Here is a 57,671-nt window from a genome sequence, read left to right as displayed (position 1 = left end):
TGATATTATCATAAACAGCCTGACGACTCACCCTGAACTCTTCAGCAATCTCAGCCAAGCTGTAGTCATCTGCATAATAGAGCTCGATATAGTTCATCTGCTTGTCTGTCAAAAGTGCTGCGTAAAACTCAAAGAGAGCATTCATTCGGTTGGTTTTCTCAATTTCCATACCTTTCATTATATCAAAAAAGCCCGCTAAAGACTAGCGGGACTTGATGCTTTTTGAGTTGAAATGAGAGGATTCATCATCAGAGTTTCAGTGCTAACATATTGACCGTCATCCCTGCCGCAGTTCCAATCAAGAAGATGGTATCTCCTTTCTTCACATAGCCATGATCAAGCGCATAGGCTAAACCAAAAGGCACAGCTACAGAAACCATGTTTCCGTAATCGCTGACGATGTTAAGATACTTATAGTCTGGGACTCCTAATTTTTCCATGACTAAAGGAAGAGCTCGACTAGCTTGGTGGGGAATAATATAATCTACTGTATCTTTAGAAATGCCGGATTTCTCTTGGAATTCTTGGAACATTTCTGGAATAACACGAGCAGAAAGTAAGAGAATTTTCTTCCCTTTCATGTCAAACATGAAATCAGTCTTGGTTGATTCAGAGTACAATTTCGGATGATAAGCTGTCAAACCACCACGAATTTCGGTATCATGGGCTCCCTCAGACCAGGTACGTTGAAGGCTGGCAATCACTCCTAAATCTTCCGTCGTGCTTTCAAAGATAAAGGCAGCTGCCCCATCACTAAAAAGTTCATAGCTTTCTTTCTGCTTTGGATTAAGGCCCAGGCTTCCTACCTCACTGGAAACAATGAGGACACGCTTGTATTCACCACCTTCAATCAGATAAGAAATGGTACTAAGGGCTGAAATAAAGCTGGTACAGGTGGTATTGATATCCATGGCAGGAATCGTAAGTCCCTTGGCCACGCGCTCATGGATCAAAGCAGCTGTACAAGGAATCGGCTGAACGCCTACGGCGCTCGCTGAAACTAGGCAGTCAATCCTGCTTGCTCTAGTGCTTGTTCGATAGCACGAGCAGCTAAGTCGATCTGAGATTCTTCGTCTTCTTTTACTCGGTAACGTGTCTGGTCCTTAAAGGTGACTTGATGCTTGGGTAAGGCTGTTCCATAGCCTTTAATACGAACGTGTCTTTGTACACTTGTCATAATGCTTCCTCCTATTTTTGAAGACGTTGTACGCGCTTGAGTTTGCGACTTGTGTCCCATTGGTAGTCAATAAAGGTTAGAGTGGGCATGATAAAGCCCTTTTGATCTGCTAAGACTTGAAATTGGTTGAGGATAGCCTCTTCTATCTCAGATGAACGTTTGCTGAGAGCAACCTGAACTTGTCCATCTTCGGTTTGCGTCACTTGATAGTCTTGAATTCCTTCGACAAAGAGGATACAACGCCGAATGAAGTCTGGATAAACCATCTGTAGCTCGCCATCTGCTTTTTTGAAATAAAAGATGTCGTCTGATCGCCCCTCAATTTTAGCAATCCTTGTAAAGACAGAACCACATCTACAGGGTTCCGGATCCTCTACCAGAATATCATTGAGCCGGTAGCGGTAAATAGGTTGGCTCCTACGTTTAAAATCCGTAATGATCGGATAAAAACGGCGGTCATCCAAATAGTCTTTTTCCACTGATAAAATGTCCTCGTTGAGGTGCAAGTTCCCCTCAGAACAGGTACAGGCTAAGAAACCTTCTGTTGCTTGGTAGACCTGATCGACCTTAGAAAGATCAAATGCTTGACGGATGAGGTCCCGGTCCCGATCCTCTAAGATTTCAGCGACGGAAACGACCTTTTGAGGTTGAATCTCCAGGGTCTGATTTTCCAGATACTTGGTTAAATCTAATAAGGTAGAGGCTGGAGCCACAAGGATGGTCGGCTGGTAGTCATTTAAACGCCCGATGTGCTCTTGGCTATCTTTGAAAATATCAAAATACTCTAGGCGAATCAAGGGAGAATTGATGGTTTGATAGAGCTGGTTATCAGCACGGAGGAAAAAGGCAATGCGGTGACCAAGGAGCTTTCCTTTGGGGAGCATTTTAGCGAGTATAGCGGCTGCCCACATACTACGTTCTGTTTTCGTCGTGATAAAGATCCCCCGGTGTCCGGAGGTACCAGAGGAAAGACCAACTGCTACTTCTCCTTGCATCTCTGTAAAATCACGAGACTGCTCACCTCGAATCGCCATTTCAAGAGCCTGATCCCGGTCGATTCCTTGGGTATTTAACTCATTGAAATGCTCCATCATAAAGGTCTTGTCCATATAGCGGAAGTCTTTTGGAACACCTTGAGAGAAATAGGGAGAATGCTGGAGTAAGAAGCTGTGGTAATTTTGTAGTTCTTTTTCTTGGTAGCGCTCCAGTTCCTCACGGTTCTTGAAGCGATGCCCCCAGCGGGTTTGGTAAAAGGTTTTAAGAAAGGTCCATTTTTTCATTTAGTATTCTTTCTACCCGTTCAATTGGATCATGGCTGACGAGAACAGCGATTCCTTTATTTAACAAGGTACGGAGGAAATTGACATTTTCTAAATAGTCCTTCCCATTATCCTGAACTTGACTAGGAATCCAGCGCATCTGCTCTGTCAAGGGAAGAAGGTCAATTCCCCAGCAGAGATCAGCACCAATAAACAATTGATATTCCGGAAGGAAAAGACAGCCTTGTCCCTTAGCGTGCCCATCATGGGAACTCAGGAGAATACTGCCGTCTCCAAAGATATCTACTGTTTCCGTATAAGCAAAACGAGGGTTGGTTCCCTGAGGCTGGATAATTTGGACAGCCTCTTCAAAATGTTCCGGCAAAAACTCTTTAAAAATTAAATCCTTGAAGCTGTGCTTCTGGTAGACGTGATAGGCTCTCTCTGTGACCAAGAAGCGTGCCTGCTTGAAGCAACCCGCTCCTCCTAGATGGTCTGGATGAAAATGCGAGAGGATGACATAGGATATGTCATCTGGTGAAATCCCAGTCGCTTGAAGCAAGCAATCGATCTGGTCTTCCTTTTTCATCTGCATAGGAGTTCCAAGACGGTAATAAAGATAACGGAATTTACTTTTGATCTCATAATGATAGCCCGTATCATAGAGAATATAGCCATGCTCTCGGTGTTTGAGGAGATAGACACCGGCTGGAAAAACCATCTTCTTTCTTTTCTGCCCCTTAAAGAGCAAGGCGAGATTGCTGGTACAATAGCCAGCAGGGAAGTACTTAATGCTTTCGATAATCTTGGACATACTGGGCAATTCCCTCCTTGATGCTGATGCGTGGCTCATAACCCAACTCTTCTCTTGCTTTTGAAATATCAAGTGTCTGGCTATAACGCAATAGGTAGTAGGTATAGCGAGTTAATGGTGGCTCACCCTTTAGAGGTAAGAACTGATAAAGAACCTCTAAGCTAGAAGCCAAGCCACCTAGAAGAAAGGCAGGTAATTTTTTATAACGAATAGGAAGTTCCAGGCCCTGCAAGGCTTCTTCGATGAGTTCTTTAAAAGGAGTCGGCTCGCCGTTGGTAATGTTATAGACTTGACCTTCTGCCCTATCAGCTTTCAGAGCCAAAGCGATAGCCAAAGCAACATTCTCAACACAGGTCATGTCCATCAATTGCTTGCCTTCCTTGATTAAGGGGATTCCAATCTTTTGGCTTAGCTTGAGAACACGTGGAAGGATGCTCGTATCCCCAATGCCAAAGAGCCCACGAGGACGAAGGATAATGCTGGGAACATCCGGGTATGCAGGAAAGAGTTTCTCTGATAGTAACTTGCTTTTGATGTAGTTGTTTAAATGATTTTCAGTTGGAGCATCTTCTTCTTTGATGCCGATTTGGTCTTTCGGAGCAGCGTAAATACTTGGTGAAGAAACATAGACCAAGCGACTTATTTTATTAGTACGGCAAGCTTCTAAAACATGTTTAGTACCGAGGACATTAGCTTGATAAAAACTCTCCCAAGGCCCCCAAACAGTGGATAAAGCTCCAGCATGGACGACCATTTCAACGCCCTTACATGCCTCTTCTACTGCTTGCTTGGAACTCAGATCTCCTTTGAAGAATTCCACTTGTTCTGAAACCAAGCTTTGTCCTACTGCTTCATTCCGACCAAAAGCGCGGACAAAGTAGCCTTCTGCTACTAACTCTTTTACCACGTATTTTCCTAGAAAACCTGTTGCTCCTGTTACGAGTACTTTCATGGCGCCTCCTTTTTAACTAAGCGATGAATTTCTTTTTTTAAAATGCTGGTAGCATCATAGGTCAGGGCTATTTTTTGCTTTTGTGGTCCTATAAAAATTCGAATCTCATAGTTGGGATCATTCAACAATGGGGCTAAAAGCAAAAGAACTGGATAAAGTTGTCCACTAAGAGGCACCACAACAGCATCGATTTTTATCCGAGACATAAAACCTCCCTGTGTTGAATTGACACCATAGGGATTGTGTTACCTAATTGTTTTCTAGGTAAAATTCAAACCGTTCTCCGACATATTGACTTTTTACATACTCAAAAGCGACACCATTGTCGAAATATGAAATCTGGGTCAAACCAAGAATAGCATGTCCTTTTGGTATTTCTAAGTAATGAGCAATCTTTTCTTTGGCCAATCGGGCATAGATGGTTTGTTGGGATTTACCGATACGGTAGCCGTGCTTTTCCAAGGTTTGGAAGAAATGGCTGGTCACCTCTTCTTTTTTGAAGTTTCTGATAAATTTTTCTGGAATTGAGGCAACTTCATAGACAACAGGGACTCCATCTGCGTAACGAACCCGTTCCATACGTACAATCGTTTCAGTTTTGTCAATCCCTAGTTTATCCACTTCTTGAAGACTTGGAACGGTCCGTTTGTAGGATATAACCTGTGTAGAAGGAACCTTTCCTTGCGCTTTCATAATTTCAGTAAAACTAGTCGTCCCCCGCATCTTTTCCTGGACGCGCGTGCTAGCGACAAAGGTACCACTACCAACACGGCGCTCCAGTACTCCTTCTTCTACCAAGAGGGTAATGGCTTGACGGAGGGTCATCCGACTAACCTGGAACTTCTCAGCCAAGTCCCGCTCACTAGGAAGGCGCTGTCCAATTTTCCAGATTTTCTGGTCAATTTCGGCTTTAATTTGATCGTGAATTTGTATGTAAGCTGGAATCATCTTGCTACTCTTTCTGTGTGTTATAACCTATTGTAGCGCAATTTTGTCAAATCTTCAATCGTAGTCAGTATTGATTGGTAATGAAGGGGCTTTTGTGTTAGAATAGAGGAAAAGAATTTTCTAGAAAAAGGGGAAAAGATGACAAACCTATCAACTGATTTGCATGATGTTGAAAAAATTATCGTGCTTGATTACGGTAGCCAGTACAATCAGCTCATTTCTCGTCGTATTCGTGAGATTGGTGTCTTTTCAGAACTGAAGAGCCACAAAATTACAGCGGCTGAAGTGCGTGAAATCAATCCTGTTGGGATCGTTCTTTCAGGCGGACCAAACTCAGTGTATGAAGAAGGATCTTTTGACATTGATCCTGAAATTTTTGAACTTGGAATTCCAATTTTAGGAATCTGCTATGGCATGCAACTCCTGACTCACAAACTTGGTGGGAAGGTTGTACCTGCAGGGGATGCAGGTAACCGTGAATACGGCCAATCTGAGCTAAACTTAGCTGAATCTTCTGCCCTCTTTGAGGGAACACCTGATAAACAGTTGGTCTTGATGAGTCATGGAGATGCTGTTACAGAAATTCCTGCTGACTTTGTCCGTACTGGTACTTCTGCTGACTGTCCGTATGCTTCGATTGAAAATCCAGACAAGAAAATCTACGGTATCCAATTCCACCCTGAGGTTCGTCACTCTGTTCATGGATATGATATCTTGCGTAACTTTGCCTTGAACATCTGTGGTGCTAAGGGCGATTGGACCATGGATAACTTTATTGAGATGCAAATCAAACAAATCCGAGAAAAAGTTGGAGACAAACGTGTTCTCCTTGGTCTTTCTGGTGGTGTTGACTCTTCAGTTGTAGGGGTTCTTCTCCAAAAAGCTATCGGTGATCAATTGATCTGTATCTTTGTAGACCACGGTCTTCTTCGTAAAGGGGAAGCTGACCAAGTTATGGACATGCTTGGTGGTAAGTTTGGTCTCAATATCGTTAAAGCAGACGCTGCCAAACGTTTCCTTGATAAATTGGCTGGTGTGTCTGATCCAGAGCAAAAACGGAAGATCATCGGTAACGAATTTGTTTATGTCTTTGATGATGAAGCAAGCAAGCTAAAAGACGTGAAATTCTTGGCGCAAGGAACACTTTACACAGACGTGATTGAGTCTGGTACAGATACTGCTCAAACCATCAAGTCTCACCACAACGTGGGTGGACTTCCAGAAGACATGCAGTTCGAGTTGATTGAGCCGCTCAACACTCTTTACAAGGATGAAGTTCGTGCCCTTGGTACTGAACTTGGTATGCCAGACCATATCGTATGGCGCCAACCATTCCCAGGTCCAGGGCTTGCCATCCGTGTCATGGGTGAAATCACTGAAGAAAAACTAGAAACAGTCCGTGAATCAGACGCTATCCTTCGTGAAGAAATCGCCAAGGCTGGTCTTGACCGCGACATCTGGCAATACTTCACTGTTAACACTGGCGTTCGTTCCGTAGGTGTGATGGGCGATGGTCGTACTTACGACTATACCATTGCCATCCGTGCTATCACTTCTATCGATGGAATGACAGCTGACTTCGCTAAGATTCCTTGGGAAGTCCTCCAAAAAATCTCAGTCCGTATCGTAAACGAAGTTGACCATGTTAACCGCATCGTCTACGATATCACAAGTAAACCACCTGCAACCGTTGAGTGGGAATAAAATGAATTATTCAAATAACGCTGAAATCAATAATTTCAGCGTTATTTTTATATATGTAAGGCACATTTATTATCAAAATGACTCTCTAGACCAGTTTCAGGCAGTCTATATCAAGGAGCAAAATTTCCTAATTCAAAAAACAAAGAAAATGTAGGCGGAACTTATGAACTCTATTTGGGTGTTAGATGATTATCAAATAATTTAGGATGAAACAATATCTTGTATGAATCGACTACTTATGTTATGATAGTTTAAAACTATTCCTTTTGAGTAAGGAATTCATAAAGTTAGGAGAAATGATATGTCGGAAATTACAGTATCGCGTCAAACTGGCCTCGTAGGTATGTTAATGAAGGTAAACGTTTATATCAATGGAGAATGTGTTGCCAATTTAAGCAAAGACGAAACCGTTACACTTCCGCTTCCTGAAGGACTTAATATGGTTAAGGTTTACGTAGATCAAAGAGGAGCCTTTACTCGTTCTAAAGAAGTTATCGTAAAAGCTGGTCAAACTGCTATTATTAAAGGTTCAGCTTGGAAGACCTTTCTAGGATTCTTCGGAAGAATCTTGGGTATTCCTTATCTCTCAATCGAAGTTACAGATTAAAGAGAGTGGGACAGAAATCGGTCATTCGTTAGAATTCGATTTCTGTCCCACCTCCGCACAGTTGTGTAGGGCTGTAAAAGCTGATGAAATCAGCGTAGTAGAGCCCACTCAACCACTGCGTCTTGATCGACAATCCAAAGACAATTGAGAGGCTAGGACTTTTGTCCCAGCCTCTTTTTATAGTTTATTCCTCTTGGTTTGATGACGATGAACATGATAAGACATTAATCCGATTCCTAGGAGAATCAGGAGGCCCAGTCCAATCATAGGGTATAAGGGAAGATTGTTGCTTTCTTTCAATAGTGACTCTGTATCGTGCTTGGTATCAATCGTATTAAAGCTATCTCCTGCCTTTTCAATGATATCCTGTTTTAGAGCTTTGAAGGATTTGACAAGGTTTTTATCAGAGTTTAGCTTACTATTCGCAAGCTTGCTAGTGAAATCAACTAATTGTTTGGTTTGTTTATCCGTTATAGCGCCATTTAATTGGTAAGTTTCTAGAATCCTTGTTACCAGCTTTTGAAAATCTTTTTTCTCAAGCTTTTTATCTTGATTGCTTCCCTTTAGCGCTGCGATTTTAAGATCGATGACGGCTACATTAAGTTTATCTTCATGGAAGTTATTTTTACGGGCATTTTCTTTATAGATAGCTGCAAGCAGAGATAATTCTTCTTGGGCAAGTATTTTGTTTTCATCAGATATGGTGCTACCATTTTGCTCAAGAGAGTATGATACCGCTGCAATGGCACTCAGGCCTGATGCTTCTGTTGGAGAGGCAATTGTGATATCGGCGTGTTCGAGCCCAAGAGTGGTCAGTGCATTGCGATGCATATCTGCTGTTACTTCTGTTATATTTTGAGGAGTGACAATGTGCACGCTAACTGGTGCTTTTTTGGCTTGTTTCTGTAGTTTAACGGAGGAAGAATGATCTCCATTCTCATCGATCCTAAAACTTGTATAAGCAGAAGGGTTCATGGTTTTCCATTCCTTCTCTTGTTCCTCGTTATACATCAAGAGACTGAGGGTTTGCTCGACTTCGAATTCATTCAATGATGATCCGATGACATAGTCAGGTTGCTTGTATTTTTGATCAATAACTTTCTGAATGCTTGAGTTGGCAAATGCCGTCGAAGAGCTTGCAAGAAGTGCAAACCAGCTAGCGATAAAGATTCCAATAAATTTCCTGACTGGTTTCATACTTTTTCTTAACTCCTTCTAGGATATTAATACGCTATCGGACAATAAAAAGGAAGCAGATTTTATCTCTTTGCCTCCTTTTTAGTTTACCCTTTTTATCTTAAGACTGGCTTACAGCTTCTTTAAAAACAGATGACAGTTTGATCTATAAAAAGAGAGTGGGACAGAAATCGGTCATTCGTTAGAATTCGATTTCGTCGTCCCAGCTCCGCACAGTTGAGTAGGGCTTTAAAAGATGATGAAATCAGCATAGTAGAGCCCACTCAACCACTGCATCTTGCTCGATAATCCAAAGGCAATTAAGAGGCTAGGACTTTTGTCCCAGCCTCTTAAAGTGCTGTTTATATTAAAACCAAGAAAATAATTTCATGATGAACTGATTCATTTCAACGAGACGTGAATAATAATAATTTCCCCCATTAACGTAGAGCTCTGAGCCGTGTAAAAATGAGATAGGATGGAGATAAAGATAGGTCTTACCTGTGACATTTCCAAGACTCGGTGCAACCACTTTTTTTGAATATTGACGGGCTAATTCTAGCGTATTTTTTCCGCCATTTTTAGCTACATATTCAATGTAATCCTGTCCAAAATTATAAGCTTGGACAGCGGTCCAGGGATCAACCCCCTTCTCTTTTGCTATTCGCAGATTCTCAGAGAGCGTTTGAATCCCCTGGCGAATACTTTCTTTGTTATTGGTGATAGAATTTGTCTGGCCTGTTGCACTTTCACTGGCCTGCATGACATCATCTTCCTTCCCCTTGGTCTCGGTATAAATCATGGCAAGGATCAGATCTTCATTGGTACCAGTGTCTTCCTCAGCCAGTACTTCACGCACTAAGGTGCGATAAGTCATGACCTGCTTGACATCCCGGTGTATCTGATAGCCCTTGTATATGAAAAAGACGAGCAAGAGGCAAAAGAAAATTTTCATTATTCGTTTCATCATTATTTATTCTGAATGTCCTCTATATTCTTGATGAGGATCGAGTAGGTCCCATTCTCATTCTGGATAAACTCTACCGATTCAGCATCTTCGTAAACATGGTTAGGAACTAAAAGCTCAATCCCGTTTGAAAGGGAGAGTTTTTGGTTCTCAAATTTTTTTAATTGGCGACTGGCATCTATTTCATCAAAGCGAACAGGATCAGGAATGGACTCTTTTACTTGATCGACAAAACTGAGTCGAGCTGTTAAATTGTTATCGAACAAATCATTAGCTAACTTCTCTGGAGATAGCTCATTCTCTTCTTCCAGTTGGTTGAAAATAGCTGATTTAACCTTGGATTGGAACTGAAAATCGTCTTGTTGGAAATTCTCAGCAATCCGTTGGGCCGTTTTTTCTATTTCTTTGATCGATTTTTTAGGAGAAATCTTTGGTTGTGCCTGGAGGAGATTCTCAGAGAAATAGTTCAAGAACGTTCCGTTGTACTTGATCCGTTTTTCAATCAAGTGGTACTTACGGCTTTGAAGATTAATGACCAAGGCTTCGTCGGCACCAGTACCAAACCCAGGTAGATTGTTTTGAGTCAGTTTGATCGGATTGTCCACTTCGCCACCTAAGTGTGTCAAGGTTTCACGTAATGCAATTCGGAGGAAGGCAAAGTGGTCCACCCCTTCTTTTGAGAATTGAATAAACACCAAATCATTGGTTTTTTGATTCTCAGAGATGACAAATTCTTCCTTCCAGCGGTTCGCAACTACTACTGAAGTTTCTAGTAAATCATCTGAAATCATCTCAAGAAAAGGATTATCCTCTTCAAAAATACCGGTCTTGGCCTCATCGGAGTATACCCGTTCAATCTTTTTGCGCAAATATTCCTCAATTTTAGGTGTGATATTGAGGAATTTGTCCGCCAGGTAGAGATCGGTATCATCTGGGCTAAATTGATGAATGATGGCTTTTTTTACATAAATGTCCATAAATTGCTTTAGTCCTCGTAAAGTGGGAAGGCATCTGTCAAGTCTTTGACCTGGTCACGCACTTCTTCTAATACAGCTGGGTTGTCAGCGTTTTTCAACGCTTTGATAATCAATTCAGCAACTGTGCGACTTTCTTTTTCCCCAAAACCACGGGCTGTGATGGCTGCTGTCCCAATCCGAATCCCACTGGTCTTAAATGGTGATAGAGTTTCATATGGGATGGAGTTCTTGTTGAGGGTAATGTTGACCTCGTCCAGTAAATTTTGAGCCACTTTTCCATTTTCAACGACTTTCGTCACATCGACAAGGAAAAGGTGGTTCTCTGTTCCGCCTGAAATGACGCGGAAATCTGGATCTTGCAAGAATACATCAGCCATAGCCTGGCTGTTTTTAATCACGTTAGCTGCATACTCTTTAAAGGCAGGATCGAGGGCTTCTTTGAAAGCAACAGCTTTAGCAGCAACGACATGCTCTAGTGGTCCTCCTTGGATACCAGGGAAGATAGCAGAATTGATCTTCTTAGCCAAGTCTTCATCATTGGTCAAGATCAAGCCACCACGAGGTCCACGAAGGGTCTTATGAGTGGTCGTGGTCGTGATATGTGCATAAGGAACTGGACTTGGGTGAAGACCAGCCGCTACCAAACCAGCAATATGGGCCATATCGACCATGAGTTTAGCTCCTACTGCATCCGCAATCTCACGGAATTTAGAGAAATCAATGATGTGAGAGTAGGCTGAAGCACCTGCCACAATCAACTTTGGCTTCACTTCTTGAGCTTGTTTCAAGATAGCATCAAAATCCAAGAGTTCAGTTTCCGGATCCACGCTATAAGATACAAAGTTATAAGTTTGCCCTGAGAAGCTCACAGAGGCACCGTGAGTCAAATGGCCACCTGCAGCCAGATCCATTCCCATAACAGTGTCTCCAGGCTCAATCAGAGCCATATAGGCAGCACAGTTGGCCTGACTACCTGAGTGGGGTTGAACATTGGCAAACTTAGCCCCAAAGATTTCCTTAGCGCGTTCGATGGCAAGGCTTTCGACGACGTCTACGACATCAGTCCCTCCGTAGTAGCGACGACCTGGGTAGCCTTCTGCGTATTTATTGGTCAGGATAGACCCTTGGGCAGCCATAACCGCCTTAGAGACGACGTTTTCAGAAGCGATTAACTCAATGTTATTTTGCTGGCGCTCTTCTTCTTTCGCAATGGCATCCCATAGATCTGCATCATATGCTTTGTAATCTTCTTTGTCAAAAATCATAGGTCTTCTCCTTAAATAAATTTTATAAAACGTTTTTGTAGCTTGTCACAGGTATAACCGACCTGTTCGTAGAAGGCATGAGCGCTAATACGATGGTCTGCAGAGTTTAAACGTATAAACTTGTAGCCACGTTTTTCGGTTTCCTGTTCTAGTCCTTGAAGCAAAGCTTTACCAATTCCTTTACCTTGCATTTGGGGTAAGACTGCTAAAGCCAAAATATTAAATCCTGCATTGGAATAGAGGGATTCGTAGACTTCTGCATGGACATAACCAAGTAGGTCATGACTTGCTGGATCCTCATAGCCAAGTAGGAAATGATGTGAATCCTGAGATAATCTAGCTAGTTGACTAGCCGTATCCTCTGGACTAAAAGCATAACCTAAAGCCTCTTTGTTAATCTCATAAATAGATCCAGTATCTGTTGGTTTTAAAGCACGCAGCATATCATACCTCCTCAAAAGGGATTGCAGGTATCTTGGTAAGGATATCTTCTCGTGTAATCGCTCCTTGACGTAGAATCTTCACCTTGTCGCCTGATAAGTCTAAAATAGTCGAATCTTGTCCAGTTAGAAAGCTATCGTCTTCAAGTCCTATCACTCCATGACCAAGTTCTTTAAGAATTTGCTGGCACTGGGTCCCACTAGCTTTCCCAGAGAGGTTGGCAGAAGGTCCAATCAAGGGACCCGCTTTACGAATTAATTCCAATGTTTTTGGATGAGCTGGCATCCGAAAACCAACCGTAGCCATCCCAGAATTAATCCAAGCTGGTACTTCTTCATTGGCTTCGAGAATGATGGTTAAGGGTCCTGGCAAAAAGGTTGCAATTAGTTTTGATAGATAAGGTGGTTGATTTTTCGAATAAAATCGAATGTCTTCTTCACTGGAAACATTGAGGTTCATAGCCTTTTCACGAGGCCGTTGCTTTAGAGCGTATACCTGATCAACCGCTGCTTCATCCAGTGCCTTTGCAAAGAGGCCATAGACAGTCTCAGTCGGTAAGACAACTGCATGACCAGCTTCTAATTCTTTCTCAAATAGATCCATTGTCTACTACTACCATCCTATCTTGTCCAAATTGGTCTTTCAGAACTCGAACTCGTTTGTCAGGAAATGCTTTTTGAAAGAGATCTTTTACTTTGTTACCTTGCTTATAGCCGATCTCTAGATAAATCTTTCCATCTGGTGTTAAAACACTTGGAGCCTGCTGAGCGATCTTTTCATAGATGGCATAGCCATCACGATCCGCAAAGAGAGCTAAGTGGGGTTCAGAGGCTAAAACGTTGGCTCCAACTTCTTCTAAATCTTCCCGAGAGATATAGGGAGGGTTGGAAACAATCAGATCGTAAGGACCTTCTAGTTCATCCAGTACATTTGATGTTTTAAAGGACACGACCGCTTCTAACTGCTGGGCATTTTCTTGAGCAAGCTCCAAGGCATTTACTGACACATCACTGGCTTGAACCTGCCAATTAGGTCTAGCAAGGGCTAAGCTAATGGCAATGGCACCACTTCCAGTTCCGATATCCAGAACTCGTAAGGATTCCTGATTATTTTCCTCAAGAATGAGGGTAACGAGTTCCTCTGTTTCAGGTCTAGGAATCAGCACGCGCTCATCAACTGTAAAAACATGACCACAGAATTCTGCGCTCCCAATAATATACTGGGCAGGGACGTGATGTTTCAACTGCTCAAAGATGGAATCCAGCAAGGTTTTATCCTCTGCTTCCACTTCTTTTTGCAAAGCAAGGACAAAGTCCGTAAAGGTCCAATTTTTTAAAGCACGATATGCGAAGGAGAGGCTTTCTGCTTCCTCTCCAACGGCTATTAATGCTTCTTCATACTGGGCTACTAATTGTCCCAACAACATTATTTGTTCAACTCTTCTAGTTTTTGAGTTTGATCATACAAGACCAAAGCATCGACCACTTCATCCAATTTACCAGATAAGATGGTATCCAGTTTTTGAAGGGTCAAGCCAATCCGGTGATCCGTCACACGGTTTTGAGGGAAGTTGTAAGTCCGGATCCGCTCTGAACGATCACCTGTACCGATAGTTGACTTCCGTTCAGCATCCTGCTCGTCTTGGGCGATCTGAGCAAAGTGGTCAGCCACACGGGCACGGATGATCTTCATTGCTTTTTCACGGTTCTTCTGTTGGGTCCGTTCTTCCTGCATCTCTACCTTGATATTGGTTGGCAAGTGGACAATACGGACAGCTGTCGCAACCTTGTTGACGTTCTGTCCTCCCGCACCAGATGCGTGGTAGATGTCAATCCGAAGGTCTTTTGGATCAATGTCGTACTCGACTTCTTCGATTTCTGGCATGACCAGAACGGTTGCCGTGGAGGTATGGACACGGCCTTGGCTTTCCGTTACAGGAACGCGTTGCACCCGGTGGGCACCCGATTCATACTTGAGTTTTGAGTAGACCGATTGCCCAGAGATCATAGCTACTACTTCTTTGATCCCACCAACGCCATTGTAGGAAGCTTCCATGACTTCAAAGCGCCAGCCTTGGCTTTCCGCGTATTTTTGGTACATCTGCAAGAGGTCACCAGCAAACAACTGGGCCTCGTCCCCTCCTGCTGCTCCACGGATTTCCAAGATAATATTCTTATCGTCATTTGGATCTTTTGGAAGAAGCAAAATCTTTAGTTTTTCTTCGTACTCTTCTTTTTCAGCCTTAGCATCTTTCAGCTCTTGCTTGGCCATTTCTTCCAAATCTGCATCGCCGCCTGATTCCTTGATCATTTCTTCAGCATCGACGATATTTTGGAGTACTTGTTTGTATTCTCGGTAAGCTGTTACCGTGTCACGAGTGGAAGCCTCTTCTTTTGAAAGCTCCATAAAGCGCTTGGTATCAGAGACCACATCTGGGTCACTCAGTAATTCTCCTAACTCTTCGTATCGGTCTTCTACAGCTTGTAGTTGATCATAGATATTCATGTTGTCTCCTTAAGATTAATGTTCTTGGTGAATGTCTGGATTAAAATAATGTTTGCGGCAAACGGAGATATAGGTCTCGTGTCCACCGATTTGAATCTGCTCTCCATCGTAGACGGGTTTACCCGCTTGAGTACGCAAGACCATGGTCGCCTTGCGGGAACAATATTGGCAGATGGTCTTAATCTCCTCGATCTTGTCTGCCAACAAGAGGAGGTGTTTGGAACCTTCAAAGAGTTCATTTCGGAAATCATTTTTGAGGCCAAAAGCCATAACCGGCACATCTAGTTCATCTACAACTCTAGCTAAATCATAGACATGGTGTCGTTTTAAAAACTGTGCTTCATCGACCAAGACACAGTAGGGTTTCTCTTTCAGGCTTTGGATATAACCGAAGACGTCTGTATCGTCTTCGATCGCAATGGCTTCCCGTTTCATACCAATCCGGCTAGAAACAACTCCAAATCCATCGCGCGTATCGATTGCTGAGGTCATGATAACGACGCTTTTTCCTTGCTCTTCATAATTATGGGCTACCTTCAAAATTTCGATGGTCTTACCAGAATTCATCGTCCCATATTTATAATATAATTGTGCCATTTTCCTTCTATTCTCTCTAAAATGTGTTTCATTATATTATAACACGGGCAGTAAATTAGGGCAACTTATAGAAAGCTTATCCATTGGGTGATTGCTCTTCTAATAAGGAGATTCTGAACTCTATGGAGTTTCATTTCTCTTGTTCGCTCTAGTGGAAATTCATCTCAGTTTCCCCTTATTTTTAGTATTTTGTAATTTGAGAATAAAAAAAGCGTCTATCATTTCCCTGACAAAATGACAAACGCATGGTGAGAGACCACTTCTCACAAATTAATTATACCATAATACCTGAAGTTATGTAAGTGGATAGTACTAAATATTGGTAAAAATTTTTTATAATCTATTTTAACCTTTTTATTAGATGCCTTGAATCTTAGTAGTCTGCTACTTTTCATTCAAAAATATGATAAAATAGACCTAAGATAGATAGAGGAGGTGGCACGATGCCATTTGTACGAATTGATTTATTCGAAGGACGCACATTGGAACAAAAGAAAGCTTTGGCCAAGGAAGTAACCGAAGCTGTTGTTCGGAATACAGGTGCTCCCAAATCTGCTGTTCACGTCATCATCAATGATATGCCTGAAGGAACCTACTTCCCTCAAGGTGAGATGCGAACTAAATAAATGAGAACAACCAGAATAGTATTCTGGTTGTTTTTGTTTAAGAAACTTGGTATTTCTTTTGAATCTGCCATAGACGCAGCTGGTAACAAATACCACTAACGACAATGCTAGAAATTAAGCCAATCCAGTAAGCATACGGACCTAGGTTGGTGACATGGTCTAAAAAGATCCCCAATGGAATAGAGACACACCAGTAGCTAAAAACTCCGAGCAAGAAGGGAACGGTAGTATCCTTGTAACCGCGTAGAATCCCTTGAATCGGTGCTGCGACCGTATCCGCTATTTGGAAAAGTAGGCTATAGGTCATGAAAATAGCTGTCTGGTGGATAAATTCCGGCTCAGTGCCATAGAGCCCTGCTACTTGATAGCGATAAAGATAGAGGAAGCTAAGGGTAAAGAAGGCAAACCCAAAGGCTGTCCATCGTCCAATCCGGCAATATTGACGTACAACATCGGGACGCCCAGCCCCAATCTCGTAGGACACAATAATAGCCATGGTATTGGAGATGCTAGCTGGAAAAGCGTACATGAGAGTTGAAAAATTCATGGCCGACTGGTGACTGGCAATGGTCATAGATGGGAATTTAGCCATGAGCAAGCCCACTACCGAGAAAATGATGACTTCTGCAAACACAATCCCCCCAATCGGTAAGCCCAAGCGAATCGTCTCTTTCATCTCTTTGAGATTGATAGGTTGAACCTTCCATAGTTGGTAGATGGCTACTTTCGGATGTTTGAAAAGGATCAAAAAGGCAATGATGAGGAGGACCCAGTAGGCCAAAGATGTTCCTAGTCCCGCTCCTGCTCCTCCTAGCTCAGGAAGACCAAAAGCTCCATAAATCAACATGTAGTTAAAACTAGCATTTAAAGGTAATAAGAGCAACATAAGGTACATGGACAAACGAGTAAGTCCCAATGTATCTAGCAAGGAACGGACCACACTAAAGAGCAAGAGAGGCAAAATTCCTAGAGAGAGAAAGGCTAAGTAATGGGTTGCAATCCCCTCTACGACACTTTCTAAGCCGATCTTTCTAAGAACAATTGGTGCAATCAGCAAGACAAAAGTGATCAAGAGGACAGCCATCATGAAAGAGAGATAGATAAATTGATAGAAATCAGAAGCAATTCTTTTTTTATTCCCCTGCCCTAAGTGATGACCAATAATGGGCGTTAAAGCAGATAGAATCCCGGTTAAAAAGGTAAAGAAGGGATTCCAAAGACTGGTGGCGGTTGACACGCCAGCTAAGTCCAAGGTATTGTATTGTCCTGTCATGGCTGTATCGACAAAACTAGCAGAATAGTTGGCTAGTTGATAGACCAGGAGAGGGATAAATAGACTGATAAACAAACGCAAGCGCTCTTTAAAATGATGGGTTAGATACACGGATGATACTCTCTTCTTGTCAATTTGAAATTTTCTCTTACCACTCTACTATATGTCACCTTAAATGTCAAAAAAATAAAGAACTGAAGATCAAACTGATCCTCAGTTCTTTAAGATTACTTTTTGTTGCGGTTCAAGATGGCGTTCAAAATGATTGCCAAGACGCTTGCAACGACAATTCCATTTGCAAAGAACATTTTAAATGCACTTGGAAGGCCGTTAAAGAGAGTACTATTGTTCAAACCGACTCCTGCTGCTATCGATACAGCCGCGATGAGGAAATTGTGCTCATTGTGTTCAAAATCGACACGAGCCAGAATCTGCATCCCCTGAATAGATACAAAACCAAACATAACCAGCATGGCTCCACCAAGTACTGGACTTGGAATGATTTGTGCCAAAGCTCCAAACTTAGGAAGGAGACCAAGGAGAACGAGGAAACCAGCTGCATAGTAGATTGGAAGACGAGTCTTGATACCAGACAATTTCACCAAGCCTACGTTTTGTGAGAATCCAGTGTAAGGGAAGGTATTGAAGATACCACCGAGAAGTACGGCCAACCCTTCAGCGCGGTAGCCATTACGGAGGCGCGTGCTATCAATTGGATCTTTTGTAATATCCGAAAGTGCAAGATAAACACCAGTCGATTCCACCATTGAAACAGTTGCGATGATACACATCATAACGATTGAGGTGATTTCAAACTTAGGAGCTCCAAAGAAGAACGGTGTTGGAACATGAAGAATAGGGGCCTGATCCACGGGCGTGAAGTCCACCAAGCCCATAGAAGCTGCAATAGCTGTCCCAACGATCAACCCAATCAAAATAGAGATGGATTTGATAAAGCCTGTCGTATAGATATTAACCACGAGAATGATGAGAATGGTAATCACGGCCAAAAACAAACTTTGAACCGTTGGTTCTGCTGCATTGTTTCCCATGTTCCCAATCGCAACTGGAATCAAGGTCAAACCGATTGTGGTAATGACAGATCCTGTCACAATAGATGGGAAGAGGTTGGCGATTTTAGAGAAGAATCCTGAGACCAGAACGACGTAAATCCCTGAAACAATCAAGGCACCAAACATAGCCCCACTACCATGGCTAGCCCCAATCATGCTAAGAGGTGCCACAGACTGGAAGGCCACCCCGAGGACGACCGGTAGACCAATCCCGAAATGTTTGTTTAACTGCAATTGCAGGAAGGTGGCTACCCCACACATAAAGATATCTGTAGAGATCAGATAGGTTAGTTGGTGGGCATTATAGCCCAAAGCACCCGCAATCATGATTGGCACTAAAATAGAACCCGAATACATGGCCAATAGGTGCTGCAAGCCTAGAATGGCTGCCTGTGAATGGTTTTCTTGCTTTTGCATTAGATGTCTGCCTCCTTGAATACAACTTGACCATTTTCAAAACGGTCCAAACGAGCTAGGGATACAACTGGGTAGCCGAGTTCTTCTAACAGTCCACGGCCTTCTTGGAAGGATTTTTCAATGACGATGCCAACTGCTTCTACACGTGCCCCAGCTTGTTCGATAATCTGGATCAAGCCTTTAGCTGCTTGGCCATTTGCTAGAAAGTCATCGATGATCAAGATGCGATCATCTGGTGATAAAAACTTGCCAGCAATGGAAACGGTACTGGTCACTTGCTTGGTAAAGGAATAGACTTCTGCTGTCAAAATCCCTTCATTCATCGTAATATTCTTTGCTTTTTTAGCGAAGATCATAGGAAGTTCTAAAGCTTCTGCGACATAGAGGGCAGGAGCGATTCCGGAAGCCTCAATGGTGACAACTTTAGTCAGTCCAGCATCTTTAAAGCGATTCGCAAATGCCTTACCAATCTCTTTCATCAGCTGGTAATCCACTTGGTGGGTCAAGAAGGAATCAACCTTAAGGATATTCTCTCCCAAGACATTTCCGTCTTTTAAAATACGTTCTTCTAATAATTTCATGTTTTCTCCTAAACACTTTGGAACAAAAATAGAGACTTACCAAGTAAGCCTCTAGTGAATACAGGAGTCCCTGTATCAATCTTAGACTTACTTATTGTTAGGTGTTCCGGCACCTTGTAGAGACCTTGCGCCAATTCGCAAGATAAATAAGTAGTTGTAGTTTTAATGAGAGTCACCATTCCAGATTGAGTTCTTTACGATGACATAATCGACATGCTTCAGATCAGCAACCTTGCGACCTCCAGCATAGGAAATAGAACTTTGCAAGTCTTGCTCCATCTCTGTCAAGGTATCTTGCAGATGACCTTTGGCTGGTAGAAGGATTTTCTTACCTTCAACATTCTTATAGGCCCCTTTTTGGTACTCGGAAGCAGATCCATAATACTCTTTAAAGGCCTCCCCATCGACTTCAACAGTCTTCCCTGGGCTTTCAATATGACCTGCAAAGAGTGAGCCAATCATGACCATGCTGGCACCAAAACGAATGGATTTCGCAATATCTCCATGGGTCCGAATTCCACCATCTGCAATAATCGGCTTGCGAGCTGCTTTTGAACACCAACGAAGAGCAGCTAACTGCCATCCGCCAGTACCAAATCCAGTCTTCACTTTGGTAATGCAGACCTTACCAGGTCCGATCCCGACCTTAGTAGCATCTGCTCCAGCGTTTTCCAACTCACGAACGGCCTCTGGTGTTCCGACATTTCCTGCGATGACAAAGGTATCTGGCAACTCCTTCTTGATATGCTGGATCATTTGGATCACACTATCTGAGTGACCGTGAGCGATATCGATGGTGATGTATTCAGGCGCATCGTCCTTGAGTTGAGTCACAAAGTCGTACTCATAGTCTTTTACTCCAACTGAGATAGAAGCAATTAAACCTTGATCGTGCATGCGTTTGATAAAAGGGATTCGACCAGCTTCGTCAAAGCGGTGCATAATGTAAAAATATCCCCCTTTAGCCAGTTGCTCAGCTACGTCCTCATCTAGGATGGTCTGCATGTTAGCAGGTACGACTGGCAACTTGAAAGTGTGCTTACCAAACTGAACTGTGGTGTCAGCTTCTGCACGACTTTTGATAATGCACTTGTTAGGGATTAATTGAATATCTTCGTAATCAAAGATTGGAAATTCGTTTAACATACGGATTGAAATCTCGTTTCTAAATTTTAAATCGTGATAGGTCATCACTACGCCTTCCGACGTTTCCATTCAAGATTATAACAAAGATACGGAGTCGATTCAATTAGAATGCTGATTATATAATTAATGTTCGGAAATTACTAGACGATTATTTAGAACAACTTCTATATATGAGTTATTTATGAACAAACGCCAATCCAATTGATGATTTCTTTGCTGACAAGCTTAGGAACTGCTGTATAAAAATCATGACCGAGATCCTTTAAGAGTACCTTCTTGATAGAGGGATCTAATGTCTCAAGGGCTTGAGCTCTCCAAACGGGCTCTTCTTCGTAGTTAGGACCGATAAATAAGGTCTTGGTATCTGTTAATGGAGCTTGAAAAGATCGGAGATCACGTCTGAGTCTCAGCAAAGAAAGAACAGCTTGTGGATCTAAATCCAGTTCATAATGATGGAGATCAGAATTCCAGTGATAACTGGATTGGATGGCCTTTATCGTCGCTGGCGAAGGATTGTCCCTATCTCCAAGTTCACTCGCAATTGCTTCCTCTAGAGATGAAAATACCTGTTGCTTCAGATAGGCGAGTGTCTCTTCTAGTTCCTGCTCTAGTGGTAGGATCTGGTCCATGTCAAGATAGCCACCGTCAAGGAGAACCAGGTGGGTCATTTGTGGTATTTTCGATGCTAGGTAGCGAGCCAAATCTCCACCTAGTGAATGGGCTATGATACAAGTATTTTCATTAGTATCCGCATGGGCTTCAAACCAATCTTCTATATCTTTAGGAGATTCCAGGTTCACCTTATAGGGGTCTAGATACGTGATGGGAAATGGAAAACAGTGAGCAAATTCGGTCATATGATTCTCGTTACTTCCAAGTCCTCCGATAAAGTAAAACCTCATCCTTTCACCTCTATTTCCTTGATGATTCTGGCCGGATTACCTGCTAAGACTACATTATCCCCAAAGGATTTTGTCACCACAGCTCCTGCTCCGACGACGACATTATCGCCTAGGGTAACACCTGGAAGAATGATGACTCCTCCACCTGCCCAGAAGTTATCTCCAATCGTTATTGGAGCACCATATTCTTTTCCTGCATTTCGTTCGTGTGGATCCAGGGGATGAAGAGGAGTGAGAAATTGACAATTGGGACCGATCATGGCGTTCTTCCCAATCCTAATCGGGCATACATCTAGCATGGTTAGGTTCCAGTTGGCATAAAAGTTCTCTCCCAAGTGGATATTCACTCCATAATCACAAGCCAAAAAAGGGTGTAGGGAAAGATTTTCCCCAGTGGACCCGAACCAACTTTTTATGATTTGGCTTCGTTTCACGCCATCTGCTTCTTGGTTAAAGACAAATTGCTTGGTCCGAGCTTCTTGCGCCAACCTCCTCAATTCTGGATCCATGGGACTGTAGAACTCACCAGCAATCATCTTTTCATATTCAGTTTTCATAGTCATCTCCCGTCTAATAGTAAAAAACCACTCATAGTGAGTGGGCTTGTTTATCTCTTAATGGTACATCAGGTAACCATCGAAGAGCTCAAATATTTTTCCTATCGCTCGGAAAACAAGAGCCGCAACAAGGGCAACCAGCAAGAAGTAAGCTACAGCAAAAATCACACTAATGATCATCATGACACACTCCTTTTTAATGTACTTTTTCCACCCTCCATTATACTCCTGGCCTATTAAAGATTCAAGGAAAACGCTATCATTTTTTGATTTGTTTTCAATTTGTAATTTACAAAAATTTTCAGACTGTTCAAAAATAACAAAAAGCAGGATTCTTGCTCAGATATCGTTTTAACTCTATCCTCCTGCTTTTGCTATTATGGAAAATGAAAGAAGACATAATCGTTCTGTCAGAAAATATCATGAAAGGAAAGCTATTTTTCTTCTTTTTTATCGGTCCTGTCTTTATCCTCTTCTATTTCAGCGGCACCATTGTTGACGGCCGACTTGAATTCAGATAACATTTTTCCAAGTGAGTGTCCTAACTCTGGCAAACGCTTTGGTCCAAAGATTAAGAGGGCTCCCAGTATGATAATAATCAGACCTGGTGCACCAATATCACGTAAAATTCCCATATTTATCTCCTTTTTTGTATACGGTTATAGATGATGCGACTGATGCCCAGGCTCACTTCATAGAGCAAGATAAGAGGCACAGTCATTGCTAGATCACTGATAAAATCAGCAGGGGTCAGGATGACGGCTAGTACCAGCAATAGAAAGTAGGCTATTCGGCGATAGCGCCTTAACCAGTCTGGTGTTAAGATATGAATCGAGGTCAAAAAGGCTACAAGGACCGGCAATTCAAACAAGACACCCAGAGGAACGGTTGTATGAAAGACGAAGGTCAAATAGTTCTGTGCCGTTAACTGGATAGTAAACTGGCCTTGTCCCAACTTCAAGAGGACCTCTAAGATAGCCGGACTTACCAGATAATAGCCGAAGAATAAGCCTAGTAAGAAACAAATCAAACTGGCTGGCACATATAGCAGAATAGCTCCTGCTTCTCCTTTTCTCAAGGCTGGCTTTACAAATTGCCAGACTTGAAATAGAGTGAAGGGCAAGGTGATGGTAAAAGCCATTAAACCTGCCAATTGCAGGTAGATGCTTAAAATATCGTTAGGTCCAAGGACCAAGAGTTTTTCCCGAAAGCCAGCTGTCAAGTAGGCATAAAGCTGATCAGAAAACAATAGGGCTCCACAAAAGACAAGGAAAAAACAAAGGATGCAAGCGATGAAGCGCCGTCTAAACTCGCTTAAATGCTCTACAATCGTGAGCCTTCTATCTTCATTTTTCATGCTGCTTCACCGTCACAATCACAATTATAAAGATAAACAGCATCTGACAAGCTACCACTTCCCAGCTTGGGTAAATCCCTGCCCAATCAATGGTTGGGAAATTACTCAAGATATGGTTGGGAAGCATATTGGTTAATTGGAGCGCGTGTAGGCTCACCCCTAGCATCTTAAAGGCCAGGGCATAGATCAACCAAGTCAAGAGGAAGAAAATCTTATGTGGCTTGACCAGATGACTTGCCTTGGTCATGAGAATGGCAAGAATGGCTAAAACTGCAAGAGCTAAGCCGATCCCTAGGAAGAAATCAAAGGAACGAATACGAGGGAGGATCCCTACATAGAAAAGAATGGTCTCAGCTCCCTCTCGGAAGACAGCTAAGAAACTGAGAGCAAACATCGAAATGAAACTTCCAGTTGCAGTCACAGCCTTCATCTGCGTCTCCATGAATTGGTTCCATTTTTGAACAGAGGACTTGCGATGCAGCCAAATCCCAATGACAATCATCATCCCTACTGCGATGATCCCTACTGCTCCTTCGATCACTTCACGGTTGGAAGCTGAAGTAACAGCTGGGAATAAGAATTGAAGAGCAACTGCAATGGCGGCACTGGCCAGGATCCCCAGAAGGGCACCTGCATAGACCCATTTCAAGCCTTTGATCAATTTAGCTGACTTGAGAACTGTCACCAAAGCCATGACAATCAATAGTGCTTCGACTCCCTCGCGTAAGAGGATCAACATAGCGTCAACCGCCGAATAAGAGGCGGTGGTATCTATAGCAGACAGATCACTAATCAGAGCTTCCAGTTGTTTTTGGTACTTGCTTTCATTCCCCTTGACCATAATGACTGGACTTTGGCTTTCCACTCGGGTATAGAGGGCTGGATTGGTCGTGCTGACGTCCCCTTCTATCGTTGGCCAAATGGTAATGAACTCTTTCATCACTTGACTAGCCTGGCTAGTGTCATTGGCTTGGAAGAGACCAAGAGCTTTCTTGAGGAGCTTAATCCCGTCTGAAAGGGTCAGATTGGTGGATGTTTCTTCGATCTTTTCCCCACTGATAAATTGATCCAGCACATTCTTTAGGTCATCGTAAGAAGATTGGATGAAGTCAAAGTTTGTAGGCTCTGTTTCGATCGCACTTCTCAAGAAGGAGATAGCTGTTTCTACCTTTCCGTAATAAGCGGTACTATGATCTCTGACAACTGCTTCATTCCGGGTCCAGGTATTGTTTAAATCAGCGTAGGCCTTACGTGTTGCTTGGAGATCCTTTGCTGTGATCGCCTCTTGAAGCTTCTCAAAGTAAGGTTGCAAGCGAGTTTCTAGTTTCTCTTTTTCAGCATCCAGATCGACTGGATTTCGCTCTTTTTCAAAGGCTAGCAAGGAAGTGGAGACGGTCACCAACTGCTTTTCTGTGATCTCTCCTTTCAAGTCCAGACTCTTCTGGACTTCTTTTCCTGCCTTGGAATCATGATTGGCCTTCTTTAGAAACTCCTCTTTTATCTCTGCGACCAGAGTGTGAGCCTTTTCTTGGTCCTTATCCCGAACTGCTGTCGTTGCATCAGTGATTTTGATAAAGAGATCACTATAGGATTCGGCCTGAACAGGAGTCACGATGAAAAAGAGACAGGCTACTAGGACGACTAACAATTTATTCAAATAAGTCTTGACCAATGTACCCTCCTTCCTTCACACCTCCGAAGCAGGCAAAGAGGCCACTGCCAATATGGGTTACATATTCATTCATCTTATCGTCTGCCCCAAGATTGGTTTGGATTTTCACAAAGCGGTCTGGATCCTTTTGAAAGGCAATAAATAGCAATCCTGCATCAAACTGCCCCGTTTTCGGATCAATCCCATCAGAGTATGAATAAGAGCGTCGCAAAATTGGCAGATCCACTTCTTTAGCCAAACGGACATGTGAGTCAACTGGTAAAAGGGAGAGGTCCACTTCGTCAAACTCGTTTTTCTTTCCAAATGGTGCGCCACTTTCTTTATAGCGTCCAAAAGTGTTTTCTTGCTCCTGCAGGTTGGTACGATCCCAGGTCTCTAAATGCATGATAATCCGGCGGACAGCCATGTAAGAGCCGTTTTTCATCCAGTCTTGACTATCAGCCCAGACGACCTTATCGAAATCTTTCTCTGTCGTGACATTGGCAGTTCCATCTTTGAAGCCAAAGAGGTTCCGGGGCGTTTCCATGCGATCCCCAATAGCAGCAAATCCTGATTGGCTCCACTTCATGGTCACCTTATTGCGTCCTTTACGAATCAGATTGCGGACAGCATGAAAGGCCACCTGCTCATCATCTGCACATGCTTGGATAACGATATCACCACCCGTATACTGCTCTCTCAACTGTTCCTTAGGAAAAGCTGGCAGATCCCGGAAGAGTTTGGGACGTTTCTTTTCAAGGCCTAGTTTGGTCAAAAAGCTAGCCGAAACACCAAAGGTTAGGGTGAGGCGGTAAGGATTTAGTCCGACTGTTTCCCCAGTATCACTTGGAGGCAAGAGAGCGTTGGATCCATCTTTTTTGACCAGTTCTCCATTGACTAATTTCTGGCTATAATCTGTCCAGTCTTTAAACAACTGAATCAATTCGTTTTTATCTCTCGTCCGGAGATCGAGCACCACAAAATAGATATTCTTCTGCATGGGGGTGGTAATTCCAGCCTGATGCTTGCCGTAAAAGCTAATTTCTTCTTGACCGTCTGCGATATTTTTGGAGCCTTGCTCCTTATTAGCGAAAAAAGCAGAAGCACTGGATAGACCAAGTGCTAAGCCTGCTCCCCCAATACCTGCTTTTTTCAGAAATTCGCGACGATCCATCTTCTTTTCAAAAAATTTTTCGTCTTTTGTCATTGTTATTTACCGTTTAAAATGATTCCCATTTGAGAGAGTGGTTCTCCCAATTTTGTAACTGCTTCTGCTAGTTCTTTGGTATCTTCTTCTGTTAGGTCTGTATATGATTTATAGTTGGAATCATCAGTCATATGTTTGTCTAACAAGTCATTCACCGCCTTGAATTCTGTTTCAAGGGTTTTCACTAGTTTGGCATCCTTTTTCTCAATGAGAGGTTTGAAGAGTGCAAAAATCTTCTCAGCCCCTTCGATATTGGCCCGGAAGTCATAGAGATCTGTATGAGAGAAAATTTCTTCTTCCCCAGTGATCTTTTGTGTCGCCACTTCATTTAAGAGGTCAACCGCACCTGTCAACATCAAATCTGGCGTCACTTCTACTGTCGCAATCTTAGCTTTCAACTCTTTGATATCATTTACCAATTGCTCCGCATATTTTTCAGTGCCTTCGGTTGTATTTTGTTCCCAGAGGATGCGTTCGATACGGTGGAAGCCTGACCATCCTTCTTCTGATTTGTTTTCATCGACATAGTCAACCAAACGGAAGTCAATCTTGACATCAGACTCCCCAAAGCTTTCAGCAATTGGTTCAGAGCGTTCATAAGACATCCGAATCAAAGGATAGACCTTCTTAGCTTCTTCTAAATCACCACTTTTGAGGACTCTTTGAAATTCCTCTGTATCTTTTAACAACTGATCAATTTGTCCTTGCACAAACTCCTTGTATTCACTTGTCGCCTGGTCCAAGGCTTTTTGGTCCTCTTTAGACAATTTTACTGTCGAAGAGGAACTATTTGTAGTTGTATTTTTTGAAGATGTATTGGCACAGCCTGCTAATAAAGCGACTGATAAGAGTGCTACTGCAAGTTTTTTCATGAGAATTTCTCCTGGATACTTTTTTTACGTGGTCTATTATAGCAAAGATTTTCTCATTTTTCAACAATTGTCAGAAAACTTTAATAAAATGAATTAGAGGAGTAATTCTTTCACCCGGCCGATATCTGTCTCTTTTACCACGAGGTAGATGCTATCTCCTAGATAGAGGCGGGTACTACCATGCACCGTACTGTTTTTTCCATTATGCTGATGAGTTGTGATTAGGAGGTCTCTCGGTAGATCTAAATCTCGAACCTGACGGCCTGCTATTTTCTCTGATACTGGAATTTCGATCAGGGTTAAGACATCTGAACCGCTGGTCACCTCAGGCATCAATTGCTCCAGCATAGCCTCGTAGACAGGGGCCCCTTTTAGCAGATCCATAGTAATGTAAGCTGTCAAAGTCACCAAGCCAATCGGCATCAAGGTTCGTATATCTCCTACCATTTCAGTCACTAGAATCATGGCTGTCAGGGGCGCTTTTGAAATGGCACTGAAATAACCACTCATTCCTAAAATGACAAACAAGGGAAGTTGATTAGAATGTATGAGACCAAACTTTAATAAAACAGCCGCAACCAAGGCTCCTAAAACAGATCCAAGAGCTAGAATCGGAAGAAAGATGCCACCAGGAAGACCACTCCCGTAACTGAACATACTCCAGATAAACCGTATCGCAAAATAGAAGATCAGCGTCTGGATACTAAGAGGGACATGCGCTAAGTTCAAAACCAACTGATTTCCACCACCTAATAAGTGAGGGAAATAATAACCGATCGGTAGGATCAAAAGAAAGGCAAAGAGTGGATAGTAAGGAGCAGTCACCTTGAAACAGCTACCAAGCTTTTGATATAGCCGACCAATATTTAAAACAGCAACTTCATAGAAATAACCAGTTAGGCCCAGAAAAATTCCCATCACTAAGAAAATCCAATAACTGGATAAATCGATATGTGGGATGTGGTCTGGCATGTTTAAAACAGGTGTTTGACCGAAAATATTGAGGGAGACAAAGTTTGCGACCAAACTCGCAGCCAAGGTCGATACCCAGAAGACACGAGAAAAATGATGGTAGACTTCTTCTACTACAAAGAGTAGACCAGCGATCGGTGCATTGAAGGCTGCTGCCAAACCTGCTGCGGCACCGCTGGCAATCAAGGCTCTTTCTTCTACTGGACTAAGCGCAAGTTTCTTAGCCAGCCCCTTTCCTCCCATGGCGCCAAGTTGGATACTGGGGCCTTCACGACCTAACATTAAGCCACTTGCAATTGAAAGAATTCCTAAAATGTATTTTTGCCAAAGGGTAGTCCACCAGTCTATTTGAAGTAAACCTTTTAATTCTGCTTCCACTTGGGGAATACCGGAACCCTTTACGTTTTGGTTCTTTTTGATCAGTTGGCTTGCCAGTAAAATAATAAAAAGATACATCAAAAGGATGATGACCCAATTGATTGGGCTTCTTCCAAGATCCTTATACAATCCCTGGACAACATGAAAGAGATGCTCAATAAAAAATCGAAAACTCGAGACAATCGCGCCGACTACGAGCCCTACTAAGACACCTCTGCTAACCTGAGATAAAATTGATCTTGAGGTCGATTGAAATTCTCTTTGGATTTGCTGACTTTGTTTCATAAATTCTCTTTAACTCCCAGATTGATTGCTTTTATTATACTATTTTTCATAGCTCTTGAGTAAGACAACAGCAAAAAAACGCCCTTATGAGCGTTTTTTGGACAACATTATTTAGCAGTAAGTGCTGCCATAGTAATGTAGTTGTATGGTTTGTTAAAGTGTGGTAAGAAGAATAGGTCTGTCAATGCCAATTTTTCAATCGTTACATGCTCTTGGATAGCCAATGAGAACATGTGGATACCCATTGAGATTGCAGCATCACGTGATACCATTTGAGCACCAAGGATTTCACGACTATCTTGATCATAAACGATCTTGATGGCAACTTCATGGTTATCATGTTTCATAAATTCTGGTTTTTGAAGGTCGTTAAATCCAGTTTCAGTTGCATTGTAGCCTGCAGCTTTTGCTTTTTCAAGTGTCAAACCAGTTGAAACCATGTGAAGACCATAGATTGAGATACCGTTTGATCCTTGAACACCGATTCCTTCAAGTTCATGTCCACAAGCGTTGTACGCACCTACGATACCGGTACGAACAGCGTTTGAAGCAAGCGCGATGTAGCTAGTGTCTTTACGAGCGTTGTCATAAACAGTCGCACAGTCACCTACTGCATAAACACCTGGAATTGATGTTTCTTGTTTCTTGTCAACAAGGAAGGCACCGTTACGGAAGAGTTCAATCTTACCGTCAGCAAGAGCTGTGTTTGGACGGAATCCAACTGCAAGAACAACCATATCCACATCAAATGTTTCTTTGTCAGTGATCAAGCGTTCAACTTTACCTTCACCTTCGATAGCTTTAACAGTTTGTCCAAGAGCCAAACGGATGTTGTGGTCTTCCAAGTTTTTAGCCATCATTTGTGTGAAGTCTTTGTCATAGTATCCGTTCAATACTGTGTCAACGATATCAACAAGGACAACTTCTTTTCCAAGACGTTCGAAAGCTTCAGCAAGCTCAACACCAATGTAACCACCACCAACTACAGCGATACGTTCAAGGTGTTTGCTCTTATCAGCAAGTTTGTTGATAACTTCTTCAGCATTTTGGTATAACTTAACAAATTGTACGTTTTCAAGAGTTGCTTTGAACTCACGGTTACCTTTAACAATTTCAACACCTTCAATTGGAGGCAAAATTGGTGTAGAACCAGTAGCAAAGATCAACTTATCGTATGATTCTTTGTGTTCTTTTCCTTCAACTTCTGCAGTAACAACTTTGTTATCGTAGTCGATTGAAAGTACAGGTGAGTTCATGTAAATTTTCGCACCTTTAGCTTCAAGCGTTTCTTTATCAGAGTAGAACAAGCCTTCAGGACCGTCGATTTGCTCACCGATCCAAAGAGCCATTCCACATCCAAGGAATGAAATATTTGAGTTTTGGTCAAATACAACGATCTCGTTTTCGTTTCCAAAGTTGTCCAACATAGTGTTGATACATGCAGTTCCAGCGTGGTTAGCACCCACAACTACGATTTTACTCATAGAAAAAATCCTACCTTTAATTTTATTTACCATACAATTATAACATGAAAATGATATCGTTTCCAAATTTTTTGCTTACAATTTGTGATATTATTTTCAAATCAATTTGCATAAGTCCTGAAAAATGTCAATAATTTTGCTTGGGGGGATTGTGAAATGGCTTTCTTTTTGATAAACTTGAAGTAGGTGAATATTGGAAAGGTGGTTTACTATTTGTGGAACTAACTAGTCGATCCGAACGCCTAATGGGCTCCACCATAACCGTTTCGATTTCTCATCAACAAGCTGACCAAATACTGGCCGATTGCTTTAGTCTCTTGCGATCCTATGAGCATCGCTTTAGTGCCAATGACTCTTCTTCTGAATTGATGGAGGTCAATCAAAAGGCTGGCATTGAACCCGTAAAGGTTCATCCAGATCTTTTTTCACTGATTGCTCTAGGAACCAGCCATAGTCAGGCGCAAGGAAGTCATTTAAACATTGCGATTGGTCCACTTGTCCAAACCTGGAGAATTGGTTTTTCAGATGCTAGGAAGCCTGATCAAGGGGAAATTGAACAAGCCCTAACAATCATTGACCCTCATCAGATTTGCTTAGATCCGAATCAACAAACTGTTTTTCTCAAAAGAAAAGGGATGAAAATTGATCTAGGCGCTCTAGCTAAGGGATTTAGTGCTGATTTACTAGCTAGTTACCTCAGGAGTCAGGGGATTGAACAGGCTTTAATTGATTTGGGCGGAAATATTCTTACTCTTGGGTTAAACCCTGTCAGTCATCGTCCTTGGCGAATTGGGATTCAAAATCCCCAGCTTCCAAGAGGGGAACATTTACTAGTTCTATCTGTAACTGATAAGTCCGTCGTGACATCAGGGACATATGTTCGTCATCTCGATGTAGACGGCCAGTCCTTCCATCATATTCTTGATCCTCAAACCGGCTATCCTGTCGAAACGGAATTGGCAAGTCTCACGATTATTTCTGATCGATCCGTTGATGGAGAGATTTGGACTACTCGCTTGTTCGGTGAAGAACCGACCGACATTTTAAAGATTGTTGAAACCTTACCTGGCATCGATGCTATTTTAGTTTATCAGTCAGGTCGCCTCGCCTATACTAGTGGGCTTCATGATTATTTGTAATTTTATTTTCAGAAAGGAATTTCCATGACAAAACTTATTGCGATCGTTGGAACAAACTCCAAACGTTCAACAAACCGCCAATTACTTCAATACATGCAAAAGCATTTTGCTGACAAGGCAGATATTGAGTTAGTTGAGATTAAAGATATCCCTGTCTTCAACAAGCCAGCCAATAAGCAAGTACCTGAAGCTATCTTAGAGATTGCTGCTAAAATTGAGGAAGCTGATGGCGTTATCATTGGCACACCGGAATATGACCATTCCATCCCTGCCGTCTTAATGAGTGCACTCGCTTGGCTATCTTATGGCATTTACCCATTGCTAAGTAAGCCAGTGATGATTACTGGTGCTTCCTATGGTACACTTGGTTCATCTCGTGCTCAATTGCAACTTCGTCAAATCTTGAATTCACCAGAAATCAAAGCAACTGTCCTTCCAGACGAATTCTTGCTTTCTCACTCTCTTCAAGCATTTGATCAAAATGGTGACTTGGTAGATCTTGATGTCATCAAGAAATTGGATGCCATCTTTGATGACTTCCGTATCTTTGTTAAAGTGACTGAAAAATTGCGCAACGCTCAAGAATTGCTTCGCAAAGATGCCGAAGACTTCGACTGGGAAAACTTGTAAGATAGGAGACATACTAGCATGAAATTTGTAGGACTTGTAGGATCGAACTACGACCAATCATATAACCGCAAACTTTTGGAATTCATCCGTCGTCAATTTAAGATTAAATTTGAGTTGGAAGTTTTGGAAATTGATGATGTTCCAATGTTCAACCAGGATGAAAAATGGGACGAAAGTTTCCAATTGCGTCTCCTTAACAATAAAATTACCCGCGCTGACGGTGTTATTATTGCAACACCTGAGCACAACCATACTATATCAGCAGGTCTAAAATCTGTTTTAGAATGGCTTTCTTATGAAGTTCATCCTTTTGAAAGCAAACCTGTTATGATTGTCGGTGCCTCATACTACGACCAAGGGACTTCTCGTGCTCAAGTTCACCTTCGTAAGATTCTTGATGCTCCAGGTGTCAATGCCTATACCCTTCCAGGGAATGAATTCCTTCTTGGAAAAGCGAAAGAGGCTTTTGATGCAGATGGCAACATCACGAACGAAGGAACCGTTAAATTCCTTGAAACTTGTTTAGATAACTTTGTTAAATACGTAGGAGTCGTTTCTAAATTGAAAAAACCAAAACCAATTGAACCAGAAGATTTGGATTGCGGAAAACCAATCGCTACTACTATCACTGAAGTTGATCCAGATGATCCAGATTGGGTAGAAAAAGTTGCAGAAATTACAGGCGCTGTATCAGGCGATACTTATGTCAAATTGGACCACGGTATCCTGACTGTTAATCAAATCGATATGTTCCTAAAAGCTATGCCATTTGAATTGACATATGCAGATGACAACAACCAGTTCCTATACTACAACAATGCCCACCAAGATCCAGATACGATGTTTGCGAAACGCGTGCCACCGCAATCTGGTAGCCGGATGTCAACTGTTCACGGTTCACTTCCGCCAGCACGTATGAAAAACGTTGAATGGGTCATCGGTACTCTTCGCAATGGAAACCAGGAATATGTTCGTACCATTGTTCCAGGATCTCCTGAAGGCGTGATCAATACTCACAACTACCAAGCTATGTACTATCCAGATGGTTCCTATGCTGGTATCAACGAGATCGTCTTCAACTTCCAACCATGGTTGGACTGGTATCTTCAAACAACAGGTCAACGCCTTGTAGGTGGTAGCGGACCATTCGCTCCTGCTGGTGGTCATGGTGATGCAGATGCAACTTCAGGTGCTTCAGATGCTGGAGGACATGGTGACGGAGCCGCTGATGCTACATCTGGTGCAAGCAACTAATAAAAAGAGGCTAGGACAAAAGTCCTAGCCTCTCAATTATTTTTGGATTGTCAAGCAAGACGCAGTGGTTGAGTGGGCTCTACTACGCTGATTTCATCAGCTTTTACAGCCCTACTTAACCGTGCGGAGGTGGGACGACGAAATCGAATGCTAACGAATGACCGATTTCTGTCCCACTCTCTCTTTTATTTCAACTCTTTGATAATCTTCTTGGCATCTTCGTTTGAAATAGCCCCTAATTGAACATGACCAATCTTTCCTTGGCTATCGATAAAGACTTCAGTAGGGATCGAACGAACCTGGTAATTCATAAAGGCAGAGCCGTCTGGATTGTACAAAACAGGCACTGACTGATAGTCTTGTTGGGCAAACCATTCAACAAACTCTTCTTCTGTCTTTTCACCTTGCATTCCCGGCGCCATAACCGTGAGAATTTCAAAATCCCGATCCTTTTCTTCAACTAATTTATTGAGTTCAGGCATACTTTGCCGGCAAGGACCACACCAAGTTGCCCAGAATTTCAAGTAAACCTTTTTGCCTCTATAGTCTGAAAGTTTGACTGTATTCCCCTTCATGTCCTTTAGCTCGAAGTCACTGGCTTCTTTTCCTACCAAGGGATGTTTACTAGCTGTTGTATTGGTCATGGATTGATTATCCATGGATTGATTGTTCATGCCGCTTTCGGACTGATTCATAGAGCAAGCAGTCAGAATGGATAAAGAAAGAAGCGAAAAACAGGCGTATTTAATAACTTTCATAATGAGTAAACCTCCATTTGATTTATGAAAAGATAGCAGACAAGCTATTCAATTGTCCCAAGAGTAACAAAATCCCCATAATGATGATGATCAAGCCACCAATCTTCTTCAGTAACAAGAGATGGGGTTTTAGACGATTAAAGTATGGGAGAACAATCCCAGACGCTAAGGCCAAAAGTAAAAACGGAATAGCCATCCCTAGTGTATAGATAAAGAGATAGAGAGCACCCATGAGGGCATCTTGACCATTGGATGCTGCTAAGGCAAGTACAGAGCCTAGAACCGGACCGATACATGGCGTCCAGCCAAAGCTAAAACCAAGCCCAAGCAGAAAAGCTGAAAGTAATTCATTCTTGTGCTTGTTCGCCCCGAAATCCATTGTTTTTTGCTTTTCTAAGAAGTTAAAGTGAAAGACTTCCATCTGATGAAGACCAAGGATAATGATCAGCGCTCCCATCAAGTATCGGAACCAGTTGGTGTACATAATTTGCCCAAGTAGACCTGCCCCGAAACCAATAATAAGGAAAATAACAGAAATCCCTGCGATAAAACACAAGGTCTTTACAAGACCATGCCAGCGAATCTTCTTCCCGAAAATCTGGATGGATTTTTCCTGATCACTTCCTAGCAAGACCCCGATGTATACCGGAAGCAAAGGAAAGACACAAGGAGAGAAAAAAGAGAGAATCCCTGCCAGAAAGACAGTGAAGGAGAAAACGATTTGATTCATAAAACACTCCGTATATTGATATGCTACAACTAGTATAACATTCCAGCTCCTAAATTAAAAATTTCTGCTACGCTTTGATTTCTAAACGATCATTTAGAAACTAGTTTCAAAGCCAAACAAAAACTCCAAAGCACATAACTCTGGAGTTCAATTGACGACTTATTCTTCTGCTGCACTTTGTTTATTTGGCAAGAAAAGAGAGAGGACAATACCAACTACTACTGGGAGTATCCATGGGAGGGATTGGGCAGCAAATGGTAAAGTTTTAATGACGTTTGCCAGACCTGTAAGTTTGAAGGTGCTTGCAAGAACATCTGCAATCGCCACCAAGCTAACTAAGAAAATAGTCAGTTGCATTCCTGGTTTTGATAGTTGAGTAAATTTGTTTACAATCACAATCAACACTATAGTAATGGTGATTGGATAGAGGATCATCAAGACAGGCAATGAATAGGCAATAATGGCGCTCAAGCCAAGATTGGCAATCGCAAAACCAATCAAAGTGAAGACTGTCGCATAGACCTTGTAAGAGATTTTAGGGAAGGTGTTATGGAAGAATTCCCCGGTTGACACGATCAAACCGGCTGTTGTAGTGAAGCAAGTCACCGTCACCATACCCGCAAGGAAGATTTGAGCAGCTGGCCCAAAGATAGCCTTGGTCGCTTCTGAAAGGACATAGACCCCTTTATTGGCATCAGATGCCATTACTTTTGCTGGAATTGGGAAATGATTTCCAAGGTAACCCAAGCCAATGTATAAAATACTAAAGCCAATGGCTACAACAATCCCAACGATCCAGATCGTTTTAATGTATTCTTTCTTGCTGGTGAAACCAAGTTGATTGAGGGTGGTTACCGCAATCACACTAAAGGCCACTGAAGCAAGGGCATCCAAGGTATTGTACCCTTCAAGGAAACCTTGGCCAAAGGCAGATGCTTGGTAGGCTTCTGTTGCAACTTGTGGCGCGTGTCCGCTGTACTTGAGAGCACCTAGAACAACCAGTACAACGATCAAAATCGCAAAGATCGGTGTCAAAATCCGACCAATGCTATCTAGGATCTTAGATGGATAGAGGGCAATCAAATAGGCTAAACAGAAATAAATTAAGGTGAAAATAAAGAGGCTCAGTTTACCACTTGATTGTCCCAACAAGGGAGCGATCCCAACCTCGTAGGAAACGGTAGCCGTTCTCGGAATGGCAAAGAAAGGGCCAATAGAGAGGTACAAGGCTACTAGATAAACGATAGCAAACCAAGGGGCGATTTTACGTGAAATCTCATGAATATAGCCTTTAGGATTGAGCGTCCCAATGATCAAGGTAATAATCGCAATTCCTACTCCTGATAAGACAAATCCAGCAATAGCTGGCCAAAAATGGATACCCGATTGGGCACCTAGCGCAGGTGGAAAGATCAAATTCCCTGCACCGAAGAAAATACCAAATAACAGCAAACCTGTTAAGGAACCTTTTCGTAACATATGTTCTCCTTTACATTTTTCAATCTTATCTAGTATATCAGCTTTCTTCCACCACGGCAATTCTTTTTACTGGAATAATTACATTTAAAAATAACTTAAGGCAAAGAAGACTCTACTGTAGATTCTTATATACTTCTTCATTCATTAATAAAAAAAGTGCTTCTCTGCTATCTAACAGAGGAGCACTTTTTGTTTTTAATCTTCACTAAAGCGTCGGTATTGAATGCGGAAATCAAAATAATTCTCTTCCTGAAGTTTACGGAAGATATCACGATAGGCCTCCTCATCGAAGCCCTCTCCTCGGTAGAGAATCTCGAAACTAAGGTCTTCGTATTCAAGAAAAGCATTGGCTGTTTTAAAGCCATTTCGGATATAGAAATCCATCCGAGCTTGACGTTGCTCTAGATTATCACATTCTTCATCCAATCGCTCAACTTCTAACAACATGGTCCGTTGATAAAATTCCACTAATTTTTCAATGATTTCTTGCCCATAGCCGTGACTTCGCAAGTGAGGCATAATGGCAAAGAAGCTGACATAAAAGGCCTTGGCATTTGAAATAGCAAAGGCAAATCCAACAAATTCTTCCTCATTGTAAAAAGCAAAAAAATGAGCATCATCATTGTCTGTATAGCGTAAAAACTCAGATATAGGAATCCGTTCCTCTTCAGGGAAAGCCTCGGTATTCAACCGCTCGACCTTATCCAGATCTGGGAATGTTTCAGTGATTAATTGGCTTGTTAAGCGCATAAAGCCTCCATTTCTGCTACGATTATAGCAAATAAAATAAACACCTTCAAGAAATCCGTCTTCTTTCAAAAGCAAGTATGTAGCTTAACAAAAAAATAGCTACTGCTCTTTTTTGACGCTTTTATTCAGCTTCTTCTTTTTTGGAGAATTGACTCATGTACAAGTCGTAATAAAATCCTTGGGCAGCCAAGAGGGACTCATGATTTCCTTGTTCGATGATTTGCCCATCTTTAAGGACTAAAATCTTATCCGCTTCTTGGATAGTAGACAAGCGGTGAGCGATGACAAAACTAGTCCGCCCTTTCATCAAGTTCTTCATAGCCTTTTGAATCAAGAGTTCCAGACGCGTATCCACTGAAGAAGTTGCCTCATCTAAAATCAATATCTTTGGATCAGCTAGAAGGGCACGCGCAATGGTCAACAATTGTTTTTGCCCCAAAGAAATATTACTAGACTCCTGGTTCATCTCCATGTTGTAGCCACCCGGAAGGGTCCGGATAAAGTGGTCCACATTGGCGGCCTTGGCAGCAGCGACAATCTCTTCATCTGTCGCATCCAAGTTTCCAAAGCGCAGATTCTCTTTAATGGTCCCTTCATAGAGCCAAGCATCCTGAAGAACCATCCCAAACTGCTTACGATAGTCTTGGCGAGATAGGTCACGGATATCATGACCATCCACTGTAATAGCCCCCTTAGTCACATCGTAGAAACGCATGAGGAGGTTGATGAGGGTCGTTTTCCCTGCTCCTGTCGGTCCGACAATAGCCACCATCTCACCAGGATTAACCTCTAGGTTAAAATCACGGATCAGCGGTTTATCTTCCACATATTGGAAGTCTACATGGTTAAAGCTAACCTGCCCTGTCAGCTCTTTGTCCAGAGATTCATTTTTACCGAGCACTTCATCTGGTTCATCAAGGACTTGGAAGACCCGGTCTAGTGAAGATTTGGCACTTTGCAAGGTGCCAGCTAACTGGCTCAAATTTTGAATAGGTTGATTGATCTGCCAGACATACTGAACAAAAGCCTGCATATTCCCAACTGTAAGACGACCAGCAAGAACTTGAATAGCTCCGATAACTGCGACCAAAAGATAGGTCAAATCAGAGATGGCATTAAGAACTGGCATCATCAGTCCAGAAATAAAATTCGCTTTAAATCCAACTTGTTGGAGACGACGAGTAATGTCACGGAATTCTTCTTGCGATGATTCTTCACGTACATAGAGTTTTAAGACGTTAAAGCCACTCAAGTTTTCCTGAACAAAACCATTTAGAGCTCCAAGAACATCAGCCTGCTCTTTAAAATAAGGCTGGGATTTCTTCATAATCAACTGGGCACCGAAGAAGGTAATCGGAATAGAAGCAATCACTATTAACCCCAAAGTGAGGTTAAGATAAAGCACCATAGCAATGACCAAACTTAAGGTGAAGATCGCATTTACAATTTGAAGGAAAGACTGTTGCAAGGCATTGGAAACCGTTTCGACATCACTAGTAAAGCGACCGAGAAGATCTCCAAATTGGTGCTGATCAAAGTAAGAAACGGGGATACGATTAATTTTTTCGGATAAGTCATTACGCATATCCTCAATCATGCTTTGAACAGCATTGGTCATGAAGTAATTCGAATAATATGAACCGAGTTCATACAAGACTCCACGGAAGAGATAGACAACCATGACCCAGCCGACATAGCCAGCATTAATCTGAGCTCCTGCTACTCCTCTAGCCATATCTGTCAGGTTAGCAGTTAATTCAGTAATGGCGAGTCCTAGAATATAGGGTTCGATGACACTCATGACCACACTCAGAATTTTTAGAAGAGTAGCGAAAATAACGGCAAAGCGATAAGCTTTTAAGTAGCCCCAAAGGCGTACAAAACTGGAACGTTTTTCTTTCATTTTCTCCTCCCTCCTATTCTTCTGTCAATGATTGATTATTCAACTGTGAGCGGGCAATTTCACTGTAGATTTCATTGGTTTCCAGAAGCTCTTCATGCGTTCCACGACCAACGATTTCTCCATGATCCAAGACAATGATTTGATCCGCATCCATAATGGTCCCAACCCGCTGGGCAACGATTAAGACGGTCGCATCTCCTGTCACTTCCTTGAGACGTTTTCTCAACGTTGCATCTGTCTTATAGTCCAGAGCCGAGAAGGAATCATCAAAGATATAGATATCCGGCTCCTTCACAACTGCACGTGCAATCGATAAACGTTGCTTCTGACCTCCAGAAAGGTTGCTACCACCTTCTGCTAAATGAGTGTCAAACTGTTCTTCCTTACTCTCGATAAATTCCTTGGCTTGGGCTACATCTGCTGCCTTATCTAGTTCTTCTATACTCGCATCTTCCTTGCCATAACGAAGGTTTTCAGCGATGGTCCCTGTAAAGAGCAGGGCCTTCTGCGGGATAAATCCAATCTTATGGCGCAAGGCTTTAACGTTAAAATCACGAACATCCACGCCATCAACCAAGATTTTCCCTAAGGTGACATCATAGAATCGAGGAATGAGCTGAACGAGAGAGGATTTCCCAGAACCGGTCGATCCGATAAAGGCGATGGTTTCACCCGGTTTAGCCTTAAAGGAAATATTGTGAAGGACTGGATTCTCTGTTTCACCAGGATAGGCAAAAGTGACATTATCAAATTCCAGATAACCCTTGGTTTCTGTCTCAGTTACCCCATTTTCATTTGGATCAATGGAAATGGGCATGTCCATTATTTCTTTCAAACGATGACTGGAGACAGCTGTCCGTGGGTACATGGTAAAGAGATTGGCTAGGAAAAGGAATGAAAGCAAGGCATGGAAACTGTATTCGATAAAGGCGACAAGATTCCCAATTTCTAAGCTCCCATCCCCTAGAGGATCCAAGGCAAACCACACAATAGCTACAATCATCGCAATGATGATTTGAACAAAGAGTGGCTCCGTCAAACCGGTCAGTTTAAAAAGTTTATTAGAGTTGTCCGCATAGACTGCATTGGCTTGGCCAAACTTTTCCTCTTGGAATTCCTCACGTGCAAAAGCACGAATGACACGAAGCCCTGTAAGATTCTCTCGTGCATATTGATTGAGCTTATCTAGGGTTTCCTGCTGCTTCTCTGACAAAGGCTTGGTCTTAACAGCTACATACCAAACCACCACGGCCAAAAGAGGCATCGAAATCGCCACAATCCAGGCAAGAGATGGACTCGTTTGTAAAATCAACAGAATACTCGACACCATCATGATGGGAGTAATGACCCCAAGTTTTAACATCTGGTCAGAAAACTGCATTAGGACAAAAGCATCAGACGTCATCCGTGTCACTAAAGAAGAAACGCCAATCTTTTCATACTCATGGTGAGAATATTCCTGAAGCTTCTCATAAAGATCATTCCGCATATCCATAACCATGGTTGTAGTAATCTTCCCAACCGCATAGGCCAGAACGATTCGACCAAGAATTCCGACGATGATCACACCAAACATAACCCAGGCCCAGAAATAAACACGCTCTATATCTCTCGGATTGATTCCCTCATCAATCATACGGGCCAAAACAGTTGGCAAACCGAGATTAACAATCACAAAAAAGATGGCTGCTGTAAAATTCAAGCACAACCATTTTGGATATTTTCTCAAATAAGACCAAATATATCCCATACCTTTCTCCTCCCTATACAATAAAAAAGCACCGTCAAGTACTTTTTAAATGATTCTAGAAAGCTCACACGCCTTCTTCACAGTAACCTCATTATATCAGAACCCTAGGTGGCTAGCAAGGAAAAGAGCTAATGAAAACCATGAAGAAAAAAGAGGATAGCCTCAGCCATCCCCTCTAGATACGATTATTTCTGACGTTTGAATTTTGCATCTTTGAAGAAAGCAAAAACTTCATAATCACTAGATTCTGCTTTTGATACATCCAAAGTTAAAACATCACCATCAATCTTATACTTGACTTTATCTTTACCACCTTCTGCTGATTCAAGAGTTTTAGCATTTTGATCAGCTTTCAGGTCAATTGTTTTCTTTTTGCTTTCACCAAGAGCTTTCATTTCGATAATCATCTTAGCTTTTGTATCTTTAATTTCAATTGTCATTGTCAAATCAAATTGATCAATCACCTGCTCAAGTTGTTCCTCACTAGCCCCTTGCTTTTTAAGGATGCTTTTAATTTGATCCTTCTCAGCTTTATAGACATATTTCCCATTATCGCTAGTTGTAGAACCACAAGCTACAAGGAAAATCGCACCAACTGCCAACAAAGCAGCAAAGACAAGACGTTTAAAGTATTTCATCAGAAATCTCCTTTTTTGTTGATAAGGACTATTCTATCAAAAAAATAGAAGTCTAACAATATAATAAATTAGTAAGAACTCGATAAGAATTGGGAGTAACCGTTGGGAATGCACTGTTCTACAGCGTTTAAGAGCGAAAGTACGCTGAATGATTTAAAGACTTTTTTTACAGTACCATACTTCTTTCGTGAAAAAATAAAGAAGATAGCAATACTATCCTCTTTTGAAACTATAGGCTACTCCTGCTCATTCCCAAACAAACTAACTGAGGCAGAACTGCGTTCCTGTCTTATCCTTAATTTCAAGTTCAACTTTTAACTTTATTCGATTAACGAAAAGACTAGATCCACTATTTGTCCCACCTTCTTTTTCATCCATTTCTAAGGTTTCTTCAGATATAGGATCAAATACAAAGAACTAAATTCGAAATTGTACACAAAAAAACCGAGGTCTAAACCTCGGTTTTCATTTTGATTGGAAACTCTATTATTTAAGAGTAACTGAAGCTCCAGCTTCTTCCAATTTAGCTTTGATTTCTTCAGCTTCAGCAGTAGCAACACCTTCTTTAACAAGTGCAGGTGCTCCATCAACAAGTTCTTTAGCTTCTTTAAGACCAAGACCTGTGATTTCACGTACAACTTTGATAACGCCGACTTTCTTGTCGCCTGCAGATGTCAATTCAACGTCGAATGAATCTTTAGCAGCACCAGCATCAGCAGCACCAGCTGCAGCAACAGCTACAGGAGCAGCTGCAGTTACACCAAATTCTTCTTCGATAGCTTTTACAAGGTCGTTCAATTCAAGGATTGAAGCTTCTTTAATTTCAGCAATAATGTTTTCAATGTTCAATGCCATTGTTAGTTCCTCCAAATAAGTTTTAAATTTTTTATTTATATTTTTTTGTAGCTAGGCTACGCTGCGTAGCTTAAGATTAAGCTGCGTCTTCTTTGTTGTCTGCAACCGCTTTGACTGCAAGAGCAACGTTGCGCACTGGCGCTTGAAGTACAGAAAGGAGCATAGAAAGAAGTCCTTCGCGGTTTGGAAGAGTTGCAAGAGCAAGGATCTCTTCTTTAGATGCGACAGCGCCTTCGATTGCACCACCCTTGATTTCAAGTGCGTCAGCAGTTTTAGAAAAGTCGTTCAAGATTTTCGCTGGTGCGATAACATCTTCATTAGAAAATGCTACAGCAGATGGTCCAACAAAAACTGATGCCAATTCTTCAAGACCAGCTTTTTCAGCTGCACGACGTAAGATTGAGTTTTTAATAACTTTGTACTCAACTTCGCTTCCACGAAGCTCACGACGAAGAACTGTATCTTGGTCAACTGTTAAACCACGAGCGTCTACAACGACGATTGATGCAGCAGCTTTCATTTTCTCAGCTACTACGTCAACTAGTTCCGCTTTTTTAGCAATAATTGCTTCACTCATTAGTGTGTTCACCTCCGTAATTATTTTGCTTGGGGAATTTTTCCAAAAGAAAAACGCGCCCAAACCTAGACACGAAAGTACAATACGCTTCTTTTTACATGATACGTTTTGTCCTCGGTAGGATATTTATGAGTCTAGCTCCCCTACTGTCTTAGGCAGTTTTTTCAAACCGTTATTTAGTGTATCACATAAAAAAAAAGAATGCAAGTGTTTTTGCAAACTTTTTTAAAAAAATATTTAATCTTTATAAATAGTCTTTGTACGATTGAGCCATGCATAGGCCAAGCCCATGAGTACTCCTCCTCCTACCCAGTTACCTACAAAAGTGACAGCGTAATGACGAAGGACATTGAAGAACTCTAAATGAGGCAAATCTTTAGAAATAGAATTAAAGGTAGCCAGTGAGAAAGAAGCAAAGTTTGCCGCAATGTGTTCATTTGTAAGAAATACAAACATATAAATAGCTGACAAAGCCAACAAAACTTTCGCTGTTTCATCTTTAAAGAAAAGGTAGGACAAGATTGCTATGTTAACGAAGATGTTGGCAATAACTCCTTCGAAGAAGACCAATTGATTCGAACGTTGGAGCTTCATCTCTACAACCGAGCCAAGGAAGCCTTTTGGATTTAAGTTTGCAAATGCACTAGTCTGTGAAAAGAGGAAAGCCAGGAACAAAGCACCGACAAGGTTAAAGAATGTACAATAGAGTAAAATTTCTAAAGCTTTTTTCCAATTAATCTTCTTTAAATAAACACCAGCAGTAAGGTACATCATATTGGAAGTCGTTAACTCACTATTTAAGAATAGTAAATAAACCAATCCCCACGCAAAAATAAACGGGAATAAGAAACGACCAGAACCTGGCAAGAAGGTGTTGAGAAGGTCTGCCCCCACAATCCCTACTGCAGTACTCATTGTCAAAAAAGCACCCGCAAACATAGATCGAACCGCATAACGAGCTTTAGAAGCTGTATACAATTCTTCCTTCTTCTTACATGCTGCTTCTACCTTAAGAACAAAATTTGATTCTCCCATCTGAATCTCCTTATATATTGAATTTGTGAACTTCTTCATTATATCATAGAATGGAGTTCCTGAAAAGGCTTTCAGAAAAATTTAAGTTAAAATTACTGTGTTCCATAACAAAGATCAATAAAACGATTTAAAACGATGAAAAAAAAAACAGACTATGATAGTCTGTTTATAATTCAATTTAATTCATATATTATAAGAAACGATTCGCCCAAGCGATATCCAAGTTCAATATTTCTTGAGTTGTATATTGTTGGCGATAAGGGTTGTAAACTGTCCCTTCATATCCACCATAAACACTTGGTGAATCATATTGAGTAAGATTGTAAGATTCAATAATGTGGTTCAATTTTGCATAGTAGCTAGTATCAGTAGCATAAACACCCGTTAAAGCAGCTGTTGCATCCTGATAGCTTGTTGTATTGCTCTTCCAAGCTCCTGCAAAATGACCTTGTTTCAAAACTGCAACGTAGTCTTGTAATGATTCATAGTAGCTAGGGTATGAACGGAAAGCATCATTGATTGTATAGGCATTTCCATTACCATCATCTTCCCAAGTCTGCATCACTGCTGATTGACCTGCATAGCTCCCCTTAATACCAAAAAGGTTATAGTGTGGATACGATGACAAACCAGATTGACCTGATCCACTTTCTAAGATGGCTTGAGCAATCATAACAGATGCATAAAGATCATTTTCTTGACCAAGTTGACGAGCTGATTCACCGATTTGCGAGATGAAAGCTTCTGTTGGATCTGCGTATTGAGAATAAGCCTCATCGTTAGCCCCAACGTTCCCTACATGCTCACTCATTGCTGCCGCTACTGTTCCTACAGCAACCAGAGCCACTAATGATCCAATCAATTTCGATTTATTTAGTATTTTTTTCAATGTGATAATCTCCTAATGTTTTAATGAATAGTCTTTAAGATGATTATAGCACAGAAAAACCCTAAAATGTTGAGTTAAATATTACATTTTAATTACAATATCGAGATAAATCAAACAAATTAATAACAGTCAAGTAATAATACGATTTATTCCGAAAAACTAAAATCAAAAATTGATTCCCAAGCTTCTTCTACTCCAGTTTTATTAACAGATGAAAAGATGATAAAGGTATCTGATTTATCAAAATCCAACTTCTTCTTAATCATGGATTCGTGCTTGTTCCATTTCCCTCTTGGAATTTTATCAGCTTTGGTCGCAACTAAGATAACAGGAATCTCGTAATATTTTAAAAATTCATACATTTGAACATCATCTGCTGAGGGTTCATGACGAAGATCGACCAGGCTGACAACAGCTCTTAAATTCTCTCTAGTTGTCAGATATTCTTCGATCATCTTGCCCCATTTCTCGCGTTCTTTTTTGGAGACACGAGCATAACCATAGCCAGGTACATCGACAAAACGAAGTTTGTCATCGATATTGAAAAAGTTCAACAATTGTGTTTTTCCTGGTTTTCCAGATGTACGGGCCAAATTTTTGCGATTCAGCATGGTATTAATAAAAGAAGACTTGCCGACATTTGATCGACCGGCAAGTGCAACTTCTGGGATATCATCTTGAGGATAATGACTTTTATTGGTAGCGCTCAACAAGATATCTGCATTATGAGTATTTACTTTCATAGAATTTCTTTCTAGGCAGTTTCTAAAATTGGCTTTTCAGTTCCCTTAACCGCTTCTTTGGTGATTCGAACCAGTTTGACATCTTCTTGACTTGGAACTTCAAACATGACATCCATCATAGTTTCTTCGATGATAGAGCGTAATCCACGAGCACCTGTCTTGCGTTCAATAGCCTTACTTGCAATTTCTTCAAGGGCTTCGTTATCAAATTCTAATTCAACATCATCAAAGGATAAGAGAGCTTGGTATTGTTTTACCAAGGCATTTCTTGGTTCTTTCAAAATACGGACAAGATCTTCAACTGTCAGTTGTTCCAAAGCAGCAAGAACTGGAAGACGACCAATTAACTCAGGAATAATACCGAATTTTTGGATATCTTCTGCAATGATTTCTTGCATATAAGAGCTGGATTCATCAATGGCTTTGTTGTTTTGGCCAAACCCGATAATCTTTTCACCTAGACGTTGCTTCACAATTTCTTCAATCCCATCAAAGGCTCCACCAACGATGAAAAGAATGTTTTTGGTGTCGACTTGGATCATCTCTTGTTGTGGGTGCTTGCGTCCTCCTTGAGGTGGCACGCTGGCAACAGTTCCCTCGATGATCTTCAAGAGGGCTTGCTGTACCCCTTCACCAGACACATCACGGGTGATAGAGACATTCTCGCTCTTCTTGGCAATCTTATCGATTTCATCAACATAGATGATGCCTCGCTCTGCACGTTCAATATTGAAGTCAGCAGCTTGCAATAGCTTAAGAAGGATGTTCTCAACGTCTTCTCCGACGTAACCAGCTTCTGTCAAGGCTGTCGCATCGGCGATAGCAAATGGAACATTTAAGCTCTTAGCAAGCGTTTGAGCCAAGAAAGTTTTTCCTGAACCTGTAGGACCGACCATCAAAATGTTTGATTTTTGTAGATCTACATCGTTGTCTTCTTCACGATTTTCGTGGAAATTAATCCGTTTGTAGTGATTGTAGACTGCTACTGCTAGCGCTCGTTTGGCACGATCCTGACCGATGACATAATGGTTGAGGATATTGAGGAGTTCGATTGGTTTTGGAACTTCTGAAAGGTCTGACAAGACTTCCTCAGCAAGTTCTTCTCGAATGATTTCTTGAGCTAACTCAACACATTCATTACAGATAAAGGCATTGTTCCCAGCGATAATCTTCTGTACTTCGTCTTGGTTTTTCCCGCAGAAGGAACAATAAACCATCATATCGTTTGATTGATTTGTAGGCATTTTCTTCTCCCGATTCTAAAGTCTGTTTGTAATTTATCTAAATAAAGTCATATAAAAGGCGTGAATAGAATTCACAAGATTAGTAAAGGCATTTAACAAGAAGAGCGTGGCTAAGCCATAGCGCTTTTTCCGAAAGGTCTGGGAAGCACATACTAGGCAAATCACGCATAAAACAGCTGTAAAAAAGCCAAAAATACTACGTTCCATGAACTAGTCTTCCTTTCTTTCAAAATGTCTAATGGTAAAGTCGTAAGGGTTTTTTTCATCTTTTTCGATTGTCCGCTCGTCTAGTAAGCGAAACTGATCCCACCGGAAGTCTTCAGGGAAGTAAGTATCACCTTCCAATTCGGCATCGATGACAGTCTGATAGAGCTCCTCTAGATAAGGCTCGAAAAGACGAATGACCTTCTCACCACCGATAATAAAGAGCGACAAATCCTGATCCTTATACCAGTTTAAAACGTCCTCAACTGAGGTTTTTAACAAAACTTTCTCATTCTCTACATCATATTTGTCATCTCTAGAGAGAATGATATTGGTCCGATTTGGGAGGACGCGTTTGTTTAAACCTTCGTAGGTAACTCTTCCCATGAGAATCGCATGGCCTGTAGTCGTTTGTTTAAAGTGCTGCAATTCAGCTGGCAAATGCCAAGGCATCACCTGGTCCTTGCCGATTACCCCATTCTTTGTCTGAGCCCAAATACCAATTACTTTCTTACTCATTTTTACATCCTTTACACTGATACTTCTATTTTATCAAATTTTTCAAGAAAAGACTGTTTCCAACTATTGCTTCCTTGAGCAAAACTTCCTATTTTTTCCGTCAAAAAAACCGCGATTTATCGCGGTTTTAATGAGGCAAATCCTAGATCTTAGTCTTCTTTTTTGCGTTTAGCAAGTCCAAATAATGAGAGACCTGTCAAAGCGCTAAGAATAGCAAGACCAGTTTTTGAACTTTCCTCTGTACCAGTTTCAGGAAGAACTGCTGTTACATCAGATGGATTGATGAATTTAGTTTCCTTAGTTTCTGGAACTGGTTTTGGATCTGGTGTTGGAACTGGATCCGGAGTTGGTGCCGGTGTTGGAGTTGGTGTAGGAACCGGAGTAGGTGTTGGAGTTGGAGTTGGAGTTGGTGTAGGAACTGGTGTTGGTGTCACCGTCTTCTTGTAGATGTGTTGAGTATTACCGTTCTCATCTACAATTGTCTTCACAAACTCGTAACCTGGAATATCTTTCTTCGGTTGCTCACCATCTTCTGTTGGATAACCAGGAATTGGATTTCCATTTTCATCTACGTGTGAAGTTGTAACTTTCTCGTAGACGTGCTCTGTATCACCGTTTGGTAATTTCTTCGTTTCAACGAAGCGGTAACCTGGAATTTCAGCTTTTGGTTGCTCACCATCAACTGTAGGATATCCTGGGATTTCTTTGCCTTCTTTGTCAACAAATTTAGTCACAGGAAGAACAGTTGGTGTGTAAGTTGCAGAAGCTTTGGTTCCGTTTACGTCTTCACGAACAACTGTCACTGCTGGTGCTTCACCAACAAATTCAGGTTCTGGTGTGAAGGTTACTGTACCATCTGGTGCCACAGTGTAAGTACCAACACCTTTAATTGTCTTAGTTGTTGAACCATCTTCAAATGTTGCTGGAACTTCATCATTCATTGGAACATTTGGATTACCAGGAGTAAAGGTTGGTTTACCTGTTTGGATTTGTCCCTTGTTACCAATTGAAGTTACTGATTCTGCAGTTGGAGTCACAGGAGTTACTATTGGTGTGTAGGTTGCAGATGCTTTTGTTCCGTTCTTATCTTCACGAACTACTGTTACTGCTGGTGCAGTTCCGACGAATGATTTCTCAGGTACGAATGTAACTGTTCCGTCTGGAGCTACTGTGTAAGTACCAACACCTTCAACTGTCTTAGTTGTAGAACCATCATCAAATGTTGCTGGAACTTCATCGTTCATAGGCACACGGCTGTCACCTTCTGTGAAGCTTGGTTTACCTGTTTGAGTAGCACCTTGTACATCAGTAGATGTAGCTGGTTCAGCTGTTGGAGTCACAGGAGTTACTGTTGGTGTGTAGGTTGCAGATGCTTTTGTTCCGTTCTTATCTTCACGAACTACTGTTACTGCTGGTGCAGTTCCGACGAATGATTTCTCAGGTACGAATGTAACTGTTCCGTCTGGTGCTACTGTGTATGTACCAACACCTTCAACTGTCTTCGTAGTTGATCCATCATCAAATGTTGCTGGAACTTCATCGTTCATAGGTACATTTGGATTACCTTCTGTGAAGCTTGGCTTACCTGTTTGGGTCGCACCTTGTACATCAGTAGACGTTGCAGGTTCAGCTGTTGGTGTTACTGGTGTTACTGTTGGTGTGTAAGTTGCAGTAACTGGAGTACCGTTCTTATCAACACGTTTCACAGTTACGCCTGTACCTGTTCCTGTGAATGATTTTTCTGGTACGAAAGTAACTGTTCCATCTGGTGCTACTGTGTAAGTTCCTTCACCTGGAATTGTCTTCGTAGTTGAACCATCTTCAAAGGTTGCTGGAACTTCATCATCCATTGGGATTGCAGGGTTACCAGGTGTGAAGCTTGGTGTACCTGTTTGTGTTTTACCTTGGATATCTGTAGATGTTGCAGGATCAGCAGTTGGAACAACTGGAGTAATCTTAGGAGTGTAGGTTGTTTCAGCTGGAGTGCCATTTGCATCTTTGGCTTGAACCTTAACTGGAACGACTTCACCTGAGTATGATTTATCAGTTGGTGTGAAGGTTACAACACCTGTTTCCTTATCAACTGTGAAAGTACCGATTTCTTTACCTTCTGGAGATTTAGCAACGACTGATTCAGCTGGTTGACCATTTTCATCAAGAAGAGTAATAGTATCCTTGTCGATTGGTGCTACTGGATCACCTTCTGTGAAGGTTACAGTTCCTGTTTGTACCACACCTTGAGGAGCTTCTGATTCAGCTGGTGTTGCTTCTGGTGTTACCGGAGTTACAGTTGGTGTGTATTTAGCTGTAACTGGAGTACCGTTCTTATCAACACGTTTAACAGTTACGCCTGTACCTGTTCCTGTGAATGATTTTTCTGGTACGAAAGTTACTGTTCCATCTGGAGCAACAGTATAAGTTCCTTCTCCTTCAACTGTCTTAGTTGTTGAGCCATCTTCAAAGGTTGCAGGTGTATCATCATCCATTGGGACGTTTTCATTACCTGGTGTGAAGGTTGGTTTACCAGTTTGGGTTTGACCTTGTTTGTCAGTTGAAGTTGCATCTTCTGCTGTTGGTGTAACAGGAGTTACAGTTGGTGTGTAGGTTGCAGATGCTTTTGTTCCGTTCTTATCTTCGCGGACAACTGTCACGGCTGGTGCAGTTCCTACGAATGATTTTTCTGGAACAAATGTTACTGTTCCGTCTGCTGCTACTGTGAAAGTACCAACGCCTTCAACAGTCTTAGTTGTAGAACCGTCGTCGAATGTTGCTGGAACATCTTCGTTGATTGGTACACGACTGTCACCTGCAGTAAATTCAGGTTTACCTGTTTGTGTAGCACCTTGAATGTCTGTTGTTTCTGCTGGTGTAGCAGTTGGTGTAACAGGAGTTACAGTTGGTGTGTATGTCGCAGAAGCTTTTGTTCCATTCTTATCTTCGCGGACAACTGTCACGGCTGGTGCAGTTCCTACGAATGATTTTTCTGGAACAAATGTTACTGTTCCGTCTGCTGCTACTGTGAAAGTACCAACGCCTTCAACAGTCTTAGTTGTAGAACCGTCGTCGAATGTTGCTGGAACATCTTCGTTGATTGGTACACGACTGTCACCTGCAGTAAATTCAGGTTTACCTGTTTGTGTAGCACCTTGAATATCTGTTGTTTCAGCTGGTGTTGCAGTTGGTTTAACCGGAGTTACTGTTGGTGTGTATGTCGCAGAAGCTTTTGTTCCGTTCTTATCTTCGCGGACAACTGTCACTGCTGGTGCAGTTCCTACGAAAGATTTCTCTGGAACAAATGTTACTGTTCCATCTGGGGCTACTGTGTAAGTACCAACTCCTTCAACTGTCTTAGTTGTTGATCCATCGTCAAATGTTGCTGGAACATCTTCGTTAATTGGAACAGTCTTTTCAACACCGTTAACTTCAACTGTTCCACCCTTGAATTCAGGTTTACCTGTTTGTGTTGCACCTTGAATATCTGTTGTTTCAGCTGGTGTTGCTGTTGGTGTTACTCCTACAACTGTTGGTGTGTATGTCGCAGAAGCTTTTGTTCCGTTCTTATCTTCGCGGACAACTGTCACGGCTGGTGCAGTTCCTACGAATGATTTCTCTGGAACAAATGTTACTGTTCCGTCTGCTGCTACTGTGAAAGTACCAACGCCTTCAACTGTCTTAGTTGTTGAGCCGTCGTCAAACGTTGCTGGAACATCTTCGTTGATTGGAACAGTCTTTTCAACACCGTTAACTTCAACTGTTCCACCCTTGAATTCAGGTTTACCTGTTTGTGTTGCACCTTGGATGTCTTTTGTTTCTGCAGGTGTTGCTGTTGGTGTTACTCCTACAACTGTTGGTGTGTATGTCGCAGAAGCTTTTGTTCCATTCTTATCTTCACGAACAACTGTAACCGCTGGTGCAGTTCCTACAAAGTTTGGTTCTGGAACGAATGTAACTGTTCCATCTGCTGCTACTGTGAAAGTACCAACGCCTTCAACAGTCTTAGTTGTTGAGCCGTCGTCGAATGTTGCTGGAACATCTTCGTTGATTGGAACAGTCTTTTCAACACCGTTAACTTCAACTGTACCACCCTTGAATTCAGGTTTACCTGTTTGAGTAGCACCTTGGATGTCTTTTGTTTCTGCTGGTGTTGCTGTTGGGGTTACTCCTACAACTGTTGGTGTGTACTTAGCCGTTGCTGTCTTGATGTACTCCTCTTGAACCTTACCATTTTTATTACGACCAACTGGTGCTGACAAGGTAACTTCCACACCTTTGGCTGTACCAGTAAAGCTTGGTTCTGGAGTGAAGGTTACTTCACCTGTTGTAGGATTAATCGTGTATGTTCCTTCTCCTGCTACTGTTACAGAAGTCGCATCAGTAGTAAGTCCTGTAGCTGGATCTACTAATTTAGCAGGATATTCTGCACTTGGAGAGATCGCAATCTTGTCCCCATTTGCGTTAGTTGCAGTTGTATTAAAGGTTGGTGTTCCTGTTTGAGTCGCTCCTTGCACATCAGTCGATGTCTTGTCAACCCCTTCAATTTCAATCGGAGTAACTGTTGGGATATAAAGACCATCCATGGTATTCAACTGACCATCAACGTTTGCTTCTTGATCAGGGAATTTTGTTGACCAACCCGTATCGTAACCATTGTTATCTACACGACGGATAGAGATACCATCTGCAGTTCCTAGGAAGTTATCTTCTGGGATAAACTCAACGTCTACGTCTTTACCATTGGCAGTGATCTTGTATTTACCTTGACCTGGAACTACGTAGTAACCTTCTGCATCAAGAGTTGCACGGTTACCATCTTTGTCAACGATGTATGGTTCTACAGTTTCATCGATGACAGCCTTAGAATCGCGTTCATATTTGTGTTCTCCACGTGCTGTAAAGGCTACGGTTGCTGTTTGTTTAGCACCTTGAAGGCCAGAAGTTTCTTTAAATTCTCCTTTTGGTGGGTGGGTAATTTGAGTTCTGAAGTCTTCTACTTCTCCTGAGAAAGCCATACCCGTTGGGCTTTCAATCTCAGTAGCTTTCTTGGCAATACGGACACGAGCACCTAGTTCTTTAACGCTAGGGTCGATATAAGTCTTGCTTTTTGCGAAGGTCAACTCAACTGTACCATCTTGGGTCACTTTTGCAAGATCAGAGCGCTCATCTTCGTCAAAAGTACCGTTTTGGTTAAAGTCTACCCAACCGTAGATATAAGCTTCTTTAGCTCCATCCAAATGGGCTTGAACTGACATCTTGTAGTTCCCTGGGCGTGTACGGTCCATCTTGATCATCTCATTGGTTGTCCCTTTGAGTTCATCTGGAAGTAATTGGTTAATTCCTTCATCGGCCGTAGTTGCCTTATCATCACCGAACCAGTCAAGAGTCGTATTCTCATCCATATCTGGGCTCACATTACCAAGATACGGTTGATTTACTTTAGCTCCAGTGACACCGTCTACAGTTGCAATGGTATGAACTGCCTTACCATATGACTCAGGAGCATCCCCTTCATCAAGTGGGAAGAATCCCAGCATAGCAGACTGTTTACCACCCGAAGCGATGTAAAGTCCCACTTCAGATGCTCCACGCGTCATAACAAGGGGAACAGAGGAATCGCCTGCAGAAATATTTGGCCCAAAGACACCAGTCCCAAGACCACCAGTTACTTGGTCAGGGTTCCCAAAATACTTCCAAGCGACTGGTTTTTTATCTGGGCCAACTTGATTAGACCCGCGAAGTTGGTTAAGGTTAATTCCGTAGAATGATTTACCATTAATAGTAGTAGTAGGGTTAGGGCCAAAAAGATTATCCGTATCTTGTATCATGTACGGTACACTACCACTTCTATAATCTTTTTTCCATTCTCCAAGATGTTGCCAACCTTCTCCATTGGTAGTGAACATAACAAATTCACCAGGGTTGGCAGACTCTCCATCAGCCATAACAATAGCTGGCTTAACTGTCTTACCACGGAAGGTTGCAGAGATTTCAAACTGAACTCCGATATTTCCACCATTTATCGCTGAAGCAATGGTTGTCTTCTTGGTTTTGGTGTCAATTCCTTCATGTTTAATTTCGGTATAACCATTTTGAGGCTCTGCGGTAATCATGGCCTCCTCACCGTTATTAAAAAGTAACTTAGTAGTATTTGAATTCGAATTATTGACAAAACCGTTTCGAGCATTTGGATCATAGGTTGCTTTTTCTGCGTCAGTAGCTCCTTGGCTTTCTAGTCTCTTCTTATAGATTTCAGTTGCTTGGAAGGGTTTCAAAGACTTAACTTTGATGGTTACCACATATCCAGGCATGATTTCCTTAGTATAGGTAGCCCCAACTTGAAGAGCCATTTTCTCTTGTAAGTTTTCAGTTGGTTTAACTTCGGAGGCAGGTACTAATGTCGTAGTGGTTCCTGTCCAGTTGGCTACATCTCCAAAGTCCAACCATGTAATCTGGCTAGTCAAAGATTTTGCGTCAAGGTCTGTTGTATATCCTGGTTTTTCAACCTTTGGAGTTGAAGTTGCGTCTTCAACGTCATCCCCAATCAAGCTTTCATTATTAGGATCTCCGATTGCACGACGAGTACGGCGTTTACCAGAAGTTTCTGCTGTTACAGTAGGAGTTTCAGTTGCTGGTGCTTCCACACCTGCAGCCACTTCTTTTTTCTTATCTGTTGTAGCTGCTTCTGTTGCCTTGTTGCTTGGATTTGTTGAAGCTTCTGTTGCTGCAGGAGCTGCTACTGCTGGTTTTTCTTCAGTCGTAGCTGTTGTCGTTGGTTCTGTAGTTGCAGCTGGTGCGACACCTGAAGGGGTCACTGGCGCTTCAGCTTTGTAAGTGGTAGCTGAAGTTGAAGCTTCACTTGTTGTAGCAGTGTTCGCTTCAGTTGTTGTAGAAGCAGGAGCTTCTGTTGGTGTAGCAGGTTGAGCCCCTTCTTCTGTTGCCTTTGCAACAGTTGCTGGGTTCTCTGCGTTTTCTTCGGCTGCTACGCTAGACGCTGTACCAACCATAACGAGTGTTCCTAAAAGGACAGAGCAAACTCCGACATTCAATTTACGAATCGAAAATCTGCTAATGCGATCATTAAATAAATCTTTGCCCATATTTTCCTCCATAATTTTTTACAATTAATAAGCTAATTTATTGGCCTATATTTTAAACCTTATATATTCTATCAGATTAGTTAAAAATATCAAAGTGAAATGACTCAAAAAACTAATCATTTTTAAAATTTTTGATGATATTACTAACCGGTATATTTAATAAATAGGAAGTAGGGTTCAATTTAGTGAAAATTTTTAAACTTTCTTCCTATTTACATAATGTTTTATACTAACAATCTCTATATAGCCAAATCAAACTTCAATTGAGGTTTGACAGGATCATAGTCCTCCAGTACAAAATCCTCAGCTTTAATCTCAAAGAAATTGGTGCCATCTGGCACATTCAAGACCAAACGAGGCTGGCAATCAGATGGCTCACGCCGAAGTAATTCTTCTGCCTGTTCAAATTGGTTATCATAGATGTGCAGGTTGTTAATAAAGTAAAAGAACTTGCCAACCTTCCAGCCAAAGTGCTTGGCAATCATCATTTGAAGAGCCACGTACTGCATAGCATTGATGTGGTGGGCTACCAACATGTCATTGGAACGTTGGGTCAAGGTTGCATCCAGATAGATTTCCCCATCGACACGACGCACATCAAACATGGTTTGAAAAGCACAAGGTAAGAGTCCTTCGCTCTCCTCAAAGGCTTGGTAGTCCCAAATGGAAATGATATTGCGACGATTCCAAGGATTCTCCTCTAACTGTTTGAGAATCTTGTTGATGATGTCGTGCTTTTTAACGACGGCACCATACCGCTCTCCAATTGTTCCCGTATCTCCCACTTCCCAGTCATTCCAGTAGCGGACTTGGTACTTGTCATTTAGGAGTTCCAGACTATTAGACTGGTCCTGATAAATCCAGAGCATCTCCTTGATAGCCGACTTAATGGCGATAGGACGAAGCGTCGTAATAGGGAACTCGCCTTTGGCTAGATCAAATTCCATAAAAGCCCCAGTAATGTACTTGGAATTGGCAGTTGTACCATCCTTGTACCTAGGCCGAGCCTGCTCAGACCAGACGCCTTCTTCCATAATTCTTCGAATATTTTCTTTAAAAAGGATATCTGCTTTTGTCATTCATTCTCCTTAAATACTTTAATACTTTCATTATAACATAGGATAAATAAAAAGAGTTCTAAATGATTCAATTTAGAACTCTTTTTGTATGATTCTATTGTAGGACAAGTGACGCAGCTCCAATAACTCCTGCATCATTTCCAAGATTAGCAAGCACCAGTTGGGTTGAAGTACGAACTTGTGGGAAGGTATTTTCATCAAAGACTTTTTGAACCCCATCCAAGAGGAATTGACCTGCTGCTGATACACCACCACCGATGACGATGTTTGCTGGGTTCAAGACACTTGCGATGTTGGCACAAGCAATACCCAAGTATTGAGAGAAATGACGGTAGACAATCAAGGCCAAATCATCCCCATCTTTAGCCAAATCAAAGACAGTCTTAGCTGTGACTTCTTCTCCATCGTCAATCAAGCGTTTCAACTCCGCATCTCCTGCATATTCATCTGCATAGCGACGAGTCAAATTGACAATACCAGTTGCTGAAGCTACTGTTTCCAAGCAACCTTTCTTACCACAGGTACAATCAAATGGACGATCGAAGTCTACTGTGATATGGCCAAGTTCACCAGCTACACCACCAGCACCGTGCAAGAGTTTTCCTTCCGCCACGATACCGCCACCAACACCTGTACCAAGTGTCATGAAGACGACGTCTGGTTGATTTTCGCCAGCACCTTTCCAACGTTCACCAAGGGCAGCAACGTTAGCGTCATTGTCGATGAAGAAAGGAATTCCCAAGGCAGACTCAATATCTTTCTTGATTGGCTGAAGAGTCTTCCAGTTAAGGTTGTAGGCCCCGATAACCGTTCCTTCGAAGCGATCAACTGCACCAGGTGATCCCATTCCGATTCCTATGAAATCTTCTGCTAAAAGGTTTAATAGTTCCAAGCGATGTTGAATGGAAGCGATGATATCAGGAACGATGTGGCTTCCTTCGTCGAGGATGTTGGTCTTAATAGACCACTTTTCTTGAATTTCACCTTCTTGCGTCAAAATGGCAAATTTGACAGATGTTCCACCTAAGTCAATACCAATAATTTTCTTGGACATTTTACACTCCTTTGTTCCTATTCTCTTGACACTAGTATACCAAAATGTGAAAAGGGTTTCAATCATTTTTCAAGAATTCTCTCAATTTCATTTGCAAAAAAGAACCTGTCTGCAAAAACACAGACAGGATTTTCTTACTCTTCGTTATGAAGCTTTAAAAAGAGTCTCAGGGATTGTACGCCAATGACGAAGAAGAACAATCCCAAAATATGTAACAAGAAGACACTAATCGATAGAGGACTGACAATGAGAAACAATCCTATAAACAGTTGAATGAGTCCCCAAAAAGTAAACTTCTTGGATAATTCTTCAGATCGTTTGGAAAGGTAATGGGCCTTTTTCAAACTCAAAGCAGACTTATATAAGAGCCAAATACCGAGTGTGATCGGAAAGACAATTGGCAAGGTCTTGTAGCCATATAGTAAGAGATAGACTGCAAAGACTAGCGAGACCACACTTTGAAATAAATAGGGATCCGACAAGGTCGCTTGGGTCCGTAGACGGTAGTAACGTGATAAGCGCGAAACTGAAATCAAGAAAAAGCCCAGAGAAATCAACCAACTAAAGGTGGCAATTTTTTCGATTGGATTCACAAAGAGAATAAAACCAATGCCACAAAATAAAAATGATGACAATAACAGACTGTATTTGCTAATATGATGCATTCTTCCTCCTTTAGTTTTCTGCCAACTCACTCAAGTACTCATACCGTTCATACTTGGCTAAGAGCCGCTCGTTTTCTTCATCCATCTGACGTTGGAGACTGGCCAACTTACCGAAGTCAGAACCATTCTCATTCATCTCAGTCTCAATGGCTGCGATTTTGTTTTCAATATCTTCAATCTCACTCTCAATGGTCGCCCACTCCTGTTTTTCCTGGTAACTCATACGTTTCTTTTCTTCCCGGACTTTGACCACCTTTTCTTTTTCAGGTTTGCTACTTTCGGCAACCATTTCTAGCTCAAACTTTTTCTCATCTAAGTAATCCGTATAATTTCCAAAGAATTCGCGGATACCACCATTTTCAAAAGCTAGAATCTTAGAAGCGACCTTGTCTAAAAAATAGCGATCATGACTAACCGTGATGACTGGTCCACCAAAGCCTTGTAGAAAGTTCTCTAACACCGTCAAAGTCGCGATATCCAAATCATTGGTCGGCTCGTCCAAGAGCAAGACA

Annotated in this window: 53 protein-coding genes, 2 pseudogenes, 1 riboswitch and 1 other annotated feature (2 of these 57 only partly in view); of the genes and pseudogenes, 6 read left to right on the top strand and 49 right to left on the bottom strand. The window is 41.8% G+C overall.

Annotated features, from left to right (window positions below; genetic code table 11):
• The 7 genes and pseudogenes from D7D50_RS07955 to D7D50_RS07925 all read right to left on the bottom strand — a co-directional run.
• A protein-coding gene (locus tag D7D50_RS07955; protein WP_120701944.1) for a putative DNA-binding protein crosses the window boundary here: on the bottom strand, window positions 1–169 show its 5' portion. Its footprint begins 164 nt before the window's first position; only the first 169 of its 333 coding nucleotides appear in the window; it begins with the start codon at window positions 167–169; the stop codon falls past the left edge of the window.
• 79 nt (window positions 170–248) lie between these two features.
• Window positions 249–1,177 (bottom strand): annotated as a pseudogene (locus D7D50_RS07950) (3-oxoacyl-[acyl-carrier-protein] synthase III C-terminal domain-containing protein).
• Between the two features lie 11 nt (window positions 1,178–1,188).
• Window positions 1,189–2,457 (bottom strand): F390 synthetase-related protein, encoded by a 1,269-nt coding sequence (locus D7D50_RS07945; protein WP_120701943.1) that lies wholly within the window; start codon window positions 2,455–2,457, stop codon window positions 1,189–1,191.
• Entirely contained in the window at window positions 2,435–3,250 is an 816-nt protein-coding gene (locus D7D50_RS07940) for an MBL fold metallo-hydrolase (protein ID WP_120701942.1), read from the bottom strand. Before D7D50_RS07940 ends, D7D50_RS07945 begins: the two co-directional genes overlap by 23 nt.
• Window positions 3,225–4,202 carry an NAD-dependent epimerase/dehydratase family protein gene (locus D7D50_RS07935; RefSeq protein ID WP_120701941.1) on the bottom strand — a complete coding sequence of 326 codons (978 nt, stop codon included), beginning with the start codon at window positions 4,200–4,202 and terminating at the stop codon, window positions 3,225–3,227. The genes D7D50_RS07940 and D7D50_RS07935 overlap by 26 nt, the downstream gene beginning before the upstream one ends.
• Window positions 4,203–4,267: 65 nt before the next feature.
• Window positions 4,268–4,408 (bottom strand): annotated as a pseudogene (locus D7D50_RS07930) (glycosyl transferase); the annotation flags it as partial.
• Window positions 4,409–4,451: 43 nt separating this feature from the next.
• Window positions 4,452–5,150 carry a GntR family transcriptional regulator gene (locus D7D50_RS07925; RefSeq protein WP_120701940.1) on the bottom strand — a complete coding sequence of 233 codons (699 nt, stop codon included), beginning with the start codon at window positions 5,148–5,150 and terminating at the stop codon, window positions 4,452–4,454.
• A 138-nt stretch (window positions 5,151–5,288) separates the two neighbouring features.
• On the opposite strand from D7D50_RS07925, the gene guaA reads away from it, so the two are divergent.
• Both guaA and D7D50_RS07915 read left to right on the top strand, forming a co-directional pair.
• Window positions 5,289–6,854 carry a glutamine-hydrolyzing GMP synthase gene (gene guaA / locus D7D50_RS07920; RefSeq protein ID WP_006596353.1) on the top strand — a complete coding sequence of 522 codons (1,566 nt, stop codon included), beginning with the start codon at window positions 5,289–5,291 and terminating at the stop codon, window positions 6,852–6,854.
• Between the two features lie 301 nt (window positions 6,855–7,155).
• Entirely contained in the window at window positions 7,156–7,461 is a 306-nt protein-coding gene (locus D7D50_RS07915) for a hypothetical protein (protein ID WP_120701939.1), read from the top strand.
• A gap of 177 nt (window positions 7,462–7,638) precedes the next feature.
• Here D7D50_RS07915 and D7D50_RS07910 read toward each other — a convergent pair whose 3' ends face one another.
• The 9 genes from D7D50_RS07910 to D7D50_RS07865 all read right to left on the bottom strand — a co-directional run bounded on the left by D7D50_RS07910 (window position 7,639) and on the right by D7D50_RS07865 (window position 15,389).
• Window positions 7,639–8,658 (bottom strand): DUF1002 domain-containing protein, encoded by a 1,020-nt coding sequence (locus tag D7D50_RS07910; protein ID WP_120701938.1) that lies wholly within the window; start codon window positions 8,656–8,658, stop codon window positions 7,639–7,641.
• 346 nt (window positions 8,659–9,004) lie between these two features.
• The gene (locus tag D7D50_RS07900) at window positions 9,005–9,607 is read right to left on the bottom strand and encodes a lysozyme family protein (protein WP_120701937.1); all 603 of its coding nucleotides are present in this window, start codon (window positions 9,605–9,607) and stop codon (window positions 9,005–9,007) included.
• Window positions 9,607–10,581, bottom strand: coding sequence for a nucleoid-associated protein (locus D7D50_RS07895; RefSeq protein WP_023023264.1), 975 nt, complete (start codon window positions 10,579–10,581; stop codon window positions 9,607–9,609). Before D7D50_RS07895 ends, D7D50_RS07900 begins: the two co-directional genes overlap by 1 nt.
• A gap of 8 nt (window positions 10,582–10,589) precedes the next feature.
• The gene (gene glyA, locus D7D50_RS07890; protein WP_120701936.1) at window positions 10,590–11,846 is read right to left on the bottom strand and encodes a serine hydroxymethyltransferase; all 1,257 of its coding nucleotides are present in this window, start codon (window positions 11,844–11,846) and stop codon (window positions 10,590–10,592) included.
• An 11-nt stretch (window positions 11,847–11,857) separates the two neighbouring features.
• Complete coding sequence (locus D7D50_RS07885; protein WP_120701935.1) at window positions 11,858–12,289, bottom strand: GNAT family N-acetyltransferase; 432 nt, start codon at window positions 12,287–12,289, stop codon at window positions 11,858–11,860.
• A gap of 1 nt (window position 12,290) precedes the next feature.
• Window positions 12,291–12,890, bottom strand: coding sequence for an L-threonylcarbamoyladenylate synthase (locus tag D7D50_RS07880; protein ID WP_120701934.1), 600 nt, complete (start codon window positions 12,888–12,890; stop codon window positions 12,291–12,293).
• On the bottom strand, window positions 12,877–13,713 hold the full coding sequence (prmC, locus tag D7D50_RS07875; RefSeq protein ID WP_120701933.1) for a peptide chain release factor N(5)-glutamine methyltransferase: 837 nt from the start codon (window positions 13,711–13,713) through the stop codon (window positions 12,877–12,879). Before prmC ends, D7D50_RS07880 begins: the two co-directional genes overlap by 14 nt.
• The gene (gene prfA, locus D7D50_RS07870; protein WP_120701932.1) at window positions 13,713–14,792 is read right to left on the bottom strand and encodes a peptide chain release factor 1; all 1,080 of its coding nucleotides are present in this window, start codon (window positions 14,790–14,792) and stop codon (window positions 13,713–13,715) included. Before prfA ends, prmC begins: the two co-directional genes overlap by 1 nt.
• A 15-nt stretch (window positions 14,793–14,807) precedes the next feature.
• A complete protein-coding gene (locus D7D50_RS07865; RefSeq protein ID WP_023023272.1) occupies window positions 14,808–15,389 on the bottom strand; it encodes a thymidine kinase in 582 nt (193 codons plus the stop codon).
• Window positions 15,390–15,832: 443 nt separating this feature from the next.
• Here D7D50_RS07865 and D7D50_RS07860 point away from each other — a divergent pair, with 443 nt between their 5' ends.
• On the top strand, window positions 15,833–16,015 hold the full coding sequence (locus D7D50_RS07860) for a 4-oxalocrotonate tautomerase (RefSeq protein ID WP_120701931.1): 183 nt from the start codon (window positions 15,833–15,835) through the stop codon (window positions 16,013–16,015).
• Between the two features lie 37 nt (window positions 16,016–16,052).
• Here D7D50_RS07860 and D7D50_RS07855 read toward each other — a convergent pair whose 3' ends face one another.
• From D7D50_RS07855 to nox, 14 genes are all read right to left on the bottom strand, one after another.
• Entirely contained in the window at window positions 16,053–17,399 is a 1,347-nt protein-coding gene (locus tag D7D50_RS07855) for an MATE family efflux transporter (RefSeq protein WP_120701930.1), read from the bottom strand.
• Window positions 17,400–17,515: 116 nt separating this feature from the next.
• On the bottom strand, window positions 17,516–18,778 hold the full coding sequence (locus D7D50_RS07850) for a nucleobase:cation symporter-2 family protein (RefSeq protein WP_120701929.1): 1,263 nt from the start codon (window positions 18,776–18,778) through the stop codon (window positions 17,516–17,518).
• Window positions 18,778–19,359, bottom strand: coding sequence for a xanthine phosphoribosyltransferase (locus D7D50_RS07845; RefSeq protein ID WP_120701928.1), 582 nt, complete (start codon window positions 19,357–19,359; stop codon window positions 18,778–18,780). Before D7D50_RS07845 ends, D7D50_RS07850 begins: the two co-directional genes overlap by 1 nt.
• 74 nt (window positions 19,360–19,433) lie before the next feature.
• Window positions 19,434–19,529, bottom strand: a riboswitch (purine riboswitch).
• Window positions 19,522–20,505 (bottom strand): GMP reductase, encoded by a 984-nt coding sequence (gene guaC, locus D7D50_RS07840; protein ID WP_061563986.1) that lies wholly within the window; start codon window positions 20,503–20,505, stop codon window positions 19,522–19,524. (Overlaps the previous riboswitch by 8 nt.)
• 179 nt (window positions 20,506–20,684) lie before the next feature.
• On the bottom strand, window positions 20,685–21,362 hold the full coding sequence (locus D7D50_RS07835) for an alpha/beta hydrolase (RefSeq protein WP_227877727.1): 678 nt from the start codon (window positions 21,360–21,362) through the stop codon (window positions 20,685–20,687).
• Window positions 21,363–21,403: 41 nt separating this feature from the next.
• The gene (locus tag D7D50_RS07830) at window positions 21,404–21,964 is read right to left on the bottom strand and encodes a sugar O-acetyltransferase (RefSeq protein WP_120701926.1); all 561 of its coding nucleotides are present in this window, start codon (window positions 21,962–21,964) and stop codon (window positions 21,404–21,406) included.
• 57 nt (window positions 21,965–22,021) lie between these two features.
• A complete protein-coding gene (locus D7D50_RS10345; protein ID WP_023023285.1) occupies window positions 22,022–22,147 on the bottom strand; it encodes a hypothetical protein in 126 nt (41 codons plus the stop codon).
• Between the two features lie 251 nt (window positions 22,148–22,398).
• Window positions 22,399–22,599 (bottom strand): Sec-independent protein translocase subunit TatA/TatB, encoded by a 201-nt coding sequence (locus D7D50_RS07825; protein WP_120701925.1) that lies wholly within the window; start codon window positions 22,597–22,599, stop codon window positions 22,399–22,401.
• A gap of 2 nt (window positions 22,600–22,601) precedes the next feature.
• Window positions 22,602–23,321: a twin-arginine translocase subunit TatC gene (tatC, locus tag D7D50_RS07820; protein WP_120701924.1), complete on the bottom strand. Its 720-nt coding sequence runs from the start codon at window positions 23,319–23,321 to the stop codon at window positions 22,602–22,604.
• Window positions 23,311–24,993: an FTR1 family iron permease gene (locus tag D7D50_RS07815; RefSeq protein ID WP_120701923.1), complete on the bottom strand. Its 1,683-nt coding sequence runs from the start codon at window positions 24,991–24,993 to the stop codon at window positions 23,311–23,313. Before D7D50_RS07815 ends, tatC begins: the two co-directional genes overlap by 11 nt.
• Window positions 24,971–26,179, bottom strand: coding sequence for an iron uptake transporter deferrochelatase/peroxidase subunit (gene efeB, locus D7D50_RS07810; protein ID WP_120701922.1), 1,209 nt, complete (start codon window positions 26,177–26,179; stop codon window positions 24,971–24,973). The genes D7D50_RS07815 and efeB overlap by 23 nt, the downstream gene beginning before the upstream one ends.
• A gap of 2 nt (window positions 26,180–26,181) precedes the next feature.
• Window positions 26,182–27,051, bottom strand: coding sequence for an iron uptake system protein EfeO (efeO, locus tag D7D50_RS07805; RefSeq protein WP_048691249.1), 870 nt, complete (start codon window positions 27,049–27,051; stop codon window positions 26,182–26,184).
• 93 nt (window positions 27,052–27,144) lie between these two features.
• Window positions 27,145–28,686: a ClC family H(+)/Cl(-) exchange transporter gene (locus D7D50_RS07800; RefSeq protein ID WP_120701921.1), complete on the bottom strand. Its 1,542-nt coding sequence runs from the start codon at window positions 28,684–28,686 to the stop codon at window positions 27,145–27,147.
• A 107-nt stretch (window positions 28,687–28,793) separates the two neighbouring features.
• Entirely contained in the window at window positions 28,794–30,170 is a 1,377-nt protein-coding gene (gene nox, locus D7D50_RS07795; RefSeq protein WP_023026838.1) for a H2O-forming NADH oxidase, read from the bottom strand.
• 215 nt (window positions 30,171–30,385) lie between these two features.
• Here nox and D7D50_RS07790 point away from each other — a divergent pair, with 215 nt between their 5' ends.
• The 3 genes from D7D50_RS07790 to D7D50_RS07780 are packed head-to-tail and all read left to right on the top strand — an operon-like array spanning window position 30,386 to window position 33,193.
• A complete protein-coding gene (locus D7D50_RS07790) occupies window positions 30,386–31,309 on the top strand; it encodes an FAD:protein FMN transferase (RefSeq protein WP_120701920.1) in 924 nt (307 codons plus the stop codon).
• 24 nt (window positions 31,310–31,333) lie between these two features.
• Complete coding sequence (locus D7D50_RS07785) at window positions 31,334–31,939, top strand: NADPH-dependent FMN reductase (RefSeq protein ID WP_117744274.1); 606 nt, start codon at window positions 31,334–31,336, stop codon at window positions 31,937–31,939.
• Window positions 31,940–31,957: 18 nt separating this feature from the next.
• Window positions 31,958–33,193 carry an NAD(P)H-dependent oxidoreductase gene (locus tag D7D50_RS07780; protein ID WP_117744275.1) on the top strand — a complete coding sequence of 412 codons (1,236 nt, stop codon included), beginning with the start codon at window positions 31,958–31,960 and terminating at the stop codon, window positions 33,191–33,193.
• Window positions 33,194–33,378: 185 nt separating this feature from the next.
• Here D7D50_RS07780 and D7D50_RS07775 read toward each other — a convergent pair whose 3' ends face one another.
• The 19 genes from D7D50_RS07775 to D7D50_RS07675 form a co-directional block, all read right to left on the bottom strand.
• Window positions 33,379–33,951 carry a TlpA family protein disulfide reductase gene (locus D7D50_RS07775; protein ID WP_120701919.1) on the bottom strand — a complete coding sequence of 191 codons (573 nt, stop codon included), beginning with the start codon at window positions 33,949–33,951 and terminating at the stop codon, window positions 33,379–33,381.
• Window positions 33,952–33,973: 22 nt separating this feature from the next.
• A complete protein-coding gene (gene ccdA2 / locus D7D50_RS07770; protein ID WP_023023299.1) occupies window positions 33,974–34,681 on the bottom strand; it encodes a thiol-disulfide oxidoreductase-associated membrane protein CcdA2 in 708 nt (235 codons plus the stop codon).
• 159 nt (window positions 34,682–34,840) lie between these two features.
• Window positions 34,841–36,160, bottom strand: a complete 1,320-nt coding sequence (gene brnQ / locus D7D50_RS07765; protein WP_120701918.1) for a branched-chain amino acid transport system II carrier protein — start codon at window positions 36,158–36,160, stop codon at window positions 34,841–34,843.
• 195 nt (window positions 36,161–36,355) lie between these two features.
• Entirely contained in the window at window positions 36,356–36,910 is a 555-nt protein-coding gene (locus D7D50_RS07760; protein WP_023023302.1) for a GNAT family N-acetyltransferase, read from the bottom strand.
• Window positions 36,911–37,031: 121 nt separating this feature from the next.
• Entirely contained in the window at window positions 37,032–38,813 is a 1,782-nt protein-coding gene (locus D7D50_RS07755) for an ABC transporter ATP-binding protein (protein ID WP_120701917.1), read from the bottom strand.
• A 13-nt stretch (window positions 38,814–38,826) separates the two neighbouring features.
• Window positions 38,827–40,563, bottom strand: a complete 1,737-nt coding sequence (locus tag D7D50_RS07750) for an ABC transporter ATP-binding protein (RefSeq protein WP_120701916.1) — start codon at window positions 40,561–40,563, stop codon at window positions 38,827–38,829.
• 185 nt (window positions 40,564–40,748) lie between these two features.
• A complete protein-coding gene (locus D7D50_RS07745) occupies window positions 40,749–41,201 on the bottom strand; it encodes a hypothetical protein (protein ID WP_023023308.1) in 453 nt (150 codons plus the stop codon).
• 486 nt (window positions 41,202–41,687) lie between these two features.
• Window positions 41,688–42,056: a 50S ribosomal protein L7/L12 gene (rplL, locus tag D7D50_RS07740; RefSeq protein ID WP_001196965.1), complete on the bottom strand. Its 369-nt coding sequence runs from the start codon at window positions 42,054–42,056 to the stop codon at window positions 41,688–41,690.
• Window positions 42,057–42,132: 76 nt separating this feature from the next.
• Window positions 42,133–42,633, bottom strand: coding sequence for a 50S ribosomal protein L10 (rplJ, locus tag D7D50_RS07735; RefSeq protein ID WP_006596316.1), 501 nt, complete (start codon window positions 42,631–42,633; stop codon window positions 42,133–42,135).
• A gap of 38 nt (window positions 42,634–42,671) precedes the next feature.
• Window positions 42,672–42,807 (bottom strand) — a sequence feature (ribosomal protein L10 leader region).
• 63 nt (window positions 42,808–42,870) lie between these two features.
• Entirely contained in the window at window positions 42,871–43,668 is a 798-nt protein-coding gene (locus D7D50_RS07725; protein ID WP_120701915.1) for a formate/nitrite transporter family protein, read from the bottom strand.
• Window positions 43,669–43,858: 190 nt separating this feature from the next.
• Window positions 43,859–44,557, bottom strand: coding sequence for a glucosaminidase domain-containing protein (locus D7D50_RS07720; RefSeq protein ID WP_120701914.1), 699 nt, complete (start codon window positions 44,555–44,557; stop codon window positions 43,859–43,861).
• 146 nt (window positions 44,558–44,703) lie between these two features.
• Entirely contained in the window at window positions 44,704–45,300 is a 597-nt protein-coding gene (gene yihA, locus D7D50_RS07715; RefSeq protein WP_120701913.1) for a ribosome biogenesis GTP-binding protein YihA/YsxC, read from the bottom strand.
• Between the two features lie 11 nt (window positions 45,301–45,311).
• Window positions 45,312–46,544, bottom strand: a complete 1,233-nt coding sequence (gene clpX / locus D7D50_RS07710; RefSeq protein WP_120701912.1) for an ATP-dependent Clp protease ATP-binding subunit ClpX — start codon at window positions 46,542–46,544, stop codon at window positions 45,312–45,314.
• Window positions 46,545–46,754: 210 nt separating this feature from the next.
• Entirely contained in the window at window positions 46,755–47,267 is a 513-nt protein-coding gene (locus tag D7D50_RS07700; protein ID WP_120701910.1) for a dihydrofolate reductase, read from the bottom strand.
• A 149-nt stretch (window positions 47,268–47,416) separates the two neighbouring features.
• Window positions 47,417–54,361, bottom strand: a complete 6,945-nt coding sequence (locus D7D50_RS07695; RefSeq protein ID WP_120701909.1) for a CshA/CshB family fibrillar adhesin-related protein — start codon at window positions 54,359–54,361, stop codon at window positions 47,417–47,419.
• A 239-nt stretch (window positions 54,362–54,600) separates the two neighbouring features.
• Window positions 54,601–55,440: a thymidylate synthase gene (locus tag D7D50_RS07690; protein WP_120701908.1), complete on the bottom strand. Its 840-nt coding sequence runs from the start codon at window positions 55,438–55,440 to the stop codon at window positions 54,601–54,603.
• Between the two features lie 94 nt (window positions 55,441–55,534).
• A complete protein-coding gene (locus tag D7D50_RS07685; RefSeq protein ID WP_120701907.1) occupies window positions 55,535–56,494 on the bottom strand; it encodes an ROK family glucokinase in 960 nt (319 codons plus the stop codon).
• 134 nt (window positions 56,495–56,628) lie between these two features.
• Window positions 56,629–57,159 (bottom strand): DUF308 domain-containing protein, encoded by a 531-nt coding sequence (locus D7D50_RS07680; RefSeq protein WP_120701906.1) that lies wholly within the window; start codon window positions 57,157–57,159, stop codon window positions 56,629–56,631.
• 10 nt (window positions 57,160–57,169) lie between these two features.
• Window positions 57,170–57,671, bottom strand: partial view of an ABC-F family ATP-binding cassette domain-containing protein gene (locus D7D50_RS07675; RefSeq protein ID WP_120701905.1) — the end only. The gene runs 1,370 nt beyond the window's last position; only the last 502 of its 1,872 coding nucleotides appear in the window; its start codon lies off the right edge, out of view; the stop codon is at window positions 57,170–57,172.

Origin of the sequence: Streptococcus koreensis, from assembly GCF_003627135.1 — a bacterium.
Taxonomy (GTDB): domain Bacteria; phylum Bacillota; class Bacilli; order Lactobacillales; family Streptococcaceae; genus Streptococcus; species Streptococcus ilei.
Note: the sequence above shows the minus strand (reverse complement) of the source record. Positions and strands in the feature narration are given on the sequence as shown.

Bases quoted from the DNA above. Each gene is read 5' to 3' on its own strand.
- D7D50_RS07850 (WP_120701929.1), bottom strand. From the start codon at position 18,778: ATGCAAAAGCAAGAAAACCATTCACAGGCAGCCATTCTAGGCTTGCAG.
- D7D50_RS10345 (WP_023023285.1), bottom strand. From the start codon at position 22,147: ATGATGATCATTAGTGTGATTTTTGCTGTAGCTTACTTCTTGCTGGTT.
- D7D50_RS07940 (WP_120701942.1), bottom strand. From the start codon at position 3,250: ATGTCCAAGATTATCGAAAGCATTAAGTACTTCCCTGCTGGCTATTGT.
- D7D50_RS07925 (WP_120701940.1), bottom strand. From the start codon at position 5,150: ATGATTCCAGCTTACATACAAATTCACGATCAAATTAAAGCCGAAATT.
- rplJ (WP_006596316.1), bottom strand. From the start codon at position 42,633: ATGAGTGAAGCAATTATTGCTAAAAAAGCGGAACTAGTTGACGTAGTA.
- D7D50_RS07915 (WP_120701939.1), top strand. From the start codon at position 7,156: ATGTCGGAAATTACAGTATCGCGTCAAACTGGCCTCGTAGGTATGTTA.
- guaC (WP_061563986.1), bottom strand. From the start codon at position 20,505: ATGTTAAACGAATTTCCAATCTTTGATTACGAAGATATTCAATTAATC.
- D7D50_RS07910 (WP_120701938.1), bottom strand. From the start codon at position 8,658: ATGAAACCAGTCAGGAAATTTATTGGAATCTTTATCGCTAGCTGGTTT.
- prfA (WP_120701932.1), bottom strand. From the start codon at position 14,792: ATGAATATCTATGATCAACTACAAGCTGTAGAAGACCGATACGAAGAG.
- nox (WP_023026838.1), bottom strand. From the start codon at position 30,170: ATGAGTAAAATCGTAGTTGTGGGTGCTAACCACGCTGGAACTGCATGT.
- tatC (WP_120701924.1), bottom strand. From the start codon at position 23,321: ATGAAAAATGAAGATAGAAGGCTCACGATTGTAGAGCATTTAAGCGAG.
- D7D50_RS07800 (WP_120701921.1), bottom strand. From the start codon at position 28,686: ATGAAACAAAGTCAGCAAATCCAAAGAGAATTTCAATCGACCTCAAGA.
- D7D50_RS07680 (WP_120701906.1), bottom strand. From the start codon at position 57,159: ATGCATCATATTAGCAAATACAGTCTGTTATTGTCATCATTTTTATTT.
- D7D50_RS07725 (WP_120701915.1), bottom strand. From the start codon at position 43,668: ATGGGAGAATCAAATTTTGTTCTTAAGGTAGAAGCAGCATGTAAGAAG.
- prmC (WP_120701933.1), bottom strand. From the start codon at position 13,713: ATGTTGTTGGGACAATTAGTAGCCCAGTATGAAGAAGCATTAATAGCC.
- D7D50_RS07830 (WP_120701926.1), bottom strand. From the start codon at position 21,964: ATGAAAACTGAATATGAAAAGATGATTGCTGGTGAGTTCTACAGTCCC.
- D7D50_RS07880 (WP_120701934.1), bottom strand. From the start codon at position 12,890: ATGGATCTATTTGAGAAAGAATTAGAAGCTGGTCATGCAGTTGTCTTA.
- D7D50_RS07745 (WP_023023308.1), bottom strand. From the start codon at position 41,201: ATGAAATACTTTAAACGTCTTGTCTTTGCTGCTTTGTTGGCAGTTGGT.
- D7D50_RS07690 (WP_120701908.1), bottom strand. From the start codon at position 55,440: ATGACAAAAGCAGATATCCTTTTTAAAGAAAATATTCGAAGAATTATG.
- D7D50_RS07750 (WP_120701916.1), bottom strand. From the start codon at position 40,563: ATGGGATATATTTGGTCTTATTTGAGAAAATATCCAAAATGGTTGTGC.
- D7D50_RS07845 (WP_120701928.1), bottom strand. From the start codon at position 19,359: ATGAAATTATTAGAAGAACGTATTTTAAAAGACGGAAATGTCTTGGGA.
- yihA (WP_120701913.1), bottom strand. From the start codon at position 45,300: ATGAAAGTAAATACTCATAATGCAGATATCTTGTTGAGCGCTACCAAT.
- D7D50_RS07700 (WP_120701910.1), bottom strand. From the start codon at position 47,267: ATGAGTAAGAAAGTAATTGGTATTTGGGCTCAGACAAAGAATGGGGTA.
- D7D50_RS07895 (WP_023023264.1), bottom strand. From the start codon at position 10,581: ATGGACATTTATGTAAAAAAAGCCATCATTCATCAATTTAGCCCAGAT.
- D7D50_RS07835 (WP_227877727.1), bottom strand. From the start codon at position 21,362: ATGACCGAATTTGCTCACTGTTTTCCATTTCCCATCACGTATCTAGAC.
- ccdA2 (WP_023023299.1), bottom strand. From the start codon at position 34,681: ATGAATCAAATCGTTTTCTCCTTCACTGTCTTTCTGGCAGGGATTCTC.
- efeO (WP_048691249.1), bottom strand. From the start codon at position 27,051: ATGAAAAAACTTGCAGTAGCACTCTTATCAGTCGCTTTATTAGCAGGC.
- D7D50_RS07860 (WP_120701931.1), top strand. From the start codon at position 15,833: ATGCCATTTGTACGAATTGATTTATTCGAAGGACGCACATTGGAACAA.
- brnQ (WP_120701918.1), bottom strand. From the start codon at position 36,160: ATGTTACGAAAAGGTTCCTTAACAGGTTTGCTGTTATTTGGTATTTTC.
- D7D50_RS07935 (WP_120701941.1), bottom strand. From the start codon at position 4,202: ATGAAAGTACTCGTAACAGGAGCAACAGGTTTTCTAGGAAAATACGTG.
- D7D50_RS07900 (WP_120701937.1), bottom strand. From the start codon at position 9,607: ATGATGAAACGAATAATGAAAATTTTCTTTTGCCTCTTGCTCGTCTTT.
- D7D50_RS07780 (WP_117744275.1), top strand. From the start codon at position 31,958: ATGAAATTTGTAGGACTTGTAGGATCGAACTACGACCAATCATATAAC.
- D7D50_RS07695 (WP_120701909.1), bottom strand. From the start codon at position 54,361: ATGGGCAAAGATTTATTTAATGATCGCATTAGCAGATTTTCGATTCGT.
- clpX (WP_120701912.1), bottom strand. From the start codon at position 46,544: ATGCCTACAAATCAATCAAACGATATGATGGTTTATTGTTCCTTCTGC.
- D7D50_RS07885 (WP_120701935.1), bottom strand. From the start codon at position 12,289: ATGCTGCGTGCTTTAAAACCAACAGATACTGGATCTATTTATGAGATT.
- rplL (WP_001196965.1), bottom strand. From the start codon at position 42,056: ATGGCATTGAACATTGAAAACATTATTGCTGAAATTAAAGAAGCTTCA.
- D7D50_RS07755 (WP_120701917.1), bottom strand. From the start codon at position 38,813: ATGAAAGAAAAACGTTCCAGTTTTGTACGCCTTTGGGGCTACTTAAAA.
- D7D50_RS07685 (WP_120701907.1), bottom strand. From the start codon at position 56,494: ATGTCCAAGAAAATTATTGGTATTGACTTAGGTGGAACATCTGTCAAA.
- D7D50_RS07945 (WP_120701943.1), bottom strand. From the start codon at position 2,457: ATGAAAAAATGGACCTTTCTTAAAACCTTTTACCAAACCCGCTGGGGG.
- D7D50_RS07760 (WP_023023302.1), bottom strand. From the start codon at position 36,910: ATGCGCTTAACAAGCCAATTAATCACTGAAACATTCCCAGATCTGGAT.
- D7D50_RS07825 (WP_120701925.1), bottom strand. From the start codon at position 22,599: ATGGGAATTTTACGTGATATTGGTGCACCAGGTCTGATTATTATCATA.
- D7D50_RS07865 (WP_023023272.1), bottom strand. From the start codon at position 15,389: ATGGCACAATTATATTATAAATATGGGACGATGAATTCTGGTAAGACC.
- glyA (WP_120701936.1), bottom strand. From the start codon at position 11,846: ATGATTTTTGACAAAGAAGATTACAAAGCATATGATGCAGATCTATGG.
- D7D50_RS07775 (WP_120701919.1), bottom strand. From the start codon at position 33,951: ATGAAAGTTATTAAATACGCCTGTTTTTCGCTTCTTTCTTTATCCATT.
- D7D50_RS07785 (WP_117744274.1), top strand. From the start codon at position 31,334: ATGACAAAACTTATTGCGATCGTTGGAACAAACTCCAAACGTTCAACA.
- efeB (WP_120701922.1), bottom strand. From the start codon at position 26,179: ATGACAAAAGACGAAAAATTTTTTGAAAAGAAGATGGATCGTCGCGAA.
- guaA (WP_006596353.1), top strand. From the start codon at position 5,289: ATGACAAACCTATCAACTGATTTGCATGATGTTGAAAAAATTATCGTG.